The 55,394-nt window shown below is 71.1% G+C and carries 56 protein-coding genes, 1 rRNA gene, 1 pseudogene and 1 riboswitch (1 of these 59 running past the window's edge); of the genes and pseudogenes, 40 read left to right on the top strand and 18 right to left on the bottom strand.

Translation table 11 applies throughout. The features are described 5' to 3' along the window. Positions 1-354 carry the 3' portion of a P-loop nucleotide/nucleoside kinase family protein gene (locus tag A3G1_RS39630; RefSeq protein ID WP_083936927.1) on the top strand. The gene continues 300 nt to the left of window position 1, outside the view, so the window shows 354 of its 654 coding nt (coding positions 301-654); its start codon lies off the left edge, out of view; it ends in the stop codon at positions 352-354. On the opposite strand, the gene A3G1_RS0113925 is transcribed toward A3G1_RS39630, so the two are convergent. Together A3G1_RS0113925 and A3G1_RS0113920 are read right to left on the bottom strand one after the other, a co-directional pair. Then, on the bottom strand, positions 247-1,635 hold the full coding sequence (locus A3G1_RS0113925) for an MFS transporter (RefSeq protein WP_018350088.1): 1,389 nt from the start codon (positions 1,633-1,635) through the stop codon (positions 247-249). The two genes, A3G1_RS39630 and A3G1_RS0113925, sit on opposite strands and share 108 nt — an antisense overlap. Continuing rightward, positions 1,632-3,260 carry an FAD-dependent oxidoreductase gene (locus A3G1_RS0113920; RefSeq protein ID WP_018350087.1) on the bottom strand — a complete coding sequence of 543 codons (1,629 nt, stop codon included), beginning with the start codon at positions 3,258-3,260 and terminating at the stop codon, positions 1,632-1,634. The genes A3G1_RS0113925 and A3G1_RS0113920 overlap by 4 nt, the downstream gene beginning before the upstream one ends. 235 nt (positions 3,261-3,495) lie before the next feature. Here A3G1_RS0113920 and A3G1_RS0113915 point away from each other — a divergent pair, with 235 nt between their 5' ends. Continuing rightward, positions 3,496-4,080 (top strand): helix-turn-helix domain-containing protein, encoded by a 585-nt coding sequence (locus tag A3G1_RS0113915; RefSeq protein ID WP_018350086.1) that lies wholly within the window; start codon positions 3,496-3,498, stop codon positions 4,078-4,080. Between the two features lie 145 nt (positions 4,081-4,225). Here the strand turns inward: A3G1_RS0113915 and A3G1_RS0113910 are convergent, their stop codons facing one another. Then, positions 4,226-4,759, bottom strand: a complete 534-nt coding sequence (locus A3G1_RS0113910) for a hypothetical protein (protein ID WP_018350085.1) — start codon at positions 4,757-4,759, stop codon at positions 4,226-4,228. A 161-nt stretch (positions 4,760-4,920) separates the two neighbouring features. Between A3G1_RS0113910 and A3G1_RS0113905 the strand changes: the two genes are divergently transcribed. Both A3G1_RS0113905 and A3G1_RS34850 read left to right on the top strand, forming a co-directional pair. Continuing rightward, on the top strand, positions 4,921-5,271 hold the full coding sequence (locus A3G1_RS0113905) for a nucleoside triphosphate pyrophosphohydrolase family protein (RefSeq protein ID WP_018350084.1): 351 nt from the start codon (positions 4,921-4,923) through the stop codon (positions 5,269-5,271). Between the two features lie 39 nt (positions 5,272-5,310). Beyond that, complete coding sequence (locus tag A3G1_RS34850) at positions 5,311-6,183, top strand: alpha/beta fold hydrolase (RefSeq protein WP_051110529.1); 873 nt, start codon at positions 5,311-5,313, stop codon at positions 6,181-6,183. On the opposite strand, the gene A3G1_RS0113895 is transcribed toward A3G1_RS34850, so the two are convergent. The 4 genes from A3G1_RS0113895 to A3G1_RS0113880 are packed head-to-tail and all read right to left on the bottom strand — an operon-like array spanning position 6,149 to position 10,244. After that, a complete protein-coding gene (locus A3G1_RS0113895; protein ID WP_026212117.1) occupies positions 6,149-6,826 on the bottom strand; it encodes a gamma-glutamyl-gamma-aminobutyrate hydrolase family protein in 678 nt (225 codons plus the stop codon). The two genes, A3G1_RS34850 and A3G1_RS0113895, sit on opposite strands and share 35 nt — an antisense overlap. Next, entirely contained in the window at positions 6,823-7,584 is a 762-nt protein-coding gene (locus tag A3G1_RS0113890) for a 3-oxoacyl-ACP reductase (RefSeq protein ID WP_018350081.1), read from the bottom strand. The genes A3G1_RS0113895 and A3G1_RS0113890 overlap by 4 nt, the downstream gene beginning before the upstream one ends. Continuing rightward, positions 7,585-8,931 carry an aldehyde dehydrogenase family protein gene (locus A3G1_RS0113885; protein WP_018350080.1) on the bottom strand — a complete coding sequence of 449 codons (1,347 nt, stop codon included), beginning with the start codon at positions 8,929-8,931 and terminating at the stop codon, positions 7,585-7,587. After that, positions 8,928-10,244: a glutamine synthetase family protein gene (locus A3G1_RS0113880; RefSeq protein WP_018350079.1), complete on the bottom strand. Its 1,317-nt coding sequence runs from the start codon at positions 10,242-10,244 to the stop codon at positions 8,928-8,930. The genes A3G1_RS0113885 and A3G1_RS0113880 overlap by 4 nt, the downstream gene beginning before the upstream one ends. A 90-nt stretch (positions 10,245-10,334) precedes the next feature. Here A3G1_RS0113880 and fmt point away from each other — a divergent pair, with 90 nt between their 5' ends. From fmt to A3G1_RS34845, 4 genes are all read left to right on the top strand, one after another. Next, positions 10,335-11,279 (top strand): methionyl-tRNA formyltransferase, encoded by a 945-nt coding sequence (fmt, locus tag A3G1_RS0113875; RefSeq protein WP_018350078.1) that lies wholly within the window; start codon positions 10,335-10,337, stop codon positions 11,277-11,279. Further along, the gene (locus A3G1_RS0113870; RefSeq protein ID WP_018350077.1) at positions 11,234-12,760 is read left to right on the top strand and encodes an RsmB/NOP family class I SAM-dependent RNA methyltransferase; all 1,527 of its coding nucleotides are present in this window, start codon (positions 11,234-11,236) and stop codon (positions 12,758-12,760) included. Before fmt ends, A3G1_RS0113870 begins: the two co-directional genes overlap by 46 nt. Positions 12,761-12,861: 101 nt before the next feature. Then, entirely contained in the window at positions 12,862-13,533 is a 672-nt protein-coding gene (rpe, locus tag A3G1_RS0113865; protein ID WP_018350076.1) for a ribulose-phosphate 3-epimerase, read from the top strand. Continuing rightward, positions 13,530-14,105, top strand: coding sequence for a GGDEF domain-containing protein (locus A3G1_RS34845; protein WP_018350075.1), 576 nt, complete (start codon positions 13,530-13,532; stop codon positions 14,103-14,105). The genes rpe and A3G1_RS34845 overlap by 4 nt, the downstream gene beginning before the upstream one ends. A gap of 15 nt (positions 14,106-14,120) precedes the next feature. Here the strand turns inward: A3G1_RS34845 and A3G1_RS34840 are convergent, their stop codons facing one another. The 4 genes from A3G1_RS34840 to A3G1_RS0113840 form a co-directional block, all read right to left on the bottom strand. Then, the gene (locus A3G1_RS34840; RefSeq protein ID WP_157641134.1) at positions 14,121-14,468 is read right to left on the bottom strand and encodes an SH3 domain-containing protein; all 348 of its coding nucleotides are present in this window, start codon (positions 14,466-14,468) and stop codon (positions 14,121-14,123) included. An 86-nt stretch (positions 14,469-14,554) separates the two neighbouring features. Continuing rightward, a complete protein-coding gene (locus A3G1_RS0113850; protein ID WP_018350073.1) occupies positions 14,555-16,045 on the bottom strand; it encodes a family 20 glycosylhydrolase in 1,491 nt (496 codons plus the stop codon). Between the two features lie 97 nt (positions 16,046-16,142). After that, complete coding sequence (locus tag A3G1_RS0113845) at positions 16,143-17,159, bottom strand: ABC transporter ATP-binding protein (protein WP_018350072.1); 1,017 nt, start codon at positions 17,157-17,159, stop codon at positions 16,143-16,145. Continuing rightward, positions 17,156-17,929: an ABC transporter permease gene (locus A3G1_RS0113840; protein WP_018350071.1), complete on the bottom strand. Its 774-nt coding sequence runs from the start codon at positions 17,927-17,929 to the stop codon at positions 17,156-17,158. Before A3G1_RS0113840 ends, A3G1_RS0113845 begins: the two co-directional genes overlap by 4 nt. Positions 17,930-18,042: 113 nt before the next feature. Next, positions 18,043-18,171: riboswitch (FMN riboswitch) on the top strand. A 90-nt stretch (positions 18,172-18,261) separates the two neighbouring features. Here A3G1_RS0113840 and A3G1_RS0113835 point away from each other — a divergent pair. The 3 genes from A3G1_RS0113835 to ribH are packed head-to-tail and all read left to right on the top strand — an operon-like array spanning position 18,262 to position 20,542. Beyond that, a complete protein-coding gene (locus tag A3G1_RS0113835; protein ID WP_018350070.1) occupies positions 18,262-18,852 on the top strand; it encodes a riboflavin synthase in 591 nt (196 codons plus the stop codon). After that, positions 18,849-20,072 (top strand): bifunctional 3,4-dihydroxy-2-butanone-4-phosphate synthase/GTP cyclohydrolase II, encoded by a 1,224-nt coding sequence (locus A3G1_RS34835; RefSeq protein WP_018350069.1) that lies wholly within the window; start codon positions 18,849-18,851, stop codon positions 20,070-20,072. Before A3G1_RS0113835 ends, A3G1_RS34835 begins: the two co-directional genes overlap by 4 nt. After that, a complete protein-coding gene (gene ribH / locus A3G1_RS0113825; protein ID WP_018350068.1) occupies positions 20,072-20,542 on the top strand; it encodes a 6,7-dimethyl-8-ribityllumazine synthase in 471 nt (156 codons plus the stop codon). The genes A3G1_RS34835 and ribH overlap by 1 nt, the downstream gene beginning before the upstream one ends. 39 nt (positions 20,543-20,581) lie before the next feature. Here the strand turns inward: ribH and A3G1_RS0113820 are convergent, their stop codons facing one another. Continuing rightward, positions 20,582-22,117, bottom strand: coding sequence for a phytoene desaturase family protein (locus tag A3G1_RS0113820; protein ID WP_018350067.1), 1,536 nt, complete (start codon positions 22,115-22,117; stop codon positions 20,582-20,584). Between the two features lie 120 nt (positions 22,118-22,237). Between A3G1_RS0113820 and A3G1_RS0113815 the strand changes: the two genes are divergently transcribed. The 9 genes from A3G1_RS0113815 to pheT all read left to right on the top strand — a co-directional run bounded on the left by A3G1_RS0113815 (position 22,238) and on the right by pheT (position 29,415). Continuing rightward, a complete protein-coding gene (locus tag A3G1_RS0113815) occupies positions 22,238-22,501 on the top strand; it encodes a phosphoribosyl-ATP diphosphatase (RefSeq protein WP_018350066.1) in 264 nt (87 codons plus the stop codon). A 64-nt stretch (positions 22,502-22,565) separates the two neighbouring features. Beyond that, positions 22,566-22,796, top strand: coding sequence for a hypothetical protein (locus tag A3G1_RS0113810; RefSeq protein WP_018350065.1), 231 nt, complete (start codon positions 22,566-22,568; stop codon positions 22,794-22,796). A 111-nt stretch (positions 22,797-22,907) separates the two neighbouring features. Then, complete coding sequence (locus A3G1_RS0113805) at positions 22,908-23,354, top strand: PH domain-containing protein (protein WP_018350064.1); 447 nt, start codon at positions 22,908-22,910, stop codon at positions 23,352-23,354. Positions 23,355-23,650: 296 nt separating this feature from the next. Next, positions 23,651-24,250 carry a translation initiation factor IF-3 gene (infC, locus tag A3G1_RS0113800; protein ID WP_026212116.1) on the top strand — a complete coding sequence of 200 codons (600 nt, stop codon included), beginning with the start codon at positions 23,651-23,653 and terminating at the stop codon, positions 24,248-24,250. Positions 24,251-24,286: 36 nt separating this feature from the next. After that, positions 24,287-24,481 carry a 50S ribosomal protein L35 gene (gene rpmI / locus A3G1_RS0113795; RefSeq protein ID WP_018350062.1) on the top strand — a complete coding sequence of 65 codons (195 nt, stop codon included), beginning with the start codon at positions 24,287-24,289 and terminating at the stop codon, positions 24,479-24,481. Positions 24,482-24,545: 64 nt separating this feature from the next. Continuing rightward, positions 24,546-24,926 carry a 50S ribosomal protein L20 gene (gene rplT / locus A3G1_RS0113790; protein WP_026212115.1) on the top strand — a complete coding sequence of 127 codons (381 nt, stop codon included), beginning with the start codon at positions 24,546-24,548 and terminating at the stop codon, positions 24,924-24,926. A gap of 19 nt (positions 24,927-24,945) precedes the next feature. Further along, positions 24,946-25,755 (top strand): TrmH family RNA methyltransferase, encoded by an 810-nt coding sequence (locus A3G1_RS0113785; protein WP_018350060.1) that lies wholly within the window; start codon positions 24,946-24,948, stop codon positions 25,753-25,755. A 134-nt stretch (positions 25,756-25,889) separates the two neighbouring features. After that, complete coding sequence (gene pheS, locus A3G1_RS0113780; RefSeq protein ID WP_018350059.1) at positions 25,890-26,957, top strand: phenylalanine--tRNA ligase subunit alpha; 1,068 nt, start codon at positions 25,890-25,892, stop codon at positions 26,955-26,957. A gap of 1 nt (position 26,958) precedes the next feature. Continuing rightward, positions 26,959-29,415 carry a phenylalanine--tRNA ligase subunit beta gene (pheT, locus tag A3G1_RS0113775; RefSeq protein ID WP_018350058.1) on the top strand — a complete coding sequence of 819 codons (2,457 nt, stop codon included), beginning with the start codon at positions 26,959-26,961 and terminating at the stop codon, positions 29,413-29,415. Between the two features lie 62 nt (positions 29,416-29,477). On the opposite strand, the gene A3G1_RS0113770 is transcribed toward pheT, so the two are convergent. Beyond that, complete coding sequence (locus tag A3G1_RS0113770; protein WP_018350057.1) at positions 29,478-29,795, bottom strand: hypothetical protein; 318 nt, start codon at positions 29,793-29,795, stop codon at positions 29,478-29,480. A gap of 138 nt (positions 29,796-29,933) precedes the next feature. On the opposite strand from A3G1_RS0113770, the gene argC reads away from it, so the two are divergent. The 8 genes from argC (at position 29,934) to A3G1_RS0113730 (ending at position 37,808) form a co-directional block, all read left to right on the top strand. Further along, positions 29,934-30,947 carry an N-acetyl-gamma-glutamyl-phosphate reductase gene (gene argC / locus A3G1_RS0113765; RefSeq protein ID WP_018350056.1) on the top strand — a complete coding sequence of 338 codons (1,014 nt, stop codon included), beginning with the start codon at positions 29,934-29,936 and terminating at the stop codon, positions 30,945-30,947. Then, positions 30,944-32,098 carry a bifunctional glutamate N-acetyltransferase/amino-acid acetyltransferase ArgJ gene (argJ, locus tag A3G1_RS0113760; protein ID WP_018350055.1) on the top strand — a complete coding sequence of 385 codons (1,155 nt, stop codon included), beginning with the start codon at positions 30,944-30,946 and terminating at the stop codon, positions 32,096-32,098. Before argC ends, argJ begins: the two co-directional genes overlap by 4 nt. Then, the gene (gene argB, locus A3G1_RS0113755) at positions 32,095-32,940 is read left to right on the top strand and encodes an acetylglutamate kinase (protein ID WP_018350054.1); all 846 of its coding nucleotides are present in this window, start codon (positions 32,095-32,097) and stop codon (positions 32,938-32,940) included. The genes argJ and argB overlap by 4 nt, the downstream gene beginning before the upstream one ends. After that, positions 32,937-34,055: an acetylornithine transaminase gene (locus A3G1_RS0113750; RefSeq protein WP_018350053.1), complete on the top strand. Its 1,119-nt coding sequence runs from the start codon at positions 32,937-32,939 to the stop codon at positions 34,053-34,055. The genes argB and A3G1_RS0113750 overlap by 4 nt, the downstream gene beginning before the upstream one ends. Continuing rightward, positions 34,052-34,966, top strand: a complete 915-nt coding sequence (gene argF, locus A3G1_RS0113745; RefSeq protein WP_026212114.1) for an ornithine carbamoyltransferase — start codon at positions 34,052-34,054, stop codon at positions 34,964-34,966. The genes A3G1_RS0113750 and argF overlap by 4 nt, the downstream gene beginning before the upstream one ends. Next, positions 34,963-35,472: an arginine repressor gene (locus A3G1_RS0113740; protein WP_018350051.1), complete on the top strand. Its 510-nt coding sequence runs from the start codon at positions 34,963-34,965 to the stop codon at positions 35,470-35,472. Before argF ends, A3G1_RS0113740 begins: the two co-directional genes overlap by 4 nt. Positions 35,473-35,564: 92 nt before the next feature. Then, entirely contained in the window at positions 35,565-36,995 is a 1,431-nt protein-coding gene (gene argH / locus A3G1_RS0113735) for an argininosuccinate lyase (protein WP_026212113.1), read from the top strand. A 393-nt stretch (positions 36,996-37,388) separates the two neighbouring features. After that, positions 37,389-37,808 (top strand): hypothetical protein, encoded by a 420-nt coding sequence (locus tag A3G1_RS0113730; protein ID WP_018350049.1) that lies wholly within the window; start codon positions 37,389-37,391, stop codon positions 37,806-37,808. Positions 37,809-37,859: 51 nt separating this feature from the next. On the opposite strand, the gene A3G1_RS0113725 is transcribed toward A3G1_RS0113730, so the two are convergent. Further along, positions 37,860-38,561, bottom strand: a complete 702-nt coding sequence (locus A3G1_RS0113725) for an MBL fold metallo-hydrolase (RefSeq protein WP_083936926.1) — start codon at positions 38,559-38,561, stop codon at positions 37,860-37,862. Between the two features lie 141 nt (positions 38,562-38,702). On the opposite strand from A3G1_RS0113725, the gene A3G1_RS0113720 reads away from it, so the two are divergent. The 4 genes and pseudogenes from A3G1_RS0113720 (at position 38,703) to A3G1_RS0113705 (ending at position 41,511) form a co-directional block, all read left to right on the top strand. Further along, entirely contained in the window at positions 38,703-39,254 is a 552-nt protein-coding gene (locus A3G1_RS0113720; protein ID WP_018350047.1) for a SigE family RNA polymerase sigma factor, read from the top strand. Continuing rightward, positions 39,254-39,994 carry a hypothetical protein gene (locus A3G1_RS0113715; protein ID WP_018350046.1) on the top strand — a complete coding sequence of 247 codons (741 nt, stop codon included), beginning with the start codon at positions 39,254-39,256 and terminating at the stop codon, positions 39,992-39,994. The genes A3G1_RS0113720 and A3G1_RS0113715 overlap by 1 nt, the downstream gene beginning before the upstream one ends. 103 nt (positions 39,995-40,097) lie before the next feature. Beyond that, positions 40,098-40,838, top strand: coding sequence for a hypothetical protein (locus A3G1_RS0113710; protein ID WP_018350045.1), 741 nt, complete (start codon positions 40,098-40,100; stop codon positions 40,836-40,838). Positions 40,839-40,862: 24 nt separating this feature from the next. Then, positions 40,863-41,511: pseudogene (locus tag A3G1_RS0113705) on the top strand (DNA-3-methyladenine glycosylase). Here the strand turns inward: A3G1_RS0113705 and A3G1_RS0113700 are convergent. Together A3G1_RS0113700 and A3G1_RS0113695 are read right to left on the bottom strand one after the other, a co-directional pair. Further along, positions 41,463-42,278, bottom strand: a complete 816-nt coding sequence (locus tag A3G1_RS0113700) for an alpha/beta fold hydrolase (RefSeq protein ID WP_018350043.1) — start codon at positions 42,276-42,278, stop codon at positions 41,463-41,465. The pseudogene A3G1_RS0113705 and the gene A3G1_RS0113700 sit on opposite strands and share 49 nt — an antisense overlap. A 41-nt stretch (positions 42,279-42,319) precedes the next feature. Then, entirely contained in the window at positions 42,320-42,940 is a 621-nt protein-coding gene (locus A3G1_RS0113695; RefSeq protein ID WP_211216309.1) for a TetR/AcrR family transcriptional regulator, read from the bottom strand. 36 nt (positions 42,941-42,976) lie between these two features. Between A3G1_RS0113695 and A3G1_RS0113690 the strand changes: the two genes are divergently transcribed. Further along, the gene (locus tag A3G1_RS0113690; RefSeq protein WP_018350041.1) at positions 42,977-43,315 is read left to right on the top strand and encodes a rhodanese-like domain-containing protein; all 339 of its coding nucleotides are present in this window, start codon (positions 42,977-42,979) and stop codon (positions 43,313-43,315) included. Between the two features lie 143 nt (positions 43,316-43,458). Here A3G1_RS0113690 and A3G1_RS0113685 read toward each other — a convergent pair whose 3' ends face one another. Then, positions 43,459-44,490, bottom strand: coding sequence for an NAD(P)-dependent alcohol dehydrogenase (locus A3G1_RS0113685; RefSeq protein WP_018350040.1), 1,032 nt, complete (start codon positions 44,488-44,490; stop codon positions 43,459-43,461). 114 nt (positions 44,491-44,604) lie between these two features. Here A3G1_RS0113685 and A3G1_RS0113680 point away from each other — a divergent pair, with 114 nt between their 5' ends. From A3G1_RS0113680 to A3G1_RS0113655, 5 genes are all read left to right on the top strand, one after another. Next, positions 44,605-45,453 (top strand): helix-turn-helix transcriptional regulator, encoded by an 849-nt coding sequence (locus A3G1_RS0113680; RefSeq protein ID WP_018350039.1) that lies wholly within the window; start codon positions 44,605-44,607, stop codon positions 45,451-45,453. Between the two features lie 76 nt (positions 45,454-45,529). Beyond that, the gene (locus A3G1_RS0113675; RefSeq protein WP_018350038.1) at positions 45,530-46,714 is read left to right on the top strand and encodes an MFS transporter; all 1,185 of its coding nucleotides are present in this window, start codon (positions 45,530-45,532) and stop codon (positions 46,712-46,714) included. After that, positions 46,711-47,820 (top strand): aminotransferase class V-fold PLP-dependent enzyme, encoded by a 1,110-nt coding sequence (locus tag A3G1_RS34830; protein ID WP_018350037.1) that lies wholly within the window; start codon positions 46,711-46,713, stop codon positions 47,818-47,820. The genes A3G1_RS0113675 and A3G1_RS34830 overlap by 4 nt, the downstream gene beginning before the upstream one ends. Positions 47,821-48,128: 308 nt before the next feature. Further along, positions 48,129-50,570 carry a tetratricopeptide repeat protein gene (locus tag A3G1_RS0113660; RefSeq protein ID WP_018350035.1) on the top strand — a complete coding sequence of 814 codons (2,442 nt, stop codon included), beginning with the start codon at positions 48,129-48,131 and terminating at the stop codon, positions 50,568-50,570. Then, positions 50,567-52,036 carry a leucyl aminopeptidase gene (locus tag A3G1_RS0113655; protein ID WP_157641133.1) on the top strand — a complete coding sequence of 490 codons (1,470 nt, stop codon included), beginning with the start codon at positions 50,567-50,569 and terminating at the stop codon, positions 52,034-52,036. Before A3G1_RS0113660 ends, A3G1_RS0113655 begins: the two co-directional genes overlap by 4 nt. 60 nt (positions 52,037-52,096) lie before the next feature. Here A3G1_RS0113655 and A3G1_RS34825 read toward each other — a convergent pair whose 3' ends face one another. Beyond that, positions 52,097-53,236, bottom strand: coding sequence for a serine hydrolase domain-containing protein (locus A3G1_RS34825; protein ID WP_083936925.1), 1,140 nt, complete (start codon positions 53,234-53,236; stop codon positions 52,097-52,099). Positions 53,237-53,419: 183 nt separating this feature from the next. Between A3G1_RS34825 and tyrS the strand changes: the two genes are divergently transcribed. Continuing rightward, positions 53,420-54,682: a tyrosine--tRNA ligase gene (tyrS, locus tag A3G1_RS0113645; RefSeq protein ID WP_018350032.1), complete on the top strand. Its 1,263-nt coding sequence runs from the start codon at positions 53,420-53,422 to the stop codon at positions 54,680-54,682. 595 nt (positions 54,683-55,277) lie between these two features. After that, positions 55,278-55,394: ribosomal RNA gene (locus A3G1_RS0113640) — 16S ribosomal RNA — on the top strand; the annotation flags it as partial.

Raw genomic sequence — 55,394 nt, 5'->3', positions numbered from 1 at the left:
GGGAGCATCGCCGAGGTGTGGTGCGAGGTGCCGGCCGATGTCGCGCGCCGGCGGTTCACGGCGCGCCTCGGCTCGGCGGACCGCCCGGCCCGGCTGGATCACGGCGGCCGCGAAGCCGGTTACTGGGCGGGCCTGGTCACCGCCGCGCCGCTGGGCATCGGGCAGGTGATCCGGGTGCCCACCTGCGAGCCTGTGCCCGAGACGGTGCTTGGGCAGCTGGTCGATGTGGTGAATGCGCTGCGGGAGTCATCGTCGGTGCGTGATGGGCATGGCGGCGAGTGCGAGGGCGACCAGGGCCGCGGCGGTGAGGAAGGTGACGCGCATGCCGGTCGCCACCGCTTCGGGTGCCGCTGAGGTCATGTCGCTGGTGGAGGCGGCCACCGCGAAAACCGCGCCCATGACCGACGCGCCGGTGATCAGGCCGAGGTTGCGGGAGAGGTTCAGCACGCCGGAGATGACGCCGCGCCGCTCGGGGGCGGCACCCGCCATGACCGAGGTGTTGTTCGCGGTCTGGAAGAGGGCATAGCTGGCCGTGGTGAGGATCAGCGATCCGGCGTACCCGGCCACGCCGGAACTCCGTGGCATGGCAGCCAGCAGCAGTGACCCGGCGAGGATGCCGGCCAGGCCAGCCGTGGTCATCCGGCCCGCGCCGAGCCGGTCGGCGAACCGCCCGGCCGCCGAGCTGGTCAGTGCCGTGACGGCCGGGCCTGCGGACATGACCAGGCCGGTCAGCGCTGCGGGCAGCCCCAGGCCACGGGTCAGGTAGAACGGGCCGACGACCAGGGTCGCCATCATCACCGTGGAGACGAGCGCGCTGGCCAGCAGGCTGCCGGTCAGCGCTGCGCTGCGGAAGGCCGTCAGGTCGAGCAGCGGGGACGCGGCGCGCGTTTGGACCCGGACGAACAGCGCCGTGCCGAGCGCCGCCGCGACGAGCAGCGCCGCGTTGCCGAGGCCGAAGGAGCCACGGCCGGTGGTCATCGCGAGGGCGTAGGCGGCGAGAGTGCCGGCGAGGATCGCGGTACCGAGGTGGTCGAAGCGGGGCCGGGTGCCGCTGGGAGCCTGCTCGGCGGGCAGGTGGCGGCAGGTCAGGAACAGGGCCAGCACGCCGAGGGGTACCGGAGCCAGGAACACCGCCCGCCAGCCCGGCCCCGCCAGCAGCAGCCCGCCGAGCGAAGGGCCGGCCGCCGTGCCGATCGCCGACATGGTGCCCAGCAGGCCCATCGCCCTGCCGGTCCGCTCCTTCGGTACGGCGGCCCCGGCCAGCGCCATCGTCAGGGCCATCATCACCGCCGCTCCGGCGCCCTGAACGGCTCTGGCCGCGATCAGGGTGCCGAGCGCCGGGGCGAGTCCGCACAGGACTGACGCGCCCGTGTACAGGGCCAGGCCGCCCACGAGCAGCCTGCGCCGTCCGGCCAGGTCACCGAGGCGGCCGGCGCTGACGATCAGTGCGGTGATCGCGAGCAGGTACGCCAGCACCACCCACTGCACCGCCTGGAACGGGGCCGCGAACGCCTCGGCCAGGGCAGGCAGGGCGACGTTGGCGATGCTGGTACCGAGAGACGCCAGGAGCATCGAGAGCGCGAGCCCGCCCAGTCCCCACTGGACGGGCCGCGCGGTGGTGGCGACTGTGGTCATCGGCGGCGGGCGACCAGGACGACATCGCGGGCGGTGGCCTCGCGGCCCGCCCTGTCCGCAGTGGAACGCTCACGGATCTCGGCCGTGTGGATGTCCCAGACCGCCGGGTCGAGCTCCCCGGAGACCTCTTCGACGGTGAACAACGGAATCAGGTGCGGCCGGGTTCCGTGCGTGTTCCCGTTGTCGTGCTGAGGTCCATGGCCAGCCCCGTGGCCGCCGCCGTGGGCTGGGTCGGAAGGGTCGTGGCCGACGAGCAGCAGGGTGCCGCCCGGGGCCACGGCCTCGGCCAGCCGGCTGAACAGCGCCTGCCGTTCCGCAGCGGGCAGGTGCAGGTACTGGGCTGACACCAGGTCATAGGTCCCGGAGGCAGGCGGCTCGGAACGCAGGTCGGTCTGCGTCCACGTGATCCGGCCCGCGACCTCGGCCCCAGCCTCGGCGGCGTGCGCTGCGCCCCGGTCGAGTGCCGTGCTCGCGAGGTCCACGGCGGTGACCTGCCAGCCGTGGCCGGCCAGCCAGATGGCGTCGCCGCCCTCGCCGCAGCCGGCGTCGAGTACCCGCCCAGGGGTGAGCCGGCTTGCCTCCGTGACGAGCTGGGCGTTGGGCCTGCCGCTCCACAGCGCCGGGCGGGAGCGGTACCAGTCCTCCAGCGCCTCGCGCTCGAAGAAGGTGCCGGTGCGGTGCCGGTACTGGTGGACGGCGTCGTAGGTGTCCTCGTTCACCAGTTCCATATTGATCATCGAACCGGCCTTGGTCCCGGCCGCGGCGGCCGTGATCACCTGTGCGCTCAGGTCGGCCACGTTGCCGGCCACCCACACGCCCGGCACGCTGGTCTTCCCGGCCGGATCAGCCGGTACCTGGCTGCCGATCACCTGCCCGCCGAACTCCACGTCAGCGGCGGCGAGCCCGAGCGAGCCGAGCAGCGGGGAACCGGCCGCAGGAGACGGCGCGACGACCAGCGCGTCGAGCGGCACCACCTCGCCAGAGGCCAGCTTCACGCCGGTCAGCCGGTCGCCGGTCACCTCGACGGACCCGGCCGGGCCGGGCACGACCCGGATGCCGCGTGCCGTCAGGCGGAGGGCCTGGGCCTCGTCCGGTTCCGGGGCGCCGTGCAGGATGACGGTCACGTGCTCGCTCCACTGCCGCCACACCTCGGCCTGGTGCCAGGCGACCGGCCCGGTGGCCAGGACGCCGATCCGCTGGTCGCGGACCTCGTACCCGTGGCAGTACGGGCAGTGCAGCACGTCGCGCCCCCAGCGGCCGGCCAGGCCGGGTACGTCCGGCAGCCCGTCGGTCACGCCGGTCGTGATCAGCAGGCGGCGGGCGCGGACCGACCGGCCGCCGTCCAGCGTCACGACGAAGCCGTCCCGGTGCCTGCTCGCCGACTCGACGGTGCCCGTGACGATCTCGGCGCCGTAGGAGGTGACTTCCTTCCGGCCGATCTCGTACAGCTCCGCCGGGGGAGTGCCCTCCCGGCCCAGGTACGCGTGGACGTGACCCGCTGGGGCGTTGCGCGGCCGGCCGGCGTCGACGACGAGCACCGAGCGGCGGGCCCTGGCCAGCGCCAGCGCGCCACCGAGCCCGGCCGCGCCGCCCCCGGCCACCACGACGTCGTACTTCTCTTCCATCTGTGATCTCCCTTCCGTCTGCCTTGAGAGGTCCTAACTCCATGACTGGCGGCGCTCTGCCGGCTCCAGAAGACGACCGGACTGCGCCGAATTCCAGGGCGGATACAACACCGGTATCCGCCCTGGAATTCGGCTTGCCGCTCGCCTCCTGGAGCTCGCCATAGCACCACCGTCATGGAGTTAGGACCTCTTACAGTGCAACGCTCTGCCGGTACGGCAAAGTAATGTTGCTGATATGGCAAACGATGATCCGGAGATCCTCGCCTCGGTCGGGCCACGCCTGCGGGAGCTGCGTAAACGGCACGGCATCACTCTCAGCCAGCTCGCGGAGAGCACCGGCGTCTCGGTCAGCACCCTGTCGCGGCTGGAGTCCGGGGAGCGCAAGCCGACCCTGGAACTGCTGCTGCCGCTGGCCCGCGCCTACCAGGTACCCCTCGACGAGCTGGTCGGCGCGCCGCCGGTCGGCGACCCGCGCGTGCGGCTGAAGCCGGTGACCCGGCACGGCTCGACGATCGTCCCGCTGACCCAGCAGCCGGGCGGGCCGCAGGCGTACAAGATGGTGATCCCGGTGACCCGGTCCGAGCCGGAGCCACGCACCCACGAGGGCTACGAGTGGCTGTACGTCCTGCGGGGAAAGCTCCGCCTCGTCCTGGCCGAGCATGACCTCGTGCTCAAGGCCGGCGAGGCTGCCGAGTTCGACACCCGGGTGCCGCACTGGTTCGGCAGCACCGGCGACGAGCCGGTCGAGATCCTCAGCCTCTTCGGCCCCCAGGGCGAACGCATGCACATCAGAGCCAAGCCCAAAACCAGTACAAGATAAAGCTTTTGATCTAAAGCTCTTGATCTAACACGAAGTGGCCCGCTGAGAGCGAATCTGGCAAGCATCGGGGCCTCCCACGTACCGGTGTTGTACGTGGGAGGCCCCGATGCGCAGTCCAGATTCGCTCTCAGCGGGTCCAAACGGCCTAGTGCCAGATTCTTAGGGTTACTTTGCCTGTGGTGCTGCTCAGCCGGCTGATTCCCGCCAGGCAGTTCTGGAGGTCCACAGCCGACCCGACCTGCTGCTCGAACGAGCGGCTGCCGGTGAACAGCCCGCCGATCACCTGGCCGCTGAGCGTCACCGTCAGCGTGCTGCCGGAGATGCTGGCGGTGCGGGTGGCCTGGATGGTGCTGCTCTGGCCGTTGTTCCAGTGGATCGTGTACGTCATCACGAAGGTCTGGAGCACCATCTGGCACTGGTCGTTCATGTTGACCGTGATGTTGGTGAACCCGTAGGACAGGTTCGACGTCTGGGACGTGCACGGCCTGTATGTGGTCTTGTACGTGAGCGTCGTCGGGGCGAGCACCGTCGTGAGGGGCGGGTTGAAGGCCGTCACGTTGTAGCTCGGCGGCACACAGCTCGCGTCGATCACCGCGGCCTGGGCCGGGGTGGCGAGCGCCGCGACGCTGCCGGCGACGGCGAGCAGGATTGCGGCAGCGGTTCTGGCTAGCCGGACCATTATGGTCCTCCGATCCGATGTGGAGGGTTGGAGCGACGGGTGGATCGATGCCTGACTATAGGGAAACCGGATGATCAGATATAGATGAATGTCGCAGTGTGGCATGCCTGCCAATGCGATCAGGAATAAGTGATCTCCGAGCTGCCTATTAGGCTCTCGCCATGCGCCTGGAAAAGATCGCGGATGTGGCCGAGGCTGTTTCCGCAACATATGCCGTCCGGCATGATATCGACCGTAATGATTCCTGGTACCTGCTCAAACTCCATGAGGAGGTCGGCGAGCTGACCCAGGCCCACCTCATGCGCTCCGGTCAGGCCCGCGACAAGGGGTACTCGGCGGCGCAGCTGGACGAGGCCTTCCGCTCCGAGCTGGCCGACGTGCTCTGCCAGCTGCTCGTCCTGGCCCGGCACCACGGCGTCGACCTGGCGGCCGAGGTGGAGCGCAAGTGGGGCCCGTGGCACCCGGACCGGCTGGACGCTTCCGGCGGGCTGCGGGATCGGCTGTCAGAATGACGTCTTGACTGGCGTCATCAAAGCCGTCATTGTGAAGTCATGATGACGACTGAGCTGACCGTGCCCGGCTCCGGCCTGCCAGCGGTGATCCGGGAACCGTCCGGCCCGGCCCTCGGCGGCGTGGTCACACTCCACCCGGCCAGCAATCCCGGCCGTGACCAGCCGATCTTCCGGCACCTGGCCGAGACGCTCGTGCCGGCCGGGTACGCCGTCCTCAGCTACGACCGCCGCCAGCACGCCGCCGGTGACGTCCCGTTCGGCGTGCAGGCGGCCGACGCCCGGGCCGCGCACGAGGTACTTCGTGCCCGGCTCGGCGGCGCGCCCTGCGGATTCTGGGCGTACAGCCAGGGCTCGTGGCCGGCCGTGATCGCCGCCGCCGAGGACCCGGGCATCGCGTTCCTGGCGCTGGTCGGCGGGCCGGGAGTGAGCCCGGCAGAGCAGATGCGGTACTCCACGGCCGAGGCGCTTCGCCGTCGCGGGTTCGGCGCGGCCGACATCGCCGAGGCGCTCACCGCGCGGCTCGCGATGGAGCGGCTGCTGCGCGGGACTCTGGGGCGGGCGGAGGCGGAGATCGTGCTTGGCGGGTACAAGGAAAAAGAATGGTTCCCGCACTGCCACCTGCCGGCGGAAATCCCGCCGGGGCCGCTTTCCTGGCCAGACATGGATTTCGATCTGGAACCATTCCTGAGGCGGGCCGGGCAGCCGGTATTGCTGATCTATGGCGAGGACGAGGAATGCGTGCCGGTCGCGGCCAGCATCGACACCTGGCACCGCACCGGCAACCCCGCACTGGAGATCGCCGTGCTGCCCGGGCTCGGCCATTTCCCGGGCGACCGGGCCACCGGCACGCTGAGCCCGGAATACACGAAAGTCCTGGCTACCTGGTTCGGCTCGCTGTCACCAGGGCGCTGAACAGGCGCAGGTCACGGGACTGCTCCGGATGCCACTGCACGCCCAGGTGGAAGGGCAGGCCCGGGTCCTCCAGCGCCTCGATCACCCCGTCGTCAGCCCAGCCCGTGACGGCCAGCTTGCCCGGGTCGGCCACCGACTGGTGATGGTAGGAGTTGATCTCCTCACCCGCTCCGAGGATCGCGTGCACCCGCGAACCCGGTTCGAAACGCGCCTGGTGCCTGCCGAAGACACCGCGCTGCGGCAGGTGCCGCACGCCGCCGATCAGCTCCGGCAGGTGCTGGTGCAGCCGGCCTCCGGTGTGGACGGCCATGAGCTGCATGCCCCGGCAGATACCGAGGACGGGCAGCTCGCCTGCCGCGGCCAGCAGGGCCAGCTCCCCGGCGTCGCGGTCGGCGCGCGTCATGGTCTCCGGGTGCGGCTCCGCGCCGTACAGGGCGGGGGACACGTCGGCCCCGCCCGTCAGCACCAGCCCGTCGAGCCGGGACAGGATCGCCGGGTCGGGATCGGGCGGCAGGACGACCGGGTGGCCGCCGGCCTCCCGGACGCACTCGGTGTAACTGTGCGGGATGACGACCGCCGTGGTGTCCCAGGCCAGCCAGCGGGCGGGCTCCACATACGCGGTGACACCGATCACGGGCCTCATAGCGGGGTCACGTACGCCCCGGTGATGCCGCCGTCCACGACGAACGACGACGCGGTGACGAACGAGGCGTCGTCGCTGGCCAGGAACGCCACGGCCGCCGCGATCTCCTCCGGCTCGGCGAACCGCCCGGCCGGCACGTGCACGAGCCGCCGGGCCGCCCGCTCCGGGTCGGCGGCGAACAGCTCCCTGAGCAGGGGAGTGTTCACCGGCCCCGGGCACAGCGCGTTGACCCGGATACCCTGCCGGGCGAACTGCACACCCAGCTCCCTGCTCATCGCGAGCACCCCGCCCTTCGAGGCGGTGTAGGAGATCTGCGAGGTCGCCGCGCCCATCAGCGCCACGAACGACGCGGTGTTGATGATCGAGCCCCTGCCCTGGGCGAGCATGTGCGGGATGGCGTACTTGCAGCCCAGGTACACGCTCGTCAGGTTGACCCGCTGCACCCGCTCCCACGCGTCGAGCCCGGTGTCCAGGATGGAATCGTCGTCGGGCGGGGAGATCCCCGCGTTGTTGAACACGATGTCCAGCGAGCCCAGCTCGGCTGCCGTCTCCGCGAACAGGTCACGGATGCCGTCCTCCGAGGTCACGTCCACCTCGCGGAACACGCCCCCGGCCTCCTGCGCCGCGGCCTTGCCAGCCTCCGGGTTGATGTCCACCACGACGACCCGCGCGCCCTCGGCCGCGAACCGCCGCACCGTCGCCAGCCCGATCCCGCTGCCCCCGCCGGTCACCACGGCGACCCTGCCGTCCAGCCGCATCTACGCCTCCTCAACACTCATGAACACGTTCCTGACCTCGGTGAACCCGGCCAGCGCGTCCGGCCCGAGCTCGCGGCCCAGACCGGACTGCTTGACCCCGCCGAACGGCGTCCAGTACCGGACGGACGAGTGTGAGTTCACGCTGAGCGTCCCGGCCTGGACGGCCCGCGCCACGCGGACCGCCCGGCTGGCGTCGCGCGTCCACACCGAGGCCGACAGCCCGTACTCGGTGTCGTTGGCCAGCTCCACAGCCTCCGCCTCGTCCGTGAACGGCCGGACCGACACCACGGGGCCGAAGACCTCCTCGTGCCAGGCCCGGTCGCGGCCGGCGGACTCCAGCACCGTCGGCGGGTACCAGAAACCGGGCCCCTCGGGCACCGTGCCCTGGAACAGCGGATCGTCCACATAGGACGCGACCTTGTCCCGGTGCGCGGCGGAGATCAGCGGGCCCATCTCGGTCTCGTCCAGCCCCGGCTGGCCGACCCTGACCCCGCGCACGGCCGGCTCCAGCAGGGCGAGGAACTTGTCGTACACGCTGGCCTGCACGAGCAGCCGCGAGCGCGCGCAGCAGTCCTGCCCGGCGTTGTCGAAGACGGCGTACGGCGCGGTGGCCGCAGCTCGTTCGAGGTCGGCGTCGGCGAAGATGATGTTCGGGTTCTTGCCGCCCAGTTCCAGGGTCAGCCGCTTCACCTGGTCCGCGCACCCGGCCATGATCCGCTTGCCGACAGCAGTGGAACCGGTGAAGCAGATCTTGCGGACGAGCGGATGCGTCACGAACCGCTGCCCGGCGATCGAACCGGCCCCGGGCAGCACGGTGAACACCCCTTCCGGCAGGCCGGCCTCCAGGCCCAGCTCGGCCAGCCGCAGCGCCGTCAGCGGAGTCGCCTCGGCCGGCTTGAGCACGACGGTGTTGCCCGCCGCGAGCGCCGGAGCGAGGCCCCAGCCCGCGATCGGCATCGGGAAGTTCCACGGGACGATCAGCCCGACGACGCCCAGCGGCTCGGCGAAGGTGAAGTCCAGCCCGCCCGGCACCGGGATCTGCCGCCCCACCAGCCGCTCCGGCGCGCCGGAGTAGTAGTCGAGCACGTCGCGCACATTCCGCGCCTCCCACCGGGCATTGCTGATCGTGTGCCCGGCGTTGCGTACCTCAAGCTGGGCGAGCTCCTCCACGTGCTCGTCCACGAGCACGGCGAACCGGCGCAGCAGCCGGGCCCGGTCACCGGGCGCGACGGCACGCCACGACCCGAACGCCTCGTGCGCCCGCCTGATCGCCTCGTCCGTCTCCGCCAGGCTCGCCAGCGGCACGTCCCCGATGAAGTCCTCAGTGGACGGATCAACCAGCCTCACAGCCGCTCGAACCCCCTGACCAGCTCCCAGTCGGTCACCGCCGCGTCGAACGCCGCCAGCTCCACCCGCGCCATGTTCGCGTAGTGCGCGGCGACCTCCGCCCCGAAGGCCTCCTTCACCAGCGGCGAGGACTCCCACAGCGCGAGCGCGTCCCGCAGGGTCGGCGGCACGACGGGGGAGTCGGAGCCATACGCGTTACCAGCGAACTCCTCCTGCTCCGGCGCCGCCCCCAGCAGGCCGTGCAGCGCCCCGGCCACCATCCCGGCCAGGGCCAGGTAGGGATTCACGTCGGCGCCGGGCACCCTGTTCTCCACGCGGAGCGAGACGTCGTGGCCGACGACCCGCAGCGCGCACGTCCGGTTGTCGCGGCCCCAGCGCAGCGCGGTCGGGGCGAAGGAACCCGGCTGGTACCGCTTGTAGGAGTTGATGTTCGGCGCGTAGAGCAGCGCGAAGTCCCGCATCGTCGCCAGCAGCCCCGCCGTGATCCGTGGCAGCAGCCGCTCGGTCACCGCCTCCTCCTCCGCCCACAGGGAGAAGTGGATGTGGCAGGAGTTGCCCTCCCGCTGGTTCGGCTTGGCCATGAAGGTCAGGCTCATGCCCTCCTGGGCCGCGATCTCCTTCGAGCCGGTCTTGTAGAGCACGTGCTGGTCGGCCGTGGTCAGCGCCTCGTCGAACCGGAAGGCGATCTCGTACTGCCCGAGGTTGCACTCGCCCTTCGCGCTCTCCGGGCTCAGCCCGGCAGCCGCCATCTGGGTGCGGATCCGGCGCAGGAGGGGCTCCGCCGGGGAGGTGCCGAGAATGGAATAGTCCACATTGTACCCAGTGGCGGGGCGCAACCCCTGGTAACCGGCCTCCCGCGCCTCCGGGTAGGAGTCCCGGTACAGCACGAACTCCAGCTCCGTCCCCGCCTTCGCCGTGTACCCGGCCTCGCGCAGCAGCCCGAGCTGCCGCTGGAGGATCCGGCGCGGGCTGACCTCGACGGGGTGGCCGTCCGGGTGCTCCAGGTCGGCGAGGACCAGCACGGAGCCCGGCAGCCACGGCAACGGGCGCAGCGTGCCCAGGTCGGGCCGCATGGCCAGGTCGCCGTATCCGCTGTCCCACGAGGACAGCGCGTAGCCGTCCACCGTGTTCATCTCCACGTCCACGGCGAGCAGGTAGTCGCAGCTCTCCGCGCCGTGCCCGAGGACGGTGTCCAGGAAGAACGGCGCGTGGAACCGCTTGCCCTGCAACCGGCCCTGCATGTCGGTGATCGCGACGACCACGGTGTCGATCGCTCCGCTGGCGACCCCGGCTCTCAGCTCGGAGAGTTCCATGTGCACACCCTAGGGCCGATTTAAGATCAAATGAACGCCCCGGTACCCACTCCCGGCGCGCCGCGAAGATCACGCCTCTAGACTGTGCCGGTGCGCCTAGTCTTCGCCGGTACCCCCGAGGTCGCCCTCCCAGCACTCGACGCGATCGCCGCCTCCGGCCGCCACGAGATCGCCGCCGTGCTGACCAGGCCGGACGCGCCGGCCGGGCGGGGCAAGAAACTCATGCGCTCCCCGGCGGGGGCGTGGGCCGACGAGCGTGGCATCGAGGTGCTGACCCCGGTGAAGCCGCGCGAGCCCGGGTTCCAGGCCAGGCTCGCCGAGATCGCCCCCGACTGCGTGCCCGTCGTCGCCTACGGCGCGCTCGTGCCGCAGGCCGCGCTCGACATCCCCCGGCACGGCTGGGTCAACCTGCACTTCTCCCTCCTCCCGGCCTGGCGCGGCGCGGCACCCGTGCAGCACGCGCTGTGGCACGGCGACGAGGTGACGGGGGCGAGCGTCTTCCAGCTCGAAGCCGGGCTCGACACCGGCCCGGTGTTCGGTACCCTCACCGAGACCATCCGCCCGTCCGACACGTCCGGCGACCTCCTGGCCCGGCTCGCGGTCGACGGCGGCAAGCTCCTGGTCGACGTGCTGGACGGGATCGAGGCCGGCGCGCTGCGCGCGGTACCCCAGCCGGCCGACGGCGTCACCCTGGCTCCGAAGATCACGGTCGCGGACGCCGAGGTGGCCTGGGCCGAGCCGGCCTTCGCCGTCGGGCGGCGGGTGCGAGCCTGCACCCCGGCACCGGGAGCCTGGACCACCTTCCGGGGTGAACGGGTCAAACTGGGGCCAGTTAGCCTGGGTACGGGCATCAGCCTGGACGCGGGCGTACTCGCCCCTGGCGAGATCAGGATCGTCGGCAAGAACGACGTGCACATAGGGACGGGAACGACATCAGTACTTCTGGGCGAGGTCAGGGCGCAGGGCAAGAAGCCGATGGCGGCCGGGGCGTGGGCGCGCGGCGTCCGGATCGAGGCGGGCGAGCACCTGGGCTGAACCAGCCACCCCGCGACGACCGGGGCTACGGCGGCCGGTCCGACGACCGCGGCGGCCGTGGCTACCAGGGCCGGGACGACCGGGGTTACCAGGGCCGCGACGACCGCGGTGACCGTGGCGGGCGCAACGCTCGCGCTGACCGCTCGCGGCTCGACGAGCCCCGCCTGATCGCCTTCGAGACGATCCGCGCGGTGAGCCGCAACGACGCCTACGCGAACCTCGCGCTCCCCGCGCTGCTCCGTGACCGCCGCGTCGGCGGGCTCGACGCAGCCTTCGCGACCGAGCTGACCTACGGCACGCTGCGTTCCCTCGGCACCCTCGACAAGATCATCGAGCGGGTGACCGACCGGGAGCCGGACCCCGAGGTCCTCGACGCGCTGCGCATGGGCGCCTACCAGCTGCTCTACACCCGGGTCGCCCCGCACGCCGCCGTGGACACCACGGTCACGCTGGTCCGCGACGCGGCCAACGAGGGCGCCGCCAAGTTCGCCAACGCCGTCCTGCGCCGGATCGCCGAGCGCGACCTCGACGCGTGGCTGAGCGAGATCGCACCCGGTGACAGCCTGGCCGACCTGGCCGTCCGCACCGGGCACCCGGAGTGGATCGTCCGCGCGTTCATGGAGGCGCTCGGCGGGGACCAGGCCGAGGCAGAGCGGGCGCTCGCCGCGGACAACGAACGCCCGCCCGTGCACCTGGCCGCCCGGCCGGGCCGGATCAGCCAGGAAGAGCTGGTCGAGATCACCGGCGGCGAGCCGGGCCGCTGGTCGCCCTACGCTGTGTACCTGCCCAGCGGCGACCCCGGTGCACTGCACGCCGTCCGCGTCGGCCAGGCCCACGTCCAGGATGAGGGCAGCCAGCTCGTCGCCACCGCCGTCGCGAACGTGCCGGTCGAGGGCCGCGACGACCGCTGGCTCGACCTGTGCGCAGGCCCCGGCGGCAAGGCGGGCCTGCTGGGCTCGATCGCGGCCGGCCGGCAGGCCGACGTGCTCGCCGTCGAGGTCACCGAGCACCGGGCCCACCTCGTGGAGAAGGCCACGCGCGGCCTGCCCGTCTGGGTGAAGCACGCCGACGGCCGCACGGTCGGCGAGGACCCGGATCTGGTGGAGGAGGGCTTCGACCGCGTACTGGTCGACGCGCCCTGCACCGGCCTCGGCGCGCTCCGCCGCCGCCCGGAGGCCCGCTGGCGCCGCCAGCCCTCCGACCTGCCCGCGCTCGGCAAGCTCCAGCGGGAGCTGCTGGCTGCCGCGCTGCGCGCTGTGCGGCCGGGTGGCGTCGTCGGGTACGTGACGTGCTCGCCGCACGTCACCGAGACCCGGATGACGGTGCTGGAGACGCTGCGCCGCAGCCCGGTACCGGCCGAGCTGCTGGACGCCCGCGAGTGGCTGCCGGGCGACCTGCCGCACCTCGGCGAGATGGTGCAGCTGTGGCCGCACCGGCACGGTACCGACGCCATGTTCCTGGCGATCCTCCGCCGGAGGTAGGTACCCGCAGGGTCCACGGGCGCGGGAGCCGAAAGATCAAGACACGCGCCCGTGACACTGCTCACGGGTGAACGCCAGGCAACGCTCCGTAGAATGCAGGCGTGTCCTACGTGATCGCGCCGAGCATCCTGTCCGCTGACTTCGCGCACCTCGCCGACGAGGTGCGCTCGATCGAGGGGGCCGCGGACTGGGCGCACGTGGACGTCATGGACAACCACTTCGTGCCCAACCTGACCTTCGGGCTCCCGGTCGTCAAGAGCCTGCTGGCCGCGACGTCCCTCCCGCTGGACTGCCACCTGATGATCGAGGACCCGGCCCGCTGGGCTCCCGGTTACGCGGAGGCCGGCGCGTACAACGTGACCTTCCACGCCGAAGCGAGCCGTGACCCGGCAGCGGTCGCCAGGGACATCCGGGCCGCTGGCTCGCTGGCCGGGCTGGCCATCGACCGCGACACGCCGCTGGAGCCGTACCTGGAGATCCTGCCGGCCTTCGACACCCTCCTGATCATGACGATCAAGGCCGGGTTCGGCGGGCAGGCCTTCATCCCCGAGCTGCTGGACAAGGTCCGGCAGGCCCGCAAGCACGTGGCGGCCGGGCACCTGTCGATCCGGATCGAGGTGGACGGCGGGATCAACGCCGACACCATCGGCCTGGCTGCCGAGGCGGGGGCTGACGCCTTCGTCGCCGGTACCGCCGTGTACGGCGAGGCCGACAGGGCAGCTGCGGTGGCCTCCCTGCGCGACCTGGCGTTAGCGGCGGCGCAGTCTCGATGATCAGGGTTGTCCGGCGGAGCACGCTGCGGGAGCTGCGCGAGGCGTCCCCGCTGACCGGGCTGCCGGGCAACACGCGGATCCGCAGGGAGCTGTCCGGGCGGATCTCCGCGCACCAGCCGTTCGCGCTGTGCCACCTGGACATCGACCGGTTCAAGAGCGTCAACGACACGTACGGCTTCGTGCGCGGCGACGAGCTGATCCTGCTGCTCGCCGCCGTGCTGCGCCGGACGGCCGCCGGGGAGTTCATCGGGCACGTCGGCGGGGACGACTTCGTGGTGATCTGCGGGCCCCGGCGGGCCGAGGCACTGCTGAACGCCACGATCACCGAGTTCGAACGGCGGGTACCGGCTGTCTACGACCCGGCGCACGCCCAGCAGGGCTACCTGACCACAGTGGACCGCCGTGGCGAGACCCGGAAGTGGGAGCTGGCCACCCTGTCCGTCGGCGTCGCCACCTCCGAGCACCGCAGGTACGCCGACCCGGCGGAGGTGGTCTCCGCCGCCGCCGAGATGAAGTCGGTCGCCAAGCGCGAGCCCGGCTCGCACGTCGCCGTCGACCGCCGGCGCACCTGAGTACCGGTTAGCCGGTCAGCGCCAGGTCGTGCAACGGGACGCGACGTACCGCGTGACGCCGCCGTAGATCACCTTGTCCCAGAAGCGGGAGTCGCCCCCGCACTGGTTGTAGAGCCCGCCGGTGACGAGCGTGCAGCCAGAGCTGGGGCACGGCAGTGACTGGCCGGCCTGCATCTGGCCGACCGAGGTGTAGCCGGTGCCGGGGCCGGTGCGGATGTTCAGCCCGTTCACCGTGGAGTACACCCGGGTCGCGAGGAGGGCCTGGCCCTCGGCGGCTGGCTCTGCGGACGCGGGGCTCGCGCCGAGCACGCCAGCCGTCGCGGCGAACATCAGGGTTGCTGCGAGTACTGAGACGCGTTTCATGTGTGCCACCTCCAAGTAATCGACAAGCGTCGATACTATCGATGGCCACGCCTTTACACAACCCTCACATTGGACGGACGGCCCGCTCAGCTGCTGCCCTGGAAGCCCGGTACCCGGCCGGCCCGGTCGGCAAACGCCACGAAGTCCGCATAGGACGCGACCGGCTTCGGTGACCCCCACGTGCCCTGGGCGAGCGCCCGCAGCGGGTACCTGATCCCGGCGGCGATCTGGTCCTCCGTCTCCGCGTCCGGGTTGTCGCACCACACGTGGAGCATCGTGCCCCGGTTCCGGGAGGGCATCGTGACGAGCTGGCCGTCCTCGAAGCGCCCGGGCCGCCACGTCTCGTACATCCACTGCGTGTCGGGCTTCTGGCCGCCGAGCACGTAGTACGTCGGGGTCCACGACTGGTTCGCGATGACGTGTCCCCGGTCGAGGAGCTGCTGGGGGCTCAGGCCGAACGAGAACCAGTAGTCGACGACGATGCTCGGGTGCGGCTCGATCGCGCCGTCGCCGTTCTTGATCCCGTCGTTCCACATCCGCAGCGTCTTGCCCTGCGCCCGGACCAGGTCGTTCACCCAGTTGACGAAGCCGTAGTAGGTGTCCTTGGCCGTGGCCTCGGCCCCGTAGTGGCTCCGGGCGTACTCCAGCAGCTGCGGGTACTGCCCGTAGTTCAGGACGTACTCGTCGGCCCCGACGTGCCAGTACGGGCCGGGGAAGAGCGGCAGGTACTCGTTGATCAGCTCGCTCGCCAGGACGTACGCGCCCTCCTTGGAGAGGTCCAGATAGTACGGATCCGCCGTGCCGCCGGCCGTCCTGAGCTGGAGTTCCGGGTGCGGGGTCAGGACGGCGTTCATGTGCCCGGGCATGTCGATCTCGGGGATCACCGTGACGTGGTACCTCGCGGCGAGCGCGATCAGCTCCGCCATCTCGGCCTTCGTGTACCGCTGCGCCGACACCACCTCCGGATGGCTCGTGCTCTCCAGCCGGAAGCCCTGCGAGTCGGACAGGTGGAAGTGGAACGTGTTGAGCTTCAGGTACGCCAGCTCCCGGATGTGCCGCTTCACCCAGTCCACGGAGAAGAACTTCCGGCCCTGGTCGATCATCAGGCCGCGCTCCGGCTTCTCCGGCCAGTCCCGCGCGGTGCCCGCCGGGATCGTGTTGCCCTGCTTGAGCAGCTGCAGCACGGTCCGCGTGCCGTAGAAGACCCCGGTGCTCGCCCGCCCCTGGATGGTCACCGTCGATCCGCTCCGCATCGTGTACCCCTCGGCGTCTCCCGATCCGCCCAGGGTCAGCACGATGTCCCCGGCCCGGGCCTTCTCCCGGGTCACGGTCACCGGCCGGCGGGTCAGCGCCTGGAGATCCTCGGCGAAGAGGGCCGCGTCGGCGGCCAGCTCGGCGGCGTGCGCCGGATCGACCACGACCCGGCTGCCCGGCCCGAACGTGTAGTTCCCCGGCTCGGCCTTCCACTCCTGGAGCGCCGGAACGGTCTGCGGCGGCGGCCCCGCTGTCACCGGCTGGCCGGGGATCGAGGGCAGGACCATGACCGCTGCGAGCGCGAACGAGCGGAGGATGGGCACGGCAAGTCTCCTTTGTACCGGGCTGGCTGGCTCTGATCCTCCCGGCCAACCCGGCCAAAAGCCACTAAAAACGAAAATCAGCCATTACTAGCCGGTACTAGGCCGGATAGGCATGAGTCTCCGCAGCCTTCACCGCGGCCCAGACCTCGGACCCGGGCGCCAGTTCCAGCGCGGCGAGCGCCGCCGGCGTCACGTCCGCCGTCACCGGCAGCACGCCCTCCACGGTCACCCTGACCCGGTCCCCGTGCTGGTCCACCCCGGCCACACGCCCCGGCCACACGTTCCGGGGGCTGCCGTCCGGCCGGCTCCGGTACAGCGCGACGGCCGAGGGCGGGAAGGCCACGAACACGTCGCCACCCAGCCCCGAGTCCGTCACCAGCACCGCGTCCCCAGAGCGCACGACGCCCCGCTCGGCGTCCCCCCGGTACAGGTTGAGCCCGGCCAGCGTCGCCGCGTACTCCGTTCTCGGCCGCGACGTGATCTCCGCCGGGCTGCCGTCCTGTGTGATCCGCCCGTCCTCCAGCAGCAGCACCCGCCCGGCCAGCGTCATCGCGTCCAGCGGATCGTGCGTGACCAGCACCGACGGCCCGGCGAACTCGCTCAGGTGCCGGCGCAGCTGTGCCCGGATCTCCAGCCGGCTCCGTGCGTCGAGCGCGGCCAGCGGCTCGTCCATCAGCAGCAGGCGTGGCCCGGTCGCCAGTGCCCTGGCCAGCGCCACCCGCTGTGCCTGGCCGCCCGACAGCTGCCCGGGCTTCGCCTTCGCGTACTCACCGAGCCCGACCCGTTCCAGCCATTCGGCGGCCACGGCCCGCGCCTGCGCCCGCGCGACGCCCGCGCACCTCGGCCCGAACGCCACGTTCTCCAGGGCCGACAAGTGCGGGAACAACAAGTAGTCCTGGAAGACGACGCCCGTCGCGCGCCGCTCCGGCGGCAGGTGGTCGATCCGTTCCCCGGCCAGGCTCACCGGCCCGCCGCTCGGCAGCAGCCCGGCCAGGGCCCGCAGCACAGTGGACTTGCCGGCCCCGTTCGGGCCGAGGATCGCCACGGTCTCACCGGCCGCCACCTCGAACCGCACATCCACCAGCCGTACCCGCAGCTCCGCGACGAGGCTCATGACACCCACCGGTCCCGCAGCAGCGCGAGGATCGTGATGCTGACGGCCAGCAGGACCAGGCTGAGCGTGATGGCCGCCGCCGGGTCGGTCTCCAGCGCCAGGTACACGGCCAGCGGCATGGTCTGCGTCCGCCCGGGGAAGTTCCCGGCGAACGTGATCGTCGCCCCGAACTCGCCGAGCGCCCGCGCCCAGCACAGCACGGCCCCGGCCGCGATACCGGGCATGGCGAGCGGGAGCGTCACCCGGCGGAAGGCGGTGAGCCGGCTGGCACCCAGGGTCGCCGCGGCCTCCTCGTACCGCTCGTCGGCTCCGCGCAGCGCCCCCTCTACCGCGATGACCAGGAACGGCATCGCCACGAACGTCTCGGCCAGCACGACACCCGCCGTCGTGAACGGCAGCGTGATCCCCAGCGGTTCGAGCCACTCGCCGACCAGGCCGCGCCGGCCGAACACGAGCAGCAGCGCCACGCCCCCGACGACCGGCGGCAGGACCAGCGGCAGCGTCACGAGCGCCCGCACGAACCGGCGACCACGGAACGCGACGCGGGCGAGCAGCCACGCCAGCGGTACACCGAAGAAAATCGCCAGAACGGTCGCGCAGGTGGCCGTGACGATGGACAACCGCAGGGCCTCCAGCACGGCCGGATCGGCCAGCCGGGTGCCGATGCCCCGCCACGGCGCCCGGATCACCAGCCCGGCCAGCGGCAGCACCAGCAGGGCCAGCCCGATCAGCGCAGGCCCCAGCAGAGCTGCGGGAACGCGCCTTTTCACGACATCAGGGCATGGCGGGGACGTCTCACGCAGACACCCTACTGGCTGTGAACTCCGTCTCCCATGCTCGGTGGCCGCCCCGGCCCGTGCGAAACTGACGGGTAGAACCCACCACGCGCTGGCGGGGTCGGTGCAATTCCGAACCGGCGGTGAGAGCCCGCGACCCGGTCACAGCCAGTGACCGGTTGACCCGTTGAAATCACGGGGCCGACGGTGAGAGTCCGGATGGGAGTTCAGCGCGCGGAGGCCGGGTGGTCCGCGTGCTTTTTCGTGTACGCGCGTGCCACCCCGTGCCCCTGCGCCCCTCAAACCTATTGAAGGGGTCAGCATCTATGTTCACGGGAATCGTCGAGGAACTCGGCGAACTCGTCGCCCTCGAGTGGCGCGGCTCCGAAGCCGTGATCACCGTCCGGGGCCCGAAAGTCACCAAGGACGCCCAGCACGGCGACTCGATCGCGGTCAACGGCGTGTGCCTGACGGTCGTCACGAACGAGGGTGACGCGTTCACGGCCGACGTCATGAAGGAATCCTTCGACCGCAGCTCGCTCGGCGCTCTCCAGGTCGGCGACCGCGTCAACCTCGAACGGGCCGCCACGCTCAGCACGCGGCTCGGCGGGCACCTCGTCCAGGGCCACGTCGACGGGACCGGCTCGATCATCAGCCGGTCGCCGGGCGGCGGCTGGGAGGACGTCCGGATCACGCTCCCGGCCGACCTCAACCGGTATGTGGTCGAGAAGGGCTCGATCACTGTGGACGGCATCTCGCTCACGGTCAGCGCCCTCGACGAGGAGAGCTTCACCGTCAGCCTGATCCCCACCACCCTCGAACTCACCACGCTCGGCCGCAAGGGCCCCGGTGACCTGGTCAACCTTGAGATCGACGTGATCGCCAAGTACGTCGAGAAGCTGGTGAGGACGTCATGACTTTCGCGAGCATCGAAGAAGCCGTCGCCGCCATCGCGGCCGGGCAGGGCATCGTGGTCGTCGACGACGAGGACCGGGAGAACGAGGGCGACTTCGTCTTCGCCGCCGACGCGGTGACCCCGGAGCTGGTCGCGTTCATGATGACCCACTGCCGTGGCCTGCTCTGCGTGCCGATGGAGGGCTCCGACCTCGAACGGCTGCACATCGACGACATGGTCAGCAACAACACGGAGAAGCACGGCACGGCCTTCACGGTCTCCGTGGACGCCCGCGAGGGCATCACCACCGGCATCTCCGCCGCCGACCGTACCCGGACGATCCAGCTGCTGGCCGACCCGGCGAGCGTTCCGGACGACCTGGTACGCCCCGGTCACGTGTTCCCGCTGCGTGCCAAGCCCGGCGGCGTGCTCCGCCGCCCCGGCCACACCGAGGCCGGCGTGGACCTGGCGAAGCTGGCCGGGCGCAAGCCAGCCGGCGTCATCTGCGAGATCATCAACCCCGACGGCACGATGATGCGCCTGCCGGACCTGGAGAAGTTCTGTGAGGAGCACGGCCTGCTCCTGATCACGATCGCCGACCTCATCGCGTACCGGCGGCGGGCGGAGAAGCAGGTCGAGCGGGCAGCAGAGGCCCGGCTGCCGCTGCCGATGGGCGAGTTCCGCGCCATCGGGTACCGGGTGAACTTCGACCCGACCGAGCACATCGCCCTCGTGTACGGCGAGATCGGCGACGGCGAGGACGTGCTGGTCCGCGTGCACTCCGAATGCCTCACCGGTGACGTGTTCGGCTCCCTGCGCTGCGACTGCGGCCCGCAGCTGGAGTCGGCGCTGGACCTGGTTGCCGCCGAGGGCCGGGGCGTCGTGCTCTACGTCCGTGGCCACGAGGGCCGGGGGATCGGCCTGCTGCACAAGCTCCAGGCGTACCAGCTCCAGGATCTCGGCCGCGACACCGTGGACGCCAACCTGGACCTGGGCCTGCCGGCCGACGCCCGCGACTACGGCACCGGCGCGCAGATCCTCGCCGACCTCGGCGTGAAGACCATGCGGCTGCTGACCAACAACCCGGCCAAGCGTGCCGGGCTGGAGGGCTACGGCCTGGAGGTCCTCGGCCGGGTCCCGCTGCCCAGCCGCGAAACGCCGGAGAACGTCGGCTATCTGCGGACCAAGCGTGACAGGATGGGGCACCTGATCGACCTGAACACCGCGAAGGAGAGTGCCTGATGGCCGGGTTCGGCGCGGACGCCGTGGACACCGTGGACGCTGCCGGCCTGTCGCTGGGCATCGTCGCGGCCCGCTGGCACCACGACATCACCGACCAGCTCGTCGCCCGGGCCGAGGCCGCGGCCAAGGCGTGCGGTGTGACCACTGTGGACGTCCGGCGGGTGGCCGGCTCGGTCGAGCTGCCGGTCGTGGCGCAGGCGCTGGCCCGTAAGTACGACGCGGTGGTCGCCCTCGGCGTCGTGATCCGCGGCGAGACGGCACACTTCGACTACGTGTGCGACTCGGTCACCGAGGGCCTGACCCGGGTGGCCCTGGACGAGGCCACGCCGGTCGGGCACGGCGTGCTCACCGTGAACACCCTCGACCAGGCCAAGGACCGGGCAGGACTCGAAGGTTCCTCGGAGGACAAGGGCTGGTCGACGGCGGTCGCCGTCCTCGACGCCGCCCTCACGCTCCGCGCACTGAGCTAGTACCGAGAGGACGGGCACCCGGCAGGGTGCCCGTCCTTCTCATGTCGCCAGGTCGTGCAGGATGAGCTGGGCCGCGTTGTGGCCGGCCGCGCCGATCACGCTCCCGGCCGGGTGGCAGCCGGCCGAGCCGGCGTAGAGGCCCGGCACGCCGGTCGCGTACGGCATCCGGTCGGCGAAGGACACCGTGTTGTCGACGTGGTGGATGTGCCCGCCCGTGATCCCGAAATGCTGCTCGATGCCCTGCGGGTTGAGCGGGTACATGTCGGCGACCAGGTCGCGCGTGCCCGGCGCGTACCGCTCGCAGATGCCCAGCAGGTGCTCCACATAGGAGTCCCAGTCGGGGTCGTCCGGGGCGTAGGGGACCGACTGGACGAACAGCGCAGACGAGTGGTGCCCGGCCGCGTCCTGGAGCGAAGGGTCGACGGTGGTGTGCACGTACCACTCGATCGTCGGCTCGTCCGGCAGCTGCCCGGCCTGCACCTGGGCCCACATCCGGCGCAGCGCGGCCATCGGCGGCTCCTCGCCACCCGAGCCCGGCAGCAGGTGGATCGTCGAGCCCCACGGGTTACGCTCGCCGTCCGGCAGGCAGGAGAACCGGGGGAGGTCGCTCAGCGCCAGGTTCACCTTGAGCGTCGTGCCGGTCCTCCGCACCGCCGACATCCGGCTGGTCAGGTCCTCGGGCAGGTCGGCCAGCTCCATCAGCTGGTACGGGTCGCAGGCGCCCAGCACGACCGGCGCGCGCCACTCCCGCCCGTCGGCGAGCTCCACACCGGACACCGCGCCGCCGCTGGTCAGCACCCTCCTGACCCGGGCGTCGGTCTCGATCCGGGCCCCGGCCTTCACGGCGGCGTCGGCGAAGGTCCGCGACACGGTACCCATGCCGCCGGCCACGATCATCCACGTGCCGCCGGCGCCCGGGAGGCGGCACATGTTGTGCACGAGGAAGTTGTGCCCGGTACCGGGGTCGTCGGGGCCGGCGTTGAGGCCGGAGAGGCCGTCGGTCACCGCGTACATGGAAATGAGCAGTTCGCTCTGGAACTCGAAGCGCGCCAGATAGTCAGCCACCGAGCCCCGTACGAGATCGAGGAAGACCTGGCGGAGCTGCGGCCGGATGTAGCGCTCGGCGGTCGCCTCGGCGGTCTCCGGCGGCAGCAGCCAGGCCGGGGCCAGGTCCTCGCGCAGCGCGGCGATCTCCGCCTGCATCGCCTCGTCGGCCGCCACGTCTGCGGGGGAGAAGAACTCGGCCATCTGCGCCCTGGTCGCGGCCGGATCGCTGCCGAACAGCAGGTACTGCGAGCCGGGCGTCGGCAGGAAGTAGTGCGGCTCGCGGCGCAGCACCGGCAGGCTCACGTCCAGGGTCCGCATCAGCTCCGGCGGCATCAGGCCGAGCAGGTACGACCCGGTCGACTGGCCGAGCCCCGGCACCTTGGGGAAGGGGTGCTCGGTGCGGGTGGCACCGCCCAGCTCGGATGCCGCCTCCAGCACCACGACGTCCAGCCCGGCGCGGGCCAGCAGCACCGCGGAGACCAGACCGTTGTGCCCAGAACCGATGATGACCACGTCAGCGCTGTTCATAGCCCCGAGGGTATCGGCACCTGGCGATCAACTGGCGGTTTTGCCGGCCGGCTTTCCCGGCATGTGACACAGCCTCCGGGCTGCCAGGGGAGGGCTGTCACAGCTGGCAGAATGAGGCCCGTGAAGACCTTCGACGAACTGTTCGCTGAACTGTCGGCCACCGCTGCGGCACGCACCCCCGGCTCCGGGACCGTCGCCGCGCTGGAGGCCGGCGTGCACGCGATCGGCAAGAAGGTCGTCGAGGAGGCCGCCGAATCCTGGATGGCCGCCGAGCACGAGACGCCGGAGCGCGCCGCCGAGGAGATCTCCCAGCTGCTCTACCACGCCCAGGTCCTGATGCTCGCCTGCGGCCTGGAGCTCAAGGACGTCTACAAACACCTCTGATTCCCCGTACCGTGCTCCGGATCGCCCTCCCCGGCTCAGGCCCCTCGCGGCCCCGGCGGCAGCCATGTTCTGCGAGGCCGGGTACCGCCAGCGCGCCTCCGAGCGTGACCTGACGTGGGCCGTCCCCGCCGCCGGCGTCGAGTTCTTCTACCTCCGGCCCCGCGACATCGCCACGTACGTGGGCTCCGGCGCCGCCCAGGTCACCCGCCGGCTCCACGGTGTACTGGCCGCCCGCGAGTACGTGATGCTCAGCTACGACGTCCGGGCCGCCACCTCGACGCGGCCTGCGCGCTGACCCCGGCATCGAGTCGCCGACCGTGTCCCCGCTGCACCGCGCGGGGGATCCTCGTCACCGGCATCCACGCCTGCCGTCTGTGACCCCGGCTCTGCTCGGTACCCTTCGCGCATGACTGTCACCGCCAGGCCCCGCCGCGCCCGGATCGTCTGCGTCATCGCCGCCGCCGCGGTCGCGCTCGTGTTCACCGTGGTGGCGCTGGGCCTGCGCGGGGAGAAGGAAGGCGTTGTCGTCTTCGGGGTCGGTGACCAGATCGCCATGATCGTCCTCGGCTGGCTGGGGGCTGGCGCGATCCTGTGGTTCACCCGGCTCAAGGTCGAGGCCGACGAGGCCGGGATCAGGGTCACCAACCTGGCTGGCAAGTACGACCTGCCCTGGGACGTGGTCCGCGAGATCCGCTTCGACCGGGGCAGCCCGTGGGTGACCCTGGAGCTGGAGAGCGACGACGTGCTCGCCGTCATGGCGGTGCAGGCCACCGACAAGGGGTACGCAGTCGAGGCCGTCCGTGGCCTGCGCGCCCTGCACAGCTCGGCCAGGGCCACAGCCTCCGGGGTGTGATCGGGACCGCCGGGCGCCGGCCCGGGGCATGGTGTACGCTGGCCAGGTCGACCGCGCCGTCCCCTGTGATGGCAGTCAAAGCGGAGCCCCGCTCCCACCCGAGCCGCTGATGGCAGCCGGGTCCCGGTCCTGGAGAGAGCCCCGAGCGGGTTCTCCTGGTGTGTGGCCACACGAGTGTGGCTGGCGCAGCGTGCCGTCTGGCACGTGACCGGTCGAGTTGGGGCCCTGGCATGCGTGCCGGGGCTTCTTCGCGTTGGAGGGCGACGCACTGACCAGGCACTAAACGAGGAGGCCCCATCAGCGCCGACGTCCGCGTAAACGAGCAGATCCGTGCGCGCGAGGTCCGATTGGTTGGCCCGCAGGGTGAGCAGGTGGGCATCGTCCCGCTCGAGCAGGCTCTGCAGCTGGCGTCGGACGTCGATCTGGATCTGGTCGAAGTCGCACCCATGGCTCGCCCGCCCGTGTGCAAGCTCATGGACTACGGCAAGTTCAAGTACGAGACCGCGCTGAAGGCGCGTGAGGCTCGGCGGAACCAGCAGCAGACCGTCATCAAGGAGATGAAGCTCCGCCCGAAGATCGACTCGCACGACTACGAGACCAAGAAGGGTCACGTCGTGCGGTTCCTGAAGGCCGGTGACAAGGTCAAGGTCACGATCATGTTCCGTGGTCGTGAGCAGAGCCGCCCGGAACTGGGCTTCCGCCTGCTGCGCAAGCTCGCCGAGGAGATCACGGACCTCGGGTTCGTCGAATCCGCCCCCAAGCAGGACGGGCGGAACATGATCATGGTCCTCGCGCCGCACCGCACGGTGAAGGCCGCAGCGGTCAAGGGTGGCGCGTCAGCGGACGAGCCGGCCGAGGACGCTCCGGTCGAGGCCGAAGCGCCGGCCGCCGAGTAAGACCTAATTTCAGTCAGTACGTAGGAGAGTAGAGCGATGCCGAAGCAGAAGAGCCACACCGGCACTGGCAAGCGAATCCGGGTGACCGGCTCCGGCAAGTTGATGCGCGAGAAGACCGGCAAGCGCCACCTGCTCGAGGTCAAGTCCTCGAAGCAGACCCGCGCGATGAGCGGCATCACCGAGGTCTCGCCCGCCGACGCCAAGCGCGTCAAGCGCCTGCTGGGCAAGTAGCCCCTTCACCGTCCCGCTCGTTCCTCGCCCCGGCGCGAGGCAGTTACACAAGGAGTAATGAACCGTGGCACGCGTGAAGAGGGCTGTCAACGCCCAGAAGAAGCGTCGCGTCATCCTCGAGCAGGCCAGCGGCTACCGTGGCCAGCGCTCTCGGCTGTACCGCAAGGCCAAGGAGCAGATGCTCCACTCGATGACCTACGCCTACCGGGACCGCCGCAAGCGTAAGGGCGACTTCCGCAAGCTGTGGATCACCCGTATCAACGCCGCCGTGCGTGCGAACGGGATGACCTACAACCGCTTCATCGAGGGCCTGCGCCTGGCCGGTGTCGAGGTGGACCGCAAGGTTCTCGCCGACATCGCCGTGCACGACGCCCCGGCGTTCGCCGCCATCGTCGAGGTCGCCCGCGCGGCGTCCCCGACGCAGCAGGCCGCCAAGGCCGCCTGAGCGGTATAGGTACACAGGTATGACCAGGCCCGGGGGGATCGTTCCGTTCACGGAGCGGACCCCCCGGGTTTCTGCTGCCCGGAAACTGCTGCGCCGCAGGTACGCCGACGCCGGGCGGCGGTTCCTCGCCGAGGGGCCGCAGGCCGTCCGGGAGGCGATCACCGCTGGCGTGGTCGTCGAGCTGTTCGGCACGGAGGAGACGCTCGGCCGGTACGGCTTCGACGCGCCCAGGGTGTCCGTCGTGACCGAGGCAGGCCTGGCCTCGCTGAGCGAGACGGTGCAGCCGCAGGGCGTCGTGGCGGTGTGCGAGTACGTGGACGTGCCGCTCACCGAAGCCCTGGTCGCCCGGCCGCAGCTCGTCGCGGTGCTCAACGAGATCCGCGATCCGGGCAACGCCGGTACGGTGCTCCGCACGGCGGACGCCGCCGGTGCCGACGCCGTGGTCTTCACGGACGCGAGCGTCGACCCCTACAACGGCAAGTGCGTCCGCTCGACGGCCGGCAGCCTGTTCCATGTGGACGTGGTCCGAGGCGGCTCCCCGCTGGGGGTCGTGACCGCGCTGAAGGACGCCGGCCTGCAGGTCTTCGCGACCACCGGGTACGGGGCCGAGTCCCTGGACGAGCTGGGCCACGCCCGGCTGTCCCGCCCGACGGCCTGGCTGTTCGGCTCCGAGGCGCACGGGCTGCCGCAGGAGCTGCTGGAGGCGGCGGACGCCCGCGTCCGGGTACCGATCCACGGCAGGGCCGAGAGCCTGAACCTGGCTGCGGCGGCGGCCGTATGCTTGTATTCTTCAGCGAGCCATCAGCGCCGGAAGGAGGCCGCGTCATGACTCTGTTTAGCCGGCCCGCCGTGCGCGGGCACCGGAGCTAGTTCTCCCGGTCTCCCTGGACTACGGCGGGCTGCGGCCCAGCCGCGTGACCGCGTGTCACTAGACTCTCCGAGTCGCAGTCTTATGGGAGAACCATGACTTACCGGAATGATCCGTACGATCCCAAGCAGGCTTCCCTGCTGGACCCGGCCGCGCTCGCCGAGGCGGTGGCCGAGGCGGAGAAGGCGTTCGCTGAGGCCGGTGATCTCGACGCCCTCGTGGCCGTCAAGCACCTGCACCTCGGGGACCGGGCCCCGATCTCGCTGGCCCGCCGGGAGATCGGCTCGCTGCCCCCGCACGCCAAGTCCGAGGCCGGTCAGCGGGTGAACGCGGCCAGGGTCGCGGCCCAGGCGGCGTACGACGCGCGGGAGGCAGACCTGGCCGCCGAGCGTGACCGCCGCGTCCTGGTCGAGGAGACCGTGGACGTGACCCTGCCCTACGACCGCAGGCCGCGCGGTGCCCGGCACCCGCTGACCACGCTCGCCGACCGGATGGCCGACCTGTTCGTCGGCATGGGCTACGAGGTGGCCGAGGGCCCGGAGGTGGAGCACACCTGGTTCGCCTTCGACGCGCTCAACATCGGCAAGGACCACCCGGCCCGGACGATGATGGACACGTTCTATCTCGACCCGGCCGAGCGGGACCTGGTGCTGCGCCCGCACACGTCCTCGGTGCAGATCCGCACGATGCTGACCCGCAAGCCGCCGATCTACATCGTCTGCCCCGGGCGGACGTACCGGACCGACGAGCTGGACGCCACGCACGCCGCGGCCTTCCACCAGATCGAGGGCCTGGTGGTCGACAAGGGCATCACGATGGCCAACCTCAAGGGCACGCTGGACCACTTCGCCCGCACCGTGTTCGGGCCGGAGGCAGGTGTCCGGCTGCGCCCCTCGTACTTCCCGTTCACCGAGCCGTCGGCGGAGGTGGACCTGTGGTTCCCCCAGCACAGGGACGGGCCGCGCTGGGTCGAGTGGGGCGGCTGCGGGATGGTCAACCCGCGCGTGCTGCGTGCCTGCGGGATCGACCCGGAGGTGTACTCCGGTTTCGCGTTCGGGATGGGCATCGAGCGGACCCTGATGTTCCGGCACGGGGTCAGTGACATGCGGGACATGGTGGAAGGCGACATCCGGTTCGCCTCGGCGTTCGGGATGGAGGTCTGACATGCGCTTCCCCCTTTCGTGGCTGCGTGACCACATGGATGTTCCGGCGGGGATCACCCCGGCGGAGCTGGAGACCGCGCTCGTGAACGCGGGTCTCGAGGTCGAGGAGCTGGCCGACCTGGGTGCTGGCGTGCAGGGCCCGCTGGTGGTCGGCAGGGTGGTGTCCATCGAGGAGCTCACCGAGTTCAAGAAGCCCATCCGGTACTGCATGGTGGACGTGGGCGAGGCCGAGCCGACCAGCATCGTCTGCGGCGCGCGGAACTTCGCCGAGGGCGACCTCGTCGTGGTGATCCGGCCGGGTGGCGTGCTGCCGGGCGACTTCCACATCGCCGCGCGCAAGACGTACGGCCGGGTCTCCAACGGCATGATCTGCTCGGCGCGTGAGCTGGGCCTGGGCGACGATCACGACGGCATCATCGTGCTGTCCGCCGGCACGCCGGGTGAGGACGCCCGGCCGCTGGTCGGCCTGGACGAGCTGATCATCGAGCTGGCGATCACGCCGGACCGGGGGTACTGCTTCTCGATCCGTGGCATCGCCCGGGAGCTGGCGCACCAGCTCGGCGTGCCGTTCACCGACCCGGGCCTGGCACTGGCCACCCCGGCCGGCGGTAGCCCGGCGACGGCGGTGCGGGTCGAGGACGAGTACGGCTGCGACCGGTTCGCGACGCGGCTGGTCCGTGGCGTGGACCCGAAGGCGGTGTCCCCGGCCTGGCTGACCGCCCGGCTCACCCACGCGGGTGTCCGGCCGATCTCGCTGGCCGTGGACATCACGAACTACGTGATGCTCGACCTCGGCCAGCCGATGCACGCCTTCGACGCCTCGGCGCTCCAGGGCGGCCTGGTCGTCCGGCGCGCGGTGCCGGGCGAGACGCTGACCACTCTGGACGGTGCCGAGCGCAAGCTCGACGCCGAGGACCTGGTCATCGCGGACGACAGTGGCGTCATCTCGCTCGCCGCGATCATGGGTGGCGCGTCCACCGAGGTCTCGGAGTCGACGACGGACGTGCTGTTCGAGGCCGCCCACTGGGACCCGGTGACGGTCGCGCGGGCCGCCCGGCGGCACAAGCTGCCGAGCGAGGCGTCCAAGCGGTTCGAGCGGGGCGTGGACCCGGCACTGCCGCTGGTCGCGATCGAGCGCGCGGTGAGCCTGCTGGCCGAGTACGGCGGGGGCAAGGCCGACGAGGCCGTGCTGGACGTGAACACCGTCCGGCCGCGTGCCGCGATCACCTTCCCCGCCGGGCTGGCCGCGCGGGTCGCCGGGCACGAGTACTCGGCGGAGCGGGTGGCCGGGCTGCTGGCCACGGTGGGCGCCACTGTGGACGGTGAGGCTGTCACGCCCCCGACCTGGCGCTCGGACCTGACCGACCCGATCGACCTGGCGGAGGAGGTGATCCGGCTCGACGGGTACGGCAACGTGCCCAGTGTCCTGCCGGTCGTGTCCCGGCCGGGTACGGGGCTGACGGGCGCGCAGCGCGTGCGGCGGTCGGTGGGCCGGACGCTGGCCGAGGCCGGGTACGTGGAGGCCGTCAGCTACCCGTTCGTGGCGGACGGTTTCGCTGACGCCTTCGGCCTGCCGGAGGACGACGCGCGGCGGGACGCCGTCCGGCTGCTCAACCCGATGAGTGACGCCGAGCCGCTGCTGCGGACCACGCTGCTGCCGCCGCTGCTCGTCGCCCTCAAGCGGAACCTGGGCCGGGGCAACCGTGACCTGGCGCTGTTCGAGCTGGGCCGGGTCATCCGGCCGGTGACCGGCGGGGGCGTGCCGCCGGAGCTGGGCGTCACGGCCCGGCCGGCCGAGGCTGACCTCGACGCGGTCAACGCGCTGATCCCCGACCAGCCGTGGCGGGTCGCCGCTGTGCTGGCCGGGGGCATCGAGCCGGCCGGCTGGTGGGGTAAGGGCCGGCCGGGTACCTGGGCCGACGCGATCGAGGCCGCCCGGATCGCCGCTTCCGCCGCCGGGGCCGAGCTGACGGTGAAGGCAGACCAGCACGCACCGTGGCACCCGGGCCGGTGCGCGGCGCTCTACGTCGGTGACACGCTCGTCGGCCACGCCGGTGAGCTGCACCCGGCCGTGTGCGCGGCGCTGGAGCTGCCGAAGCGCACGTGCGCGATGGAGATCGAGCTGGACCGGATTCCGCTGCCCGGCGCGGCCCCGGCTCCGTTCGTCTCCTCGTACCCGCCGGCTCTGATCGACGTGGCGCTGCTCGTCGAGCAGTCGGTACCGGCGGCCGAGGTGGCTGGCGCGCTGCGCGACGGCGCGGGCGAGCTGCTGGAGTCGCTGAGCCTGTTCGACGTGTTCGAGGGCGAGCAGGTGGGCGAGGGCCGCAAGTCTCTCGCGTACAGCCTGACGCTCCGGGCCGCCGACCGGACGCTGACCGGCGAGGAGTCGGTCGCGGTACGGGACGCGGCTGTCGCCGAGGCCGCGAAGCGGTTCGGGGCGGTGCTCCGGGGCGCGTGACACCAGTACCAACGAGAGGGCCCCTGCCGCGCGATGCGGCAGGGGCCCTCTCGCGTGCGCGTTCAGCCCGTGCGGACCGATGGCGTGAGGCTGGTGGCCTTCACGCCGGCCGGGCACAGCGCCACGTTCGTGGTGGCCTTCCAGTACGGGGCCGAGTGGTACGACTTCCCGTTGGCGCACCGGACGACCACGTGCACCTCCCGGCCCCGGCAGGTGGCGGTGGCCCGGCCGGCCCGGTTCGGCCCGGACTGGTCGATCTTCGTGACCCAGCCGCCGGGTGCCGTGCAGGTCGGCGGGGAGGCCTGGGCTGGGCTGGCTACGGCGAGCAGGCCGCCCGCCAGGGTCAGCCCGGCCAGGAACAGGTGTGCTGGCTTCGGCATCGGTGGTCCTTCCGTGGGGTAGTCCACCGATGCTCGCGCGGGGCGCTGAACGGGCGCTGAACGTGGCTCGGGCCACACCGGAAACCAGGTGCGTATTGTGATACGGTGGCATGCATAGACATGCGAAGGAGGGCTGGGATGGGATTCCGGGTCGCGGTGGCCGGTGCGAGCGGGTACGCGGGTGGTGAGCTGCTGCGCCTGCTCTCCGGGCACCCGGAGCTGGAGATCGGCCCCGTCACTGCTCACGGTAGCGCTGGGACTCGGCTCAGTCAGGTGCATCCGCATCTCGTGACCCTCGCGGACCGCGTGCTGGAGCCGACGACGCCGGAGATCCTGGCGGACGCCGACCTGGTGTTCCTCGCGCTCCCGCACGGCCAGTCGGCCGCGATCGCCGCCCAGCTCCCGGCCGAGGTGAAGGTCGTTGACCTCGGGGCAGACCACCGGCTGGCGGACGCGGCCCAGTGGGAGAAGTACTACGGCAGCAAGCACGCCGGCCCGTGGACCTACGGCCTGCCGGAGCTGCCCGGCCAGCGCGAGGCCATCGCGGCCAGCAGCCGGGTCGCCGCGACCGGGTGCTACGCCGCGACGATCATCCTGGCGCTCAGGCCGATCCTGGCCAGCGGGCTCGGCTCGCCGGAGGACGTGGTCGTGGTCGCGGCCTCCGGTACGTCGGGGGCCGGCACAGCCCCGAAGAAGCATCTGCTGGGCAGCGAGGTGATGGGGGACCTGACCGGGTACAAGGTCGGGGCGCACCAGCACGTGCCGGAGATCAAGCAGGCGACCGGGGCGCTGAGCGTGTCGATGACGCCGATCCTGGCGCCGATGCCCCGGGGCATCCTCGCGGCGGTGACGGTGCGGGCTGTGCGGCCGGTGAACGATGCGGCTGTGCGGGACGTGCTGACTGCCGCGTATCAGGGTGAGTCTTTCGTCCACGTACAAAATCAGGGTTTGCAGCCGCGCACTGCCGCGACTTATGGCAGCAACAGCGTGCATCTCCAGGGCGGGGTTGATCTGGATTCCGGCCGGATCATCGTGACCTCTGCCCTCGACAACCTCGGCAAGGGCGCGGCCGGCGGCGCCCTCCAGTGCGCCAACCTCATGCTCGGCCTGCCCGAGACCACCGGCCTTTCGATCAACGGAGTGGCACCGTGACCGTGACTGTTCCCAAGGGATTCCGGGCTGCGGGCATCGCCGCCGGGATCAAGGCGAGCGGCGGCAGTGACCTGGCGCTGGTCGTCAACGACGGCCCGGACGCGACGGCCGCGGCCGTCTTCACCGCCAACCGCGTGAAGGCCGCCCCGGTGCTGTGGAGCCAGCAGGTGCTGAAGGCCGGCGTGGTCCGCGCCGTCGTGCTGAACTCGGGCGGGGCCAACGCCTGCACCGGCCCCAAGGGCTTCCAGGACACGCACATGACGGCCGAGCGGGTCGCCGCCACGCTCGGTGGCATGGGTGCCGGCGACGTGGTCGTCTGCTCGACCGGGCTGATCGGCGAGCGGCTGCCGATGGACAAGGTGCTGCCCGGCATCGCCAAGCTGGCCCGGAACCTGGCCAAGGACGGCGGACAGGCCGCCGCAGAGGCCATCATGACCACCGACACGAAGCCGAAGACGGTGACCGTGACCGGCGACGGTTACACGGTGGGCGGCATGGCCAAGGGTGCCGGCATGCTCGCGCCCTCACTGGCCACGATGCTCGTCGTGCTGACGACGGACGCCGTGGTCGGCGCGCAGGACCTCGACGAGGCGCTGCGGGCCGCGACGGCCGTGACCTTCGACCGGCTCGACTCCGACGGCTGCATGTCCACGAACGACACCGTGGTGCTGATGGCCTCCGGCGCGTCCGGTATCCAGCCGAGCGTGGAGGAACTGACCGTCGCGGTCACGTCGGCCTGCGCCGACCTGGCCGCCCAGCTGCTGAGCGACGCGGAGGGGTCCACGAAGGACATCTCGATCGAGGTACAGGGCGCGGCGGACGAGGAGGATGCCGTGCTGGTCGGCCGGGCCGTCGCCCGGAACAACCTGCTCAAGTGCGCGCTGTACGGCAACGACCCCAACTGGGGCCGCGTGCTCGCCGCGATCGGCACCACGGACGCGCTCTTCGACCCCGACCAGCTCGACGTGGCCATGAACGGCGTGTGGATCTGCAAGCAGGGCGCTGCGGCCGAGGACCGGTCGGCGGTCGACCTCTCCGGCCGGAAGATCCACATCACGGTGAACCTGAACTACGGCGACGCCACGGCGACCGTGCTGACCAACGACCTGTCCGTGGCGTACGTCCACGAGAACTCGGCGTACTCCTCGTGAACGCCGCGCTGAAAGCCGCCACGCTCGTCGAGGCGCTGCCGTGGCTCGGCCGGTTCCGCGACGCTGTCGTCGTCGTCAAGTACGGCGGCAACGCCATGACGAACCCGGAGCTCCAGGCTTCGTTCGCTGCCGACATGGTGTTCCTGAGGTACGCGGGCCTGCGTCCGGTGGTCGTGCACGGCGGCGGCCCGCAGATCTCCGCGATGCTGAAGAAGCTGGGCATCGAGACCGCGTTCGTGAACGGGCTGCGGGTCACGACGCCCGAGGTGCTGGACGTGGCCCGCATGGTCCTCGTCGGGCAGGTCAACCGGGAACTCGTCGGCCTGATCAACCGGCACGGCCCGCTCGCGGTCGGCGGCTCCGGCGAGGACGGCGGCCTGATCACGGCCGTGTGCCGCGACCCGGAGCTGGGCCTGGTGGGCGATGTGGCCAGCGTGAACCCGGACTGGGTCCTCGACGCCCTGTCAGCCGGCCGCATCCCGGTGATCTCGACTCTCGCCCCGGACGCGGACGGCGTCGTGCACAACCTCAACGCCGACACGGCCGCTGCCGCCCTGGCCGCGGCGCTGGGCGCGGCGAAGCTCGTCGTACTGACCGATGTGGAGGGTCTGTACGCGAACTGGCCGGACAGGTCCAGCCTGATCTCGCAGCTCACGGCGGCCGAGCTGGAGAAGCTGCTGCCCGGCCTGGAGTCGGGGATGGTGCCGAAGATGGAGGCGTGCCTGCGCGCCGTCCAGGCCGGCGTACCCCAGGCCCACGTCATCGACGGCCGGGAACCCCACTCCACTCTCCTCGAAATCTTCACCTCGGAAGGAATTGGCACGATGGTGGTGGCCTCATGAGCCTCGTGGAGCGGTTCGGAGCCGCGATCATGCCGACGTACGGCGGCCCTGCGATCGGGCTCGTCTCCGGCCGTGGCGCCGAGGTCACCGACGAGGCGGGGAAGACCTATGTGGACTTCCTCGGCGGCATCGCCGTCAACGCGCTCGGCCACGCCCACCCGGCGATCGTCGAGGCCGTCAGCAGGCAGATCGCGACCCTCGGGCACGTGTCGAACCTCTACGCGCACCCGACGGCCGTCGAGCTGGCCGAGAAGCTGGTCGCCCTGACCGGCCGGGCCGGCAAGGTCTACTTCTGCAACTCGGGCGCGGAGGCCAGCGAGGCGGCGTTCAAGCTGTCGCGGCGGACGGGCCGGACGGGCATCGTCGCGGCCCAGGGCGCCTTCCACGGCCGGACGATGGGCGCGCTGGCGCTGACCGGCCAGCCGTCCAAACAGGACCCCTTCAAGCCACTGCCGGGCGATGTCACGCACGTGCCCTACGGTTCCGTGGCCGCGCTCGAAGCGGCCGTGGACGAGACCACCGCGATGGTCATCCTGGAGCCGATCCAGGGCGAGAACGGCGTGCTGGTGGCGCCGCCCGGGTACCTAGCCGCCGCCCGGGAGATCACTGCCCGGCACGGCGCGCTGCTCGTGCTCGACGAGGTGCAGACCGGGATCGGGCGGACCGGGCACTGGTTCGCCTGCCAGGCCGAGGGCGTGGCTCCTGACGCGATCACGCTGGCCAAGGGGCTCGGCGGCGGGCTGCCGATCGGCGCGCTGGTCGTGTTCGGCGACGCGGCGGAGCTGATCCAGCCGGGCGGGCACGGCAGCACGTTCGGCGGCAACCCGGTGTCGTGCGCGGCAGGCCTGGCGGTGATCAGGACGATCGAGGCCGAGGGGCTGCTCGGCCACGTGAAGGCGATGGGGGAGCGGCTGCGTGGCGGGCTCCCGGGCGACCTGCACGGTGCCGGCCTGCTGCTCGGCGTGCCGGTTGCGGACTCCGCGGCTGTCGCGGCCGACCTGCTCGGCAAGGGTTTCCTGGTCAACGCCGTGCAGCCGGGCACGATCCGGCTCGCGCCTCCGCTGAACATCACCGAGTCCCAGGTGGACGCGCTCATCCAGGCATGGCCGGCATGATCCGGCACTTCCTGCGGGACGACGACCTGAGCCCGGCGGAGCAGGCCGAGGTGCTGACCCTCGCGGCCCAGCTCAAGCAGTTCCGGATGAAGACGCTGGTCGACAAGACGGTCGTCGTCATCTTCGAGAAGCCATCGCTGCGGACCCGGGTCTCCTTCGAGGCGGGCATCGCGGGCCTCGGCGCGCACCCGATCATCGTGGACGGCCAGACCACCCACTTCGGCCGGGGCGAGCGGATCAGCGACGCGGCCAGGGTGCTGTCCTCCTACGCCGACGCGATCGTCATCCGCACCTTCGGCGACGAGCGCATCCAGGAGCTGGCCGCCTCGGCCACGGTGCCGGTCGTCAACGCGCTCACCGACGGCTTCCACCCGTGCCAGCTGCTCGCCGACCTCATGACCATCCAGGAGCGGCACAACAAGATCAAGGGCATCACCCTGGTGTACCTGGGCGACGCCGCCAACAACATGGCCCACTCCTACCTGCTGGCCGGCACGACGGCAGGCGCGCACATCCGGATCGCGGCACCCGAGGGCTTCGACCCCGACCCGGCCATCGTGGACCGCGCGCGGCAGATCGCTGCCGGTACCGGCGGCTCCGTCACCCTCTACCGCGACCCGCTGGCCGCGGCGGAGGGCGCCGACGTGCTCGCCACCGACACGTGGACCTCGATGGGCCAGGAGAGCGACGGCAAGGACCGGCTGACCCCGTTCTGGCCGTACCAGGTCAACGAGCAGCTGCTCAAACTGGCCAGCCCCGGGGTCATCACCCTGCACTGCCTCCCGGCCCACCGGGGCGAGGAGATCACCGACGAGGCGATGGACGGGCCGGCCAGCGCCGTGTTCGAGCAGGCAACCAATAGGTTGTACGCACAACAGGCCCTCCTCAGTTGGTTGGTGAACCGCTCATGAACACCTCGCCCATCTCGAAGACCGCCCGGCACGCCTGGATCTCCGCGCTCATCCGGGAGAAGTCAGTGAAGTCGCAGACCGAGCTCGGTGAGCTGCTGGCGGCCGACGGCATCGTGGTCACCCAGGCCACCCTGTCCCGGGACCTCGACGAGCTGGGCGCCGTGAAGGTACGCGGCGGCAACGGCCAGGCCGCGTACCTCATCCCCGAGGACGGCAACCCGGCCCTCCGCCCGGCCGAGCACGCCTCCGCCCGGCTGATCCGGCTCCTGCGCGAGCTGGCCACCGGCGCGACCGCCTCGGGCAACCTGGTGGTGCTGCGTACCCCGCCCGGCGCCGCACAGTTCCTCGCGAGCGCGCTGGACCGCTCCGGGCTGCCGGAGATCGTCGGCACCATCGCCGGCGACGACACGATCCTGGTCGTGGCGCCGGAGGACCTCGGCGGCCACGAGCTGGCCCGCCGCCTGCTCGGCTGGGCAGGGCTCGACCAGGCCGGCGAAACCCCGTAATCCCCGTTCCAGCGGACCGACTGAGGAGTGCAGTGACCCAGCAGCAGACAACAGAGCCGTCCGACCCTCCGGTCCGCGGCGCTGGCGCGCCTGTGGCCGGCGGGACCGAGTCCACCCGCCTGTGGGGCGGCCGGTTCACCGGCGGCCCGGCCGAGGCGCTCGCCCGGCTGTCCGTGAGCGTCCAGTTCGACTGGCGCCTGGCACCGTACGACCTGGCCGCCTCCCGAGCCCATGCCCGCGTGCTGTCCCGGGCCGGCCTGCTGACGGCCGAGGAGCTGGGCGCGATGCTCGCGGCCCTCGACGACCTCGAAGCGGCCTGCGCCTCGGGGGAGTTCCGGCCCACTGTGGACGACGAGGACGTGCACACCGCCCTCGAACGCGGCCTCCTGGAACGGCTCGGCACGACCGGCGGCAAGCTGCGGGCCGGCCGTTCCCGTAACGACCAGGTCGCCACCGATCTCCGGCTCTACCTGCGTGACCACGCCCGTGGTGTCGCCAGCCGCCTCGTCGAGCTGTGCGACGCGCTGGTCGAGCAGGCCGGCCAGCACATCGGCACCCCGGCTCCCGGCATGACGCACCTCCAGCACGCGCAGCCGGTGTCCTTCGGGCACCAGCTGCTCGCGCACGTGCAGGCATTCGCCCGCGACCTCGACCGGCTGTCCGACTGGGACCGGCGCGCGGCGGTCTGCCCGCTCGGCTCCGGCGCGCTGTCCGGCTCCTCGCTGCCGCTGGACCCGGTGGCCGTGGCCCGCGAGCTGGGCTTCACGCATCCCGCGCCGAACTCGATGGACGCGGTCTCCGACCGGGACTTCGCCGCCGAGTTCCTGTTCGTGGCGGCGCTGGCCGGGGTGCACCTGTCCCGGCTCGGCGAGGAGATCGTGCTGTGGACCTCGCAGGAGTTCGGCTGGGTGGAGCTGGACGACGCCTTCGCCACCGGGTCCTCGATCATGCCGCAGAAGAAGAACGCCGACATCGCCGAGCTGGCCAGGGGCAAGTCAGGCCGGCTGACCGGTGCCCTGGTCAACGTGCTGACCATGCTCAAGGGCCTGCCGCTGACCTATGACCGGGACATGCAGGAGGTACAGGAGCCGGTCTTCGACGCCGTCGAGACGCTGGAACTGGTGCTGCCGGCCATGACCGGCATGATCGCGACGATGACCGTCCACGCCGACCGGATCGAGGCCGCGGCCCCGAAGGGGTACACCCTGGCGACCGAGATCGCCGACTGGCTGGTCCGCGGGCACGTACCGTTCCGCGAGGCCCACGAGATCACCGGCGCCCTGGTCGCGCTGTGCGCCCCGGACGGCCGGGATCTCGCGGACCTGACCGACGCCGAGCTGGCCACGGTGTCCGCGCACCTGACCCCGGAGGTCCGGTCGGTGCTCGACGTGCGCGGTGCTCTCGAAGCCCGCACGACCCCCGGCTCCACGGGCCCGCGCGCGGTCACCGACCAGCTCCAGAACATCGCCGGTCGCCTCGACCACTGGCGCGAGTGGGGCGCCCAGCACGTCGTACCGCGATAGTTTTTCGAACGGCCGGGGCCGTCGCACTGGGTGAGAATCATCCAGGCGGCGGCCCCGGCGTCGTTGTATCCATGATCTGACACTGATCTGACACGGTGCCCTCACAGAGTGGAACACCGAACAGCCACATCGGACTGTCCGAAAGGGCCCCCTGACCTGCCGGACGACCGAGATCCTTGTTTACACGATTTTTGCGTACGCAGCTAAATAGCGGATCAACTCGGGCAAATGGTAAGGTGCGCTGAGCTTGTGGGCATCACGGCATATGTCCGTGTTATTCGCTTCCACTGTGGTGCCCGGAAGTCAATAGGCCGTTGGCCTCTGCTCACGCATTGTGACGCGAAGGCAACCTGAAACGGCAGACACCACCGGGCCACCGAAACGAGGTCACCCATGTTCACCAGCATCCGCGCCCTGTTCGGCCACCACGCAGCCGGCGACAGGCAGGCGGCGCTGCGCGCGGAGAACTCCACACTGCTCGGCCACCTGGCCTCGACAGCCGACCCGGCGGCACGCGCCCGGCTCCTCACCGAACTCTGCCGGGTGGACACCGAACTGTCCTCACCCGACACCGCCTCCCTCTACCGGCTCCTGGCCGAAACCGAGTCGGCCATCGCGGAGCGCCGCCCCCGCCAGCCCGGCACGGACCCCGGGGAGTCAGCGGCCGCCCCGATCCTCGACCGCATGGTGGCGGCCGGCACGACCAGCGAGGGCATGACCGAGCTCTGCGACCTGCTCCTCGACCGGGGCAAGGAACCAGCCCTCGCTCGCGGCGGCAGGCACCGCCGCACCCGCGCCGCGTACGGGATCTGAACGTGGGTCCCTTCACGTCGTCATAGCGACATGAGGGGTCCCATGTTCAGCTCACAGCGCGACGCGCAGGCCCGGGTGCGCGACGACCACCGGGCAGTCAGCGATGCTCGCGGCCTCGTCGAGGATGTCGTTCGGGTCGAGCCAGTACCGCAGGCCGGTCAGCACCAGCAGCCGAGCCCCGGACCGCTTCGCCAGCCGTCCCGCGTCCCCGGCCGTCAGATGCCCCCGCATCGGCCCGCCGGCGTCGAAGCCAGCGGCCTCGGCGAGCAGCACGCCGCAGCCGTCGGCGAGTTCGTCGATGGCCGCGCACGGCTCGGTGTCGGCCGTGTAGCACAGCCGATCGTCCACTCTGGTCGCCCAGCACTCCATGCCACCGTGCTGGACCTGGGCGAGGCGCAGCGTGAACGGCCCGGCCGCCAGCTCACCCGGCTGGGCGGCGGCCGGCTCGAACACGTCCGGTTCCGTCCACACCACCGGGTTCAGCTCGGAGGAGCCGACGACGCGCAGCGGCGGGAGCCCGTGCCGGGCGCGCAGGTGACCGAGCTGGGTGAGGTCGGTCCAGTGGTCGGAGTGCGCGTGCGAGACGACGACGAGGTCGATCTCCGCCGGCGTGACGTACTTCTGCAGCGGGCCGGACGCTCCCGCTCCGATGTCCAGCAGCAGCCGGAACCCCTCGTGCTCCACCAGGAAGCTGGAGCACGCCGACTCCGGGCTCGGTGCGGGGGCCGAGCAGCCCGCTACGGTCAGTCGCATGATCAGAAAGTAGCCGACAGGCCGGGTGCGGACGCTGTTCGAGCCGATCCACGCCGTGACCTGCTTCTGCCATAGGCATAATTTCCGAGCCAACCGGGCAACCGATCGTGCGGGTGTACCGCACCTATCGGGCGACGGGAGGTGAGAGCGCTGGAGGACAGCGAGGGCCTGGAGGAGTTCACCGCCTACTTCACCGCGCGTCAGGAGGTGGTCCGCCGGACCGCGTACCTGCTGTGCGGCGACTGGCACCGTGCCGACGACCTGGCGCAGACGGCTTTCGTCCGGCTGGCCGGGGCCTGGCACACGATCCGTGACCGGGGGGCGCTGGACGCCTTCACGCGTACCTGCCTGATCCGGGCCTACGTCGCCGACACCGGCCGGGCCTGGCGGCGCAGGGAGCTGACCGCCGAGTCGCCACCCGAGCGGCCGGCCGGCCCGGACGACGGTGACCTGCTCGCGACCCGGCTGGCCGTGGTCGAGGCACTGCGGACAGTCCCCAGGAGGCAGCGCGCGGTACTGGTGTGCCGGTTCTACGAAGGCATGGACGTCGCGGAGACGGCCGAGGTGCTCCGCTGCTCGCAGGGCACGGTGAAGAGCCAGACGGCGAAGGGCCTGGCCGCGCTGCGTGCGGCGCTCGGAGCCGGGTACCAGCCGGACAGCACAGCGACGCGACCCGTCTGGGAGGTGGCCTGATGGACGTGCGGGAACTGCTGCGGCTGGCCGGATCGGCTCCGGCCCCGCAGACCCGGCTCGACCCGGCCGAGCTGTACGCGGCCGGGCGCCGCCGCAGCTGGTGGCGCGGGCAGCGGCTGGCCCTGGCTGGGCTGGTGTCGGCGCTGGTGGCGACCGGGGTGGGCGCGACGGCGTACGCGATCAGCGATCACGCGCGGGTGCGGGAGGAGCTGGTGTCGAGTACGAGCCAGGCAGCCCCGCCACCTCCGCCCGCCGTCCAGCCGCTACCGGCCACTGTGGAGGGACGCCGCGTGACGGCCACCCCGTCACGCGCAGTCACGGCAGCCCCGTCGTCCGCGAAGGCCACGCCGGCCACTCCGGCCTGGGACTGCGCGACGGCTGCGATCGCGGTGGCGAAGGTGCTGAGCCAGCGAGCGGAAGCGGCGGCCCAGACGAGCTGCCAGGACGGCCGCCTGCACGTCACCGCGAGCCTCGGCGGGGGCGGCCAGGCCCGGCTCGTGCTCAGCGCACAGATCGAGCCCGGCCCGGCCGTGTGCCCGGCCCCGCAGGCGCTGAGCTGCGAGGACACGAAGTACGGCCAGCTCGCGGTCTCCGGGGCCGCCGAGGTCAGGCTCAGCCGTCCCGACGGCAGGGTGATCACGGTGGCGACGCGGGCCGAGGGCCTGTGGGCCGGCCCGGCTCCGGTGCTGCCGGTGGCCGAGTTGCGGGCCATCGCCCTCGCTTTAGCAGAAAAAACCTGAAAAAGACTGCCCGTCCGGGCAACCTGCCGCCGCTCTCCCCGGCACCTATCCATGAAGGCCACTCGTGGCCGGACGGACCTGGGATCGAGGAAGGAACCAAGCAGTGAGCACAGAGGACAACCCCCAAACCCCTGACCAGCGTGTACCCGCCAAGCCCCGCCTCCTGTCCCGCTGGGTGATCATCGGCGCGGCTGCGGTGGTGCTCTCCGCGGGCGCGGCGGTGACCGCGGGGGCGACAGGCATCGTGCCCGTCTCCGACGAGGTCACGTCGGCGGCGGCGCACGGCGAGACGGATGTGGCCCCGAGCGGCATCCCGGCCGGCGTGCCGTCGGCGAACCTGCCCGCGACCGTGCCAGTGCCCACGAAGCTGCCGAGTGCCGGCGTGCCGACGAAGCTGCCGGTCCCCGCGGGTACACCGAAGGCCTGGGATTGCAAGGAAGCGGCTGGACGCGCGGCAGCCACGCTGGAGAAAGTCCTGGAAGGCGTGACAGCCAGCACGAGCTGTGACGGCGCGACGCTGCACGCGACCGCGACCATCGCCAGGGCTGGGGTGGCCGCCATCTCGATCACTGTGGACATCGTGCCGGGTGTCGAACCCGGGTCGAGCTGCTCCCAGGCCGACCGCTGCGTCGACACCCCGGCCGGGCCGGTCGGCGTCTCCGGCGTGAGCAGGCTGAAGCTGGTCCGCGCCGACGGGCTGAGCATCTCGGTGTCCGCGCAGGTCTCGGGCACGGTCCCCAGCGGCCTGCCGAACGTGCTGCCCTCCGGCGTGCCCGGCACGCCACAGCTCCCCGAGCTCGGCAGCCTCCAGGGCCTCCTCACCGAACTCGGTGCCCGGATGTGACGGAGCCCGTGATCTGATGTGCGGATGGCCGAGCTGCCCGAAGGTGACCTGACGACCGTGGCGAAAGCCCTGCTGGGCTGGGAGTTCTCCGCACACGGCTCCACGGTCAGGCTGACGGAGGTCGAGGCGTACGCCGGGGTCGGCGCCGACCCGGCCTCCCACGCCCACCGGGGCCCCACACCCCGCAACCAGATCATGTTCGGCCCGCCCGGGTACCTGTACGTCTACTTCGTCTACGGCATGCACTGGTGCGCCAACGTCGTCCTCGGCGGCGAGGGCGAGGCCTCGGCGCTGCTGCTCCGGGCCGGCGAGGTCGTCGGCGGCATCGACCTGGCCCGCGAGCGGCGGCCGGGCGTACGCGACCACGACCTCGCGCGCGGCCCGGCCCGGCTGTGCACGGCTCTCGCCCTCGGCCGCGAGGCGAACGGGGCTTACCTGCTCGGCGACGGGCCGATCCGGCTGCGGCCACCAGCGGAGCCAGCCGACCCGGCCCGGATCGCGACCGGCCCCCGGGTCGGGGTGGCGGTCGGCTCCGAGACCCCGTGGCGCTTCTGGCTCACCGGGGAACCCTCGGTGAGCGTCTACAAGCGACACAAGAAGGCGCCGGCCAGCTGAACCCGGCCGTCAATCCGGTACCAAGCCAGCGGCCAGCCAGGTGTGGATGTCGTCGTAGACGGCCGCTCCGGGGAGATGCCCGCCGGGGTAGACGTGGCCCTGCGCGGTGGCGATGTGCGCGAGAAGGTGTCCTGAGTGGTCCCCGGGTACCAGGTGGTCCTGGGACCCTCGCCAGACGCCGACCGGGACCCGGATCTCCGCCAGATCGAAGCCCCACGGCTGCGCGAAGGCGAGGCTGTCGTCGACCCAGCCGTCCAGTGAGTCCACGAAAGTCGCCCGTACGCGCGACATGGCGTCCGGATCGTCACGCGCCGGAGGGCCGGGTTCTGACGGAATCTCCGGGCCACCGGCCTCGATGGGGGCCAGGATCTGCGCCGCGACGTCGGCCAGCTGTGACCGCAGGCTGGCCTCGTCCTGCGGCTGGTCACCCGGATCACGCGGCTTGATCCCGGACAGCACGGCGCACCGGGTGACCCGGCCGGCGAGCAGCGCGGCGCAGGCGAGTGCGTGGGGGCCGCCACCCGACCCGCCGAAAACGGCGAACTGCTCCCAGCCGCAGGCGTCAGCGAGATCCCGCACATCGCTGGCCGCGTCCGCGACCGTCCGGCCCGGCCTGCGAGTCGAGCCGCCGTACCCCGGCCGGTCGTAGACCAGGACCCGCAGCTTGCTGCGCTCCATGGCTTCGGCCACCGTCGGCCACTTCCAGCGGCTGCTCGGCGATCCGTTGTGCCACACCACCGGATGCCCGTCCGGCGGGCCGTAGAAGCAGTAACGCAGGACTGTTCCGCCGGCGCGGACCAGCTCGGAAGTCGCGGGCAAGGCCATGCGGAACATCCAAACCCGGCACCACCTCGCTGGCAAGAGTTTCAGGAGCCAGCGAGCCGCTGCGCCGTTTCCAGCACGCCTGCCCTGACCCGGTCCGGGCCGAGGTCCGGCAGCAGTGCCGTCACGTGCTCGGCGGCCAGGCTCGCGAGCAGGGCGTGCGCCGCGTACTCCGGATCAGCCGCCCCGCCCATCAGCAGCGCCACATGCCGGTGCCAGAAGCGGTAAGCCCCGATCCGGTACCGGGCACCCGGCGCCGCCGTCTCCGACATCCGGACAAGGTCGAGGTGCCCGAGCAGGTAGTCCACGTACGCGGACACGAAGGCCGCGAGCCGCTCGCCGTCCGGCGCGCCGGGGCCGAGCGGGGCCGGACCGTCCAGGATGGCCTGCTGGAGTTCGCGTTCGCGGGTGTCGAGAAGAGCGACTGCCAGCCCGGCCCGGTCGCCGAACCTGCGGAACAACGTCCCCTTGCCGACCCCTGCCGCCGCCGCGATCGCGTCCATCGACACGTTCTCCACGCCGTGCTCGGCGAAGAGCTGGGCCGCGGCAGCCAGGACCGTCGTGCGGTTGCGTGCGGCGTCGGCGCGCCCGGCCGGGGGCGGTGACGTGCGCAACTCCACGAGTTCTTGATAACCGGACTGCGGTCCGTTAACGTCGGAGGCCATAACCGGACTGTAGTCCATATCTCCAGGAGGATCCGCGTGACCACCCTGATCACCCGTGAGGAACTCGCCACAGCCGTCGAGGCCGGCACCGTTGTCCTCGTCGACGCCCTCGGCGCGGCGTACCACGCGCAGCGGCACATCCCCGGCGCCGTCCCGCTCGCGCCCGGCGAGGCCGTCGACCTGGCAGCCGGGCTGCTGCCCGACCGGCAGGCCGCGATCGTCACCTACTGCTCGAACGCCGCCTGCCCGAACAGCGGCCAGGTCGCCGACCAGCTGACCGCGCTCGGCTACACCAACGTCCGCAAGTACCGCGAGGGCATCGAGGACTGGGCCGGCGCAGGCCTTCCCCTGATCGAGGGCCAGCCCACCCAGTAACAAATAGGGCTTTTTTCTTTTGCTCTAACGCGAGGTGGCCCGGTGAGCGGAAATCTGACAAGCGAAACGAAAGCCCGTGTACTGGTTGTACACGGGCTTTTGTTTCGCGCAGCTCAGATTTTCGCTCAGCGGGTCGGCACTACCTAAAGGGCGATGACGAAGCGGTAGCGGACATCGCTGGCCAGGATCCGCTCGTAGGCCTCGTTGATCTGCTCGCCGCCGATGACCTCGATCTCGGAGCCGATGCCGTGCTCCGCGCAGAAGTCCAGCATCTCCTGCGTCTCGCGGATGCCGCCGATCATCGAGCCTGCGAGGCTCTTGCGGCCGCCGATCAGGGCGAACATCGACACCGGGCTGGGGTTCTCCGGGGCACCGACGTTGACCAGGGTGCCGCCGGTCCTCAGCAGGCCGAGGTAGGAGTCGAGCGGGATGTTCGCCGAGACGGTGTTGATGATCAGGTCGAAGGTGCCAGCCAGCTCGCTGAAGGTCGCCGGGTCGCTGGTGGCGCGGAAGTCGGAGGCGCCGAGCCTGAGCCCGTCGTCCTTCTTCCGCAGGCTCTGGCTGAGCACCGTCACCTCGGCGCCCAGCGCGTGCGCGATCTTGACGCCCATGTGGCCGAGGCCACCGAGGCCCACGATCGCGACCTTCTGGCCGGGGCCGGCCTTCCAGTGCCGGAGCGGGGAGTAGAGGGTGATGCCGGCGCACAGCAGCGGGGCCGCCACGTCGAGGCTGAGCGAGTCCGGGATGCGGACGGCGTAGTTCTCGTCGACGACGATCTGCTTGCCGTAGCCGCCGTACGTCGGCTCGCCCTGCTTGTCGCGGCTGTTGTAGGTGCCGATCATGCCGCCGGTGCAGTACTGCTCGTCGCCGGCCAGGCAGTTCGCGCACTTGCGGCAGGTGTCCACGAAGCAGCCGACGCCGACCCGGTCGCCGACCTGGTACTTCGTCACACCGGCCCCGACGGCGCTCACCACGCCAGCGATCTCGTGGCCAGGGACCATCGGGAAGATCGCCGGCCCCCAGTCCTCGTTGACCTGGTGGATGTCGGAGTGGCAGATCCCGCAGTAGTGGACGTCGATCAGCACATCGTGGTGTCCGGTCTCGCGGAGCGGGACGGTCGTGAGCTCGAGCGGAGCCTTGGCCGCAGGTGCGGCGTATGCGGAAACGTTAGCCATGCGGGGAATCATGCCGTCTCGGTCAGCGGTCCGCCCAGTCATTGCCTTACGTACCACTGGCAGGGTCACCCTCGCGCGGTGCCGGCCGCCGAGCCGCTGGGCATACTTGGGCTCATGACTGCTGAGCTGGGCGAATTCCTCCGTTCCCGCCGCGCGCGGCTGAGCCCGCAGGAGGCTGGCCTGCAGACGTACGGCAGGCGCCGCAGGGTCCCCGGCCTGCGCCGCGAGGAGCTGGCCCAGCTGGCCGGGGTGAGTGTGGCGTACTACACCCGCCTCGAACAGGGCAACGGCCAGAACGTCTCCTCGTCCGTGCTGGAGGCGGTGGCCAGGGCGCTGCGGCTCGACGAGCCGGAGCGGGCGCACCTGATGCATCTGGCCCGCCCGGTGCGGCGTTCGCCACGGCAGCTCAAGCCGCAGAAGGTCCGGCCGCAGCTGCGTGTGCTGCTCGACACGATCGCCGACGTCCCCGCGTACATCGTGGGGCGGCGCACCGACATCCTCGCCTGGAACAGGCTGGCCCGGGCGCTGCTGGCCGACTTCGACGCGCTGCCGCCGGGCGAGCGCAACATGGCCCGCCTCGTCTTCCTCGACCCGAACTCCCGTGACCTGTACACGCACTGGGAGGAGAAGGCGAAGGAGGTGGTCAACTGCCTGCGGTTCTGCGCCGGGCAGTATCCGGACGACCCGAAGCTGATCGAGCTGGTCGGTGAGCTGTCCATGCGCAGCGAGGAGTTCCGGAAGCTGTGGGCCGCCTACGGGGTGGAGGACAAGCGGCACGGCGTGAAGCAGTTCAGCCATCCGCTGGTCGGGCCGCTGACGCTCGCCTACGAGTCGCTGCTGCTGCCCGACGACGCCGAGCAGTACATGGTCACGTTCCACGCCGAGCCGGGCTCGCCGGACGCCGACGCCCTGCGCCTCCTGTCCGCCTGGGGCAGCACCAGCCAGGAACCAGCCCGCTCCTGATCCGCCCGCCTGGCTGGCGCGATCCTGACCTGCCCGATCTTGACCTGCCCCGCCGGGCGACCGGACACTGTGGACCATGAAACCCGGTGTCGTCCGGCTGCTCGCGGCCAAGGCTGTGTCCGATGTGGGCACAGCGCTCGACCTGATCTGCCTGAGCCTGTTCGCCTGGCTGCAAACCGAGTCGATGCTCGCGACGGCCGGGGTCGGCCTGATGATGTACGGCGGCGGGTTCCTCGGCGGCAGGCTGGCCCACCGCTTCGGTGACACCTGGGACCGCCGCCGGATCATGATCGGCGCGGATCTGCTCCGCGCGGCCGTCCTGCTGCCGCTCGCGGTGGTGCCGGGGGACTGGCAGATCTTTCTCCTGTACCCGGCTGTGCTGCTCGTCGGCGCCAGCAGCACCGTGTTCGGCGGCACCCTCGCCGCGGCGGTACCGGTACTGGCCGGCTCGCGTGCCCAGCTGATGAACAGCATCATCCAGGGCATGACCGGCGTGTCCCGGATCGTGGGCATGGGGCTGTCGGCCGTGATCATCGGGTACGTCGGCTTCCGGGGCGTGTTCGTGATCGACGCGTCGACGTACGTGCTGTCCGCGATCGTCCTGCTCACGCTCCGGCTGCCCATGCGTGACGGTTCCCCGGGCAAGCAGCCAGCCGGGAACCACGCGAACTGGGCGCTGCTCGTCGCCGCCGGGATCGCCGCACCGCTCGTCGTCCGGGGCCTGGACGCTTTCGGCAGCTCGTCCCAGCACGTCGGCCTGCCGGTACTCGGCGCGCAGCTCGATCCGGCCGACCCGGCCAGCGTCACCGGGACACTGTGGATGGCCTGGGCGATCGGTGTCGTGACGGCCAGCTTCGGGCTCCGCCCGCTGATCAGGTCCGCGATCGACCGGGCGCCGGCCGCCGTCTTCTACGGCGGGACGGTCCTGATGTCGATCGGGTTCGCCGGGATGTTCTGGATGCCGTCCTGGCCGGGCAGGCTCGCGTCGGCGGTACTGGCCGGGATCGGGGACGCGCTCACCGAGGTCGCGTTCAAGCAGTCCCTGCAACGGCTGCCCGACGACCGCCGGGGCGGGGCGTTCGGCCTGTCGCACATGGTGATCAACGGCGGGTTCCTGTCCGGGCTGGCGGTCACTGGCCTGCTGGTCACGCCGGGGCTGGTCGGCGAGTGGGTGCTGCTCCTGCACGGCGTGCCGACCGTCGCGGCCTGCTACGCGCTGCTGACGCACCGCAAGCGCGAGCGGGAGGAGGCCCGGGTGTGAGGTCCTACCTGAACTACGCGAGCATGGGCCGCCTGCGGCCCCGCGCCCGGAACGTGATGCGCGCGGCACTGGAGGACGTCCTCCCGTTCGGCGCCGCGTACTCGGCCCCGCTGATGGCCGCGATGAGCCGGTCCCGCGCCGCCGGGGCGAAACTGCTCGGCTGCGGGCCGGACGAGCTGGCCCTGATCCAGAACACGAGCACCGGTGTCCACCTCGTCGCCGACGGGCTGTCCTGGTCGCCAGGCGACGAGATCGTGCTGTTCGACCGGGACTTCCCGGCGAACGTCCTGCCCTGGCTGCGGGTCCGCGACCGGCACGGCGCCGTGGTCCGCTGGGTGCCGATGCGCGAGGACGGCGGCTACGACCTCGCCGACCTGGAGAAGGCGCTGTCGCCCCGGACGAGGGTGGTGGCCGTGAGCCTGGTGAACTTCGCCACCGGGTACACAGTGGATCTGGGAACTGTCTGTGACCTGGCGGCTGGCCACGGCGCGCTCGTGTTCTGCGACGCCATCCAGGGCCTGGGGGCCCTGCCGCTCGACGTGCGCGAGACGCCGGTGGACTTCCTCACCTCCGGCGGGCACAAGTGGCTGTGCGGCCCGCCGGGCACCGGCCTGTTCTATGCCCGGCAGGAGGCGCTGGCCATGCTCGGTGACGGGCCGGCCGGCTGGTTCGGCTACACCGGGGCCACGGACATGCTGGCCAAGGGCCCGGGGCACTTCACGTACGATCTGGAACCCCGCCCGCAGGCCCGCCGCTTCGAGGGCGGCATGCCGAACCTGCTCGGCCTGCTCGGGTTCGCCGAGTCCCTGGAGGAACTCCTGGAGACAGGCCTGCCCCGCGTCCATGCCCGCGTCCTGGCTCTCGCCGCCCAGGTCCGCGAGGGCGTCCGTGAGGCCGGCTACACGCTCCGTGGCCCGGAAGGCTCGGGAATCGTGGCGTTCGCCCACCCGGTCACGCCAGCCGCCGACCTCTGCGCCCGCCTCGCCGACCAGGGCTGCCATCTGTCCTATCCCGACGGAATCCTCCGCGCCTCCCCGCATTACTGGACGGACGACGACGAGATGCACATCATGCTCGCCGCGCTCCAGCAGCATGCAAGAAACTGATCTCCCGCCTCTTGACGCTCTCCCACCTGCGAGTTTGACTGGAGGGCGGAGCACACGGCTCCATAGTGGATAGTCAAAAGGCAGAGAGGAGTGTGGATCATGGAGGCTCGTTACGAGACCTGGGAGAACCTGGCCGAGGACGTGGAGATCACCACCGCGCAGTCGGACGTGTGGGCTTGCTTCCTGGCCGACGACGCCGCCTGACCGCGGATCGTCGCTAGTCCCATAGAACCCGGGCCGGGCACACAGCCCGGCCCGGGCTTTTCATCACCGGCCACGCAGCGTCACCAGCACCACCGGAGGAACACGTGATCACCTGGGAGAGCAGCCGCCAGCACGTCGGGGTCAACGCGCCGGTCTGGCTGACGTTCGACGTGCACAGGCCGTATCTCGACGGCGCGGCCAGCGCCCGCACGGCGATCCAGGCGCTCGGCCCGGTGCTCGCCGCCGAGCTGTTCACCGGGCGTGACCCGGTCTCGCCCCGGCTGTCGATGACCATGCCGCTCAGCTACCGGCAGCTGCTCACCCGCGAGTCACGGCTCGCCCAGTACCGGGTGGCGCTGCCCACCGACCTCCCTGCGGCCCTCGCATCCCCGGCCTGGGCAGCGATCGCCGAGGCCTTCGCCCACCGGGCAGACCTCGACGCCACCGACCGCTCGGGCCTCGCGCAGTGGCTGGTCAGCGCGTGCCTGCCCGACGCGATGCTCGTCCTGGCCCCGGCCGACCTGAGCCCGGAGGAGTGCGCGGATCCGCTGGCCGCGAGCGTGCAGCTCGCCCGCGCGATCGCCCTCTTCCAGCGTGAGGGCCTGTCCGAGCGGACGAAGGCCGCCCGCCTGCCACTCCTCGAAGCCACCGTCCCGACCCCGGCCCAGCTCAACGGCGTGGCGGGCTGGGCGTACCTGACCGCACGCCACGGTGCCGACGACAGCCGGGTCGCGGAGCTCGAAGGCCGGGCCTGGGACATCTTCCGCCAGCTCGCGCCCGGCATGGACCCCCGGACGCGGGCCGTACGCGAGGCCCGCCTCCTGATCAAGGAGACGATGCACGCCGAGCGGCACGGCCAGCTCGACCGGGCCACGGACCTGCTCGCCGCCGCCCGTGCCCTCGTACCGGACGACGGCACCCTTCTCGCCCGCGAACTTCGCCGCCGCGTCATCGACCGTGGCGTGGAGATCGCGGTCAAGCGCAAAGACCTGAGCACCGAGCGCGCGCTAGTCGAGGAGGGCCTGGCCCTCGACCCGTGGTGCGTGAAGATCCGGATGCAGGCGGCCCAGGCCGCCGAGCGGCGGGGTGAGGACGACGCGGCCCTCGCCGGGTACCTGCACGCCGCCCGCCTCGGCCCGTACGGCACGGCCTTCGCGCTCCTCCGCGCGAACGAGCTGGCCCAGCGCCTCGGCCAGCCCGGCGCGGCCCGTACCTTCGCCGAGCGGGCGTTCCGGGCCATGCCCACGTCCCCGCAGACCCTCGAAGCCGTGCTGTCCGCGACAGACAGCGAGCCCCTCGCGGCCATCGCGAAGTCGACAGCCACCGGCCGTGGCCTCGAAGGCAACTGGCACTACCAGATGTACGGCGCGTACTTCAATCTCGCCGACTCCAAGTCCCCGTGCCTCTACGCGAACCTGCCGCTTTACGCCTACGAGTTCGCCGAGCGCGGCCAGCGGCCCAGGATCGGCCACCAGCGGATCATGCCGCCGGCCTTCCGCGCCAACCTGTTCCGCGAGGCCGGCCTGCCCGAGTTCATGGTGAGCCACCCGGCGGAGCTGCCGGAGCCACTGTGGACGGACCGATGGGCGAAGCTGTGCGAGTGGACGACCGAGCTGCCGGTGGCGAGCCCCGAGCGGCAGTACCTGACCATGCACCTGCTGTTCCGCCTCGGCTTCCAGCGGCTCGCGCTCGACCTCGTGCCCGCGTACGACGATCCGCAGTCCGCCGCCGAGTTCAAGATCTCGGCCTGGCGGCACCTGATCGGCTACGCGGCCTCGGTCGGCAGCCGCAGCCCCGAGTCCTCCCTCGGCGCGCTCGCGCTCGCCGACCGGCCCGGCTGCCCGTTCGACCTGGCCATGACGCTGTCACTGCACGCGGTCGTCTACCACGCCCGTGCCACGCGTGACATCAAGGAAATGGTGAAGTGGCGGGACCGGGCCAAGGACTACCACGACACCGCGCTGGCCAGCCCTGACTACACCCCGTTCGAGAAGGCCATGCTGGAGAGCCGGTTCTATCGCGGCACCAGTTTCGTGCCCTTCCAGCTCGGTGACCGCGCCGGCACGATCGCCGAGCTGGACCGCGCCGAAGAACTCGCGCGCGCAGTCCCCGCCACCACCCCCTGGGAGCAGTTCCTCAAACTCGAGAACCTGCACGCCTGCCTGGAAAGCCGTTCCAAGGAAGCTTTCGGCCTCGGCGAGATCGACCTCGGTCACGCACGCACTCTCGAGTTCCTGGCGATCGACCCCTACGACCCGAAGAGCCACATCGAACTCGCCGAGAGCTACACCCGCCAGGGCAAGTTCGCCGAGGCCGCCGAGGCGTACCTGACCACGGCCCGGCTCGGCCCGCTCGGCACGGCGATCGCCTACGCGATGGCGGGGGAGTGCTACGAACGCGCAGGTCAGCAGGCCATCGCGGAGGACTGCTTCATCCAGGCCCTCCGGCACGACCCGTATGCGATCTCCGCTGCGCGCGGCTGGCGGCGCAACGGCGACGACTTCGGATACACCGCAGCACTCGAAGAATGGGGCGCCTCCCGGTGAAATTCTCCCTCACGCAAACTCCGACGGCCCCGCTCACCGCGATTCCCGTCTTCACTTCCGAGCTCGGCGACCCGTTCCTGACCGCATGTGGCTTCACCGCAAAACCAGGGCAAACCTTTTTTGTACCCCCGGGCACAGCCCCCGCATTCCCCCTCCCCGGAGCCCCCGCCGCCGGCCTCCCGGCCCCTGAGCCCGGATCACCGGCGATCCTCTACGGGCTCGGATCGCCAGAAGCCCTCGACCGCCCGGCCCTGCGCAGAGCACTCGCAGCCCTGGCCCGCGCGTCCCGCCGCTTCGAGCACCTGGCCGTCATCCTCCCCGCCTGCGTACCGGCACCGCTCGCGATCCGCACAGCTGCCGAGTCCATGACGCTCGCCCTCTACACCTACACCGAGTTCACCAGCACCGCCGACCCGGCCGCGCTCCACACCGTCGACCTGGTGACCCCCGAGCAGGACCCGGCACCCCTCCACACCGGACAGCGTCTCGCCGAAGCCGTCTGCCTCGCCCGCGACCTGGTCAACCAGCCCGGCGGCACCCTCACACCGGCAGCGTTCGCGACCCGCGCCGCCGAGCTGGCCAAGCACACCGGCCTCGACTGCGAGATCTGGGAGATGGACCGGCTCGCCGCCGAGCACATGGGCGGCCTGCTGGGCGTCAACGCCGGCTCCGCCGAACCGGCCCGCCTGGTCCGCCTCACGTACACGCCGCCGATCTCGGCCGGCACCATCGCGCTGGTCGGCAAGGGCGTCACCTTCGACTCCGGCGGCCTGTCCCTCAAGCCGAGCGGGCTGATGGGCGACATGAAGTCCGACATGGCCGGCGCGGCAGCCGTGCTCGCCGCCATGACAACGCTCCGCGACCTCGGCTGCCAGCAGACCGTCGCCGCGTACCTGCCGCTCACCGACAACATGCCCGGCCCCGGCGCCACCCGCATCGGCGACGTCCTGCGTACCCGCAGCGGCACCACCGTCGAAGTCCTCAACACCGACGCCGAGGGCCGCCTGATCCTCGCCGACGCCCTGGCCCTCGCCGCCGAGAGCAACCCCGACGCGATCATCGACCTGGCCACGCTCACCGACGCGGCACCCTCAGCCCTGGGCCGGGGGATGGCCGCCGTCCTCGGTACCGGCCCCGGCTGGCTCGCCCGCGTCCTCTCCGCCGCCGACCGCTCCGGCGAACCAGCCTGGCAGCTCCCGCTCCGCGCCGACTGCCGCCCGACCCTCGACTCCACAGTGGCCGACCTCGTCAACCACAAGCCGGGCGACCGGCACGCCGGAGCGATCCTCGGCGCCCTCTTCCTCCAGGAGTTCGTCCCGGACGGCCTCCCGTGGGCGCACCTCGACATCGTCGGCTGCGCCTGGGCCACCGCCGACGACGGGGAAACCACAGCTGGCGGCACCGGCTACGGCGTCAGGCTCCTCGCCGAACTGCTCTGCCCGCCACCACCGTCGATCGGGCACTGAACACAAACCTGTCCCCGGCCGCTCGTACCGGCCGGGGACAGGCAGCCCTCACCTACACCGCTACGCGGCGATCTTCAGCTCGAACGACCCCTTCTTCAGGCCGTCGCTCGCACCCTCCCCGCAGAAAGCCTTGAGGTACATCCCCACCACAGCCTCCTCGAACTCCTTGTCGTACGCGGTCGTCGACAAGGTCAGCTGCTTCGTGCCGTCCACCGAGCTGAACGAGAACGTCGAGTACCCCGGAACCCCGCCGGTGTGCCCCCACATCTCGCCACCACACGGCAGCGCAACCCGCTGGAGCCCCAGCCCGTACTCGCCGCCGCTGTGCACGTCAGGCGTCAGCATCTCCGCCAGCAGCGCCGGCCGGACCAGCTTCCCGGTCAGCAGCGACCGGTAGAACCGGTTCAGGTCATCCGTCGTCGTGACGATCTCACCAGCAGCCCACGCCGCCGACGGGTTCCACGACGTGATGTCCACCGGCTTGCCCTTCACCTGCACGTACCCGTGAGCATGCGGCCCCGTCAGCAACGGGAAGTCCCCCGGGAACGACGTCCGGTGCATGCCAGCCGGCCGCAGCACCCGCCGCTCGACCTCGCCGGCGTACGACCGCCCCGTCACCTTCTCGATCACCATGCCGAGCAGCACGTACCCCGTGTTCGAGTACGACCAGCTCGTACCGGGCGGGAAGTCCGCCGTATGCCGCGTGGCCACAGCCACCAGCTCCTCCGGCTCCCAGCTCCTGTACCGGTCCCTGACCAGCTGCTCCTCGGACGTGAACAGGTCCCGCGTGTAGTTGTAGACCCCGCTCGTGTGGTTGAGCAGCTGCCGGAGCGTGATCTGGTCCCCGTTCGGCACCAGCCCCGGCAGGTGCTGGGAGACCGGGTCCGACAACGACAACCGGCCCTCGCCGGCCAGCTGCACCACCACGGTCGACGTCAGCGACTTCGTGATGCTCCCGGCCCTGAACCGCCCGTTCTCCGGCGCCGGCCGCCACCTCCCGAGTTCCGCGACCCCCGACGCCCCGCGCCACACGTACGCGCCGTCCCGGTACTCCGCCACCGCCGCGACCGCACCAGCCTTCGTCACCGCGTCCAGCTCGGCCCGCAACCCGGGCGCTGTGGCCTGAGCCTGCGCGGCCACCGGTACCGCCATCACCAACGTCACCGCGCCGAGCACAGTGAACGTCCTGCCAAATCTCATCCCTGTTCCTCCTGGACGATCCGTCGATCCCGAGAGTGCTGGGTGATTTACCCCCAAAGCATCACGGAAGAGCGCGCCGTCCGGATCGGGCCACGGGACGAGACCGACCCTGACATTCCCCTTACGCGGACGGCAGGCAATCCCCTACGGAAAACCGGATACCAGGTAGGGAAGAATCAGGGCATGACCAGTGTTCTCGATGACCTGCAGTGGCGTGGCCTCATCTACCAGTCGACCGACCTCGGCGTCCTCGCCGACGAGATCGCGAAGGGCCCGATCACCTATTACTGCGGCTTCGACCCCACGGCGCCGAGCCTGCACATGGGCAACCTGGTCCAGATCCTCGTGCTCCGCCGCCTCCAGCTCGCCGGCAACCTCCCGCTCGCCCTCGTCGGCGGCTCGACCGGCCTGATCGGCGACCCCAAGGAGTCAGCGGAGCGCTCCCTGAACTCCAAGGACACCGTCGCCGAGTGGGTGGAACGGATCCGGCACCAGATCGAGCCGTTCCTCGACTTCGACGGCCAGTACGCCGCCCGCATGGTCAACAACCTCGACTGGACCGCCGGGCTCTCCGCGCTGGACTTCCTCCGCGACATCGGCAAGCACTTCCGCGTCAACAAGATGATCGCCAAGGACGCCGTCAGCGCCCGCCTGCACTCCGACATCGGCATCAGCTTCACCGAGTTCAGCTACCAGATCCTCCAGGGGATGGACTACCTCGAACTCTTCAAGCGCTACGGCTGCCGTCTCCAGACCGGCGGCAGCGACCAGTGGGGCAACCTCACAGCAGGCACCGACCTCGTACGCCGCGTGACCGGCGAGTCCGTGAACCTGCTCGCCACCCCCCTGATCACCAAGGCCGACGGCACCAAGTTCGGCAAGACGGAGGGCGGCACCGTCTGGCTCGACCCCGCCATGACCTCGCCGTACGCGTTCTACCAGTTCTGGATCAACGCCGACGACCGCGACGTCTCGAACTACCTCAAGGTCTTCACCTTCCTGGAACGCGCAGAACTCGAAGCCCTCGAAGCCGAGACGGCCGAGCGTCCCTTCGCCCGCGCGGCCCAGAAGCGGCTGGCGAGCGAGGTCACCACCCTCGTACACGGCAAGACGGAAACCGAGCAGGCCATCGCGGCCAGCCAGGCACTGTTCGGCAGGGGCACCCTCGACGAGCTCGCCCCCGCCACGCTCCGGGCCGCGCTCGCCGAGGCCGGCCTCGCCACAGTCACCGACCCGCAGACGACGGTCGCGGCGCTCTTCAAGGAAGCCGGCCTCGTCGGCAGCCTGTCCGAGGCGCGCCGTGCCGTCACGGAGGGCGGCGCGTACATCAACAACGAACGCGTCACCGACGCCGACGCCCCCGTACCCGCCGACCGCCGCCTCCACGGCAAGCTCCTCGTCCTCCGCCGGGGCAAGAAGACGATCGCCGGCGTCGAGTACGCCTGACCCGGCGAACCTGGCTCGTAACCGCCCTGCGGAGCGCCCGCCAAGGCTGCCCACGAGCCCCCACAAGGCCCGGTACCACGCTGGTACCGGGCCTTTCGCCTGGTCAGAGCGTTTCGGGACCCCCGATTTGACCGCCGTCCGGACGCTAGCGTAAATTTCTCTCTGTCAGCGGGGAACGCGACAAACCGGAAAGAAAGACGCCGGGGCGGCGCGGATCACGAAGACACCGGGCGAGGCCGATTTGGTTCGGCGTGAACGACCGGGTAGGGTGAGTGAGAGACAAGGCGATGGACACCGCTCAAGGCGGCAGGACAGCTTGTCGATCTTCCCAGCCAGGGCGGTGCGGGTCACTGATCGTTCAGTGATGGCCTGCGAAACCGATCTGGTAGCGTGGTGCAAAGCCCCGGAGATGGCCTTTGAAGGCCGCCGATGGTGTGTGTTTGTTCTTTGAGAACTCAACAGGGTGTCTGAAAGTTAGTGCCAAGTTATTGATACCCCGGCCCTGGCATTGTTCAGGGCGGGATTCCTTTGGTGATACGGACAATGGCAACACATTTTAGTGATGTCAGCGGTCTGATCGCCGGGTATTGAATTCTTATTGGAGAGTTTGATCCTGGCTCAGGACGAACGCTGGCGGCGTGCTTAACACATGCAAGTCGAGCGGAAAGGCCTTTCGGGGTACTCGAGCGGCGAACGGGTGAGTAACACGTGA

The organism is Longispora albida DSM 44784 (assembly GCF_000379825.1).
In the GTDB taxonomy this organism is placed as follows: domain Bacteria; phylum Actinomycetota; class Actinomycetes; order Mycobacteriales; family Micromonosporaceae; genus Longispora; species Longispora albida.
This window is presented reverse-complemented; position numbering and strand designations above follow the sequence as displayed.

Bases quoted from the DNA above. Each gene is read 5' to 3' on its own strand.
- A3G1_RS0113925 (WP_018350088.1), bottom strand. From the start codon at position 1,635: ATGACCACAGTCGCCACCACCGCGCGGCCCGTCCAGTGGGGACTGGGC.
- A3G1_RS0113920 (WP_018350087.1), bottom strand. From the start codon at position 3,260: ATGGAAGAGAAGTACGACGTCGTGGTGGCCGGGGGCGGCGCGGCCGGG.
- A3G1_RS0113915 (WP_018350086.1), top strand. From the start codon at position 3,496: ATGGCAAACGATGATCCGGAGATCCTCGCCTCGGTCGGGCCACGCCTG.
- A3G1_RS0113910 (WP_018350085.1), bottom strand. From the start codon at position 4,759: ATGGTCCGGCTAGCCAGAACCGCTGCCGCAATCCTGCTCGCCGTCGCC.
- A3G1_RS0113905 (WP_018350084.1), top strand. From the start codon at position 4,921: ATGCGCCTGGAAAAGATCGCGGATGTGGCCGAGGCTGTTTCCGCAACA.
- A3G1_RS34850 (WP_051110529.1), top strand. From the start codon at position 5,311: ATGATGACGACTGAGCTGACCGTGCCCGGCTCCGGCCTGCCAGCGGTG.
- A3G1_RS0113895 (WP_026212117.1), bottom strand. From the start codon at position 6,826: ATGAGGCCCGTGATCGGTGTCACCGCGTATGTGGAGCCCGCCCGCTGG.
- A3G1_RS0113890 (WP_018350081.1), bottom strand. From the start codon at position 7,584: ATGCGGCTGGACGGCAGGGTCGCCGTGGTGACCGGCGGGGGCAGCGGG.
- A3G1_RS0113880 (WP_018350079.1), bottom strand. From the start codon at position 10,244: ATGGAACTCTCCGAGCTGAGAGCCGGGGTCGCCAGCGGAGCGATCGAC.
- A3G1_RS34845 (WP_018350075.1), top strand. From the start codon at position 13,530: ATGATCAGGGTTGTCCGGCGGAGCACGCTGCGGGAGCTGCGCGAGGCG.
- A3G1_RS34840 (WP_157641134.1), bottom strand. From the start codon at position 14,468: ATGAAACGCGTCTCAGTACTCGCAGCAACCCTGATGTTCGCCGCGACG.
- A3G1_RS0113845 (WP_018350072.1), bottom strand. From the start codon at position 17,159: ATGAGCCTCGTCGCGGAGCTGCGGGTACGGCTGGTGGATGTGCGGTTC.
- A3G1_RS0113835 (WP_018350070.1), top strand. From the start codon at position 18,262: ATGTTCACGGGAATCGTCGAGGAACTCGGCGAACTCGTCGCCCTCGAG.
- A3G1_RS34835 (WP_018350069.1), top strand. From the start codon at position 18,849: ATGACTTTCGCGAGCATCGAAGAAGCCGTCGCCGCCATCGCGGCCGGG.
- ribH (WP_018350068.1), top strand. From the start codon at position 20,072: ATGGCCGGGTTCGGCGCGGACGCCGTGGACACCGTGGACGCTGCCGGC.
- A3G1_RS0113820 (WP_018350067.1), bottom strand. From the start codon at position 22,117: ATGAACAGCGCTGACGTGGTCATCATCGGTTCTGGGCACAACGGTCTG.
- A3G1_RS0113810 (WP_018350065.1), top strand. From the start codon at position 22,566: ATGTTCTGCGAGGCCGGGTACCGCCAGCGCGCCTCCGAGCGTGACCTG.
- A3G1_RS0113805 (WP_018350064.1), top strand. From the start codon at position 22,908: ATGACTGTCACCGCCAGGCCCCGCCGCGCCCGGATCGTCTGCGTCATC.
- rpmI (WP_018350062.1), top strand. From the start codon at position 24,287: ATGCCGAAGCAGAAGAGCCACACCGGCACTGGCAAGCGAATCCGGGTG.
- A3G1_RS0113785 (WP_018350060.1), top strand. From the start codon at position 24,946: ATGACCAGGCCCGGGGGGATCGTTCCGTTCACGGAGCGGACCCCCCGG.
- pheS (WP_018350059.1), top strand. From the start codon at position 25,890: ATGACTTACCGGAATGATCCGTACGATCCCAAGCAGGCTTCCCTGCTG.
- pheT (WP_018350058.1), top strand. From the start codon at position 26,959: ATGCGCTTCCCCCTTTCGTGGCTGCGTGACCACATGGATGTTCCGGCG.
- A3G1_RS0113770 (WP_018350057.1), bottom strand. From the start codon at position 29,795: ATGCCGAAGCCAGCACACCTGTTCCTGGCCGGGCTGACCCTGGCGGGC.
- argC (WP_018350056.1), top strand. From the start codon at position 29,934: ATGGGATTCCGGGTCGCGGTGGCCGGTGCGAGCGGGTACGCGGGTGGT.
- A3G1_RS0113750 (WP_018350053.1), top strand. From the start codon at position 32,937: ATGAGCCTCGTGGAGCGGTTCGGAGCCGCGATCATGCCGACGTACGGC.
- argF (WP_026212114.1), top strand. From the start codon at position 34,052: ATGATCCGGCACTTCCTGCGGGACGACGACCTGAGCCCGGCGGAGCAG.
- A3G1_RS0113740 (WP_018350051.1), top strand. From the start codon at position 34,963: ATGAACACCTCGCCCATCTCGAAGACCGCCCGGCACGCCTGGATCTCC.
- A3G1_RS0113730 (WP_018350049.1), top strand. From the start codon at position 37,389: ATGTTCACCAGCATCCGCGCCCTGTTCGGCCACCACGCAGCCGGCGAC.
- A3G1_RS0113725 (WP_083936926.1), bottom strand. From the start codon at position 38,561: ATGCGACTGACCGTAGCGGGCTGCTCGGCCCCCGCACCGAGCCCGGAG.
- A3G1_RS0113715 (WP_018350046.1), top strand. From the start codon at position 39,254: ATGGACGTGCGGGAACTGCTGCGGCTGGCCGGATCGGCTCCGGCCCCG.
- A3G1_RS0113700 (WP_018350043.1), bottom strand. From the start codon at position 42,278: ATGGCCTTGCCCGCGACTTCCGAGCTGGTCCGCGCCGGCGGAACAGTC.
- A3G1_RS0113695 (WP_211216309.1), bottom strand. From the start codon at position 42,940: ATGGCCTCCGACGTTAACGGACCGCAGTCCGGTTATCAAGAACTCGTG.
- A3G1_RS0113685 (WP_018350040.1), bottom strand. From the start codon at position 44,490: ATGGCTAACGTTTCCGCATACGCCGCACCTGCGGCCAAGGCTCCGCTC.
- A3G1_RS0113680 (WP_018350039.1), top strand. From the start codon at position 44,605: ATGACTGCTGAGCTGGGCGAATTCCTCCGTTCCCGCCGCGCGCGGCTG.
- A3G1_RS0113675 (WP_018350038.1), top strand. From the start codon at position 45,530: ATGAAACCCGGTGTCGTCCGGCTGCTCGCGGCCAAGGCTGTGTCCGAT.
- A3G1_RS34825 (WP_083936925.1), bottom strand. From the start codon at position 53,236: ATGAGATTTGGCAGGACGTTCACTGTGCTCGGCGCGGTGACGTTGGTG.
- tyrS (WP_018350032.1), top strand. From the start codon at position 53,420: ATGACCAGTGTTCTCGATGACCTGCAGTGGCGTGGCCTCATCTACCAG.